This window comes from Desulfatitalea tepidiphila, from assembly GCF_001293685.1.
In the GTDB taxonomy this organism is placed as follows: domain Bacteria; phylum Desulfobacterota; class Desulfobacteria; order Desulfobacterales; family Desulfosarcinaceae; genus Desulfatitalea; species Desulfatitalea tepidiphila.
Map to the genome: position 1 here is coordinate 288,358 of NZ_BCAG01000005.1, position 57,671 is coordinate 346,028.

Annotated in this window: 53 protein-coding genes (2 of these 53 only partly in view); 24 read left to right on the plus strand and 29 right to left on the minus strand. The window is 59.8% G+C overall.

The window, feature by feature from the left end:
- A protein-coding gene (locus DFT_RS19040; protein WP_054032855.1) for an ATP-binding protein crosses the window boundary here: on the minus strand, positions 1–1,449 show its 5' portion. The gene continues 15 nt to the left of window position 1, outside the view; only the first 1,449 of its 1,464 coding nucleotides appear in the window; it begins with the start codon at positions 1,447–1,449; its stop codon lies off the left edge, out of view.
- A gap of 397 nt (positions 1,450–1,846) precedes the next feature.
- Here DFT_RS19040 and DFT_RS19045 point away from each other — a divergent pair, with 397 nt between their 5' ends.
- From DFT_RS19045 to DFT_RS19060, 4 genes are all read left to right on the plus strand, one after another.
- Positions 1,847–3,568, plus strand: coding sequence for a sensor histidine kinase (locus DFT_RS19045; RefSeq protein WP_235506277.1), 1,722 nt, complete (start codon positions 1,847–1,849; stop codon positions 3,566–3,568).
- Positions 3,569–3,570: 2 nt separating this feature from the next.
- Positions 3,571–4,020 carry a sigma-54-dependent transcriptional regulator gene (locus DFT_RS19050; RefSeq protein ID WP_054032856.1) on the plus strand — a complete coding sequence of 150 codons (450 nt, stop codon included), beginning with the start codon at positions 3,571–3,573 and terminating at the stop codon, positions 4,018–4,020.
- A 71-nt stretch (positions 4,021–4,091) separates the two neighbouring features.
- Positions 4,092–5,006, plus strand: coding sequence for a CBS domain-containing protein (locus DFT_RS19055; protein WP_054033004.1), 915 nt, complete (start codon positions 4,092–4,094; stop codon positions 5,004–5,006).
- A 53-nt stretch (positions 5,007–5,059) separates the two neighbouring features.
- Entirely contained in the window at positions 5,060–6,913 is a 1,854-nt protein-coding gene (locus DFT_RS19060) for an SLC13 family permease (protein ID WP_054032857.1), read from the plus strand.
- 65 nt (positions 6,914–6,978) lie between these two features.
- Here DFT_RS19060 and DFT_RS26325 read toward each other — a convergent pair whose 3' ends face one another.
- Entirely contained in the window at positions 6,979–7,257 is a 279-nt protein-coding gene (locus DFT_RS26325; RefSeq protein ID WP_161807205.1) for a hypothetical protein, read from the minus strand.
- A 92-nt stretch (positions 7,258–7,349) separates the two neighbouring features.
- On the opposite strand from DFT_RS26325, the gene DFT_RS19065 reads away from it, so the two are divergent.
- Together DFT_RS19065 and DFT_RS19070 are read left to right on the plus strand one after the other, a co-directional pair.
- On the plus strand, positions 7,350–8,648 hold the full coding sequence (locus tag DFT_RS19065; RefSeq protein WP_054032858.1) for an amidohydrolase: 1,299 nt from the start codon (positions 7,350–7,352) through the stop codon (positions 8,646–8,648).
- Positions 8,649–8,707: 59 nt separating this feature from the next.
- A complete protein-coding gene (locus DFT_RS19070) occupies positions 8,708–9,904 on the plus strand; it encodes an oxidoreductase (RefSeq protein WP_054032859.1) in 1,197 nt (398 codons plus the stop codon).
- Here the strand turns inward: DFT_RS19070 and DFT_RS19075 are convergent.
- Positions 9,901–12,495: a glycosyltransferase gene (locus DFT_RS19075; RefSeq protein ID WP_054032860.1), complete on the minus strand. Its 2,595-nt coding sequence runs from the start codon at positions 12,493–12,495 to the stop codon at positions 9,901–9,903. The genes DFT_RS19070 and DFT_RS19075 overlap by 4 nt on opposite strands.
- A 140-nt stretch (positions 12,496–12,635) precedes the next feature.
- Positions 12,636–12,851 carry a hypothetical protein gene (locus tag DFT_RS26005; RefSeq protein WP_152972082.1) on the minus strand — a complete coding sequence of 72 codons (216 nt, stop codon included), beginning with the start codon at positions 12,849–12,851 and terminating at the stop codon, positions 12,636–12,638.
- Between DFT_RS26005 and DFT_RS19080 the strand changes: the two genes are divergently transcribed.
- Positions 12,852–14,246 carry a glycoside hydrolase family 2 TIM barrel-domain containing protein gene (locus DFT_RS19080; protein ID WP_152972083.1) on the plus strand — a complete coding sequence of 465 codons (1,395 nt, stop codon included), beginning with the start codon at positions 12,852–12,854 and terminating at the stop codon, positions 14,244–14,246.
- 15 nt (positions 14,247–14,261) lie between these two features.
- Here DFT_RS19080 and DFT_RS19085 read toward each other — a convergent pair whose 3' ends face one another.
- The 3 genes from DFT_RS19085 to DFT_RS19095 all read right to left on the minus strand — a co-directional run bounded on the left by DFT_RS19085 (position 14,262) and on the right by DFT_RS19095 (position 18,507).
- A complete protein-coding gene (locus tag DFT_RS19085; protein WP_054032862.1) occupies positions 14,262–15,740 on the minus strand; it encodes an OmpA family protein in 1,479 nt (492 codons plus the stop codon).
- Positions 15,741–15,803: 63 nt separating this feature from the next.
- Positions 15,804–17,450 carry an L-aspartate oxidase gene (nadB, locus tag DFT_RS19090; RefSeq protein ID WP_054032863.1) on the minus strand — a complete coding sequence of 549 codons (1,647 nt, stop codon included), beginning with the start codon at positions 17,448–17,450 and terminating at the stop codon, positions 15,804–15,806.
- A gap of 394 nt (positions 17,451–17,844) precedes the next feature.
- The gene (locus DFT_RS19095) at positions 17,845–18,507 is read right to left on the minus strand and encodes a TIGR04211 family SH3 domain-containing protein (RefSeq protein WP_083453647.1); all 663 of its coding nucleotides are present in this window, start codon (positions 18,505–18,507) and stop codon (positions 17,845–17,847) included.
- A gap of 188 nt (positions 18,508–18,695) precedes the next feature.
- On the opposite strand from DFT_RS19095, the gene DFT_RS19100 reads away from it, so the two are divergent.
- Positions 18,696–19,148: a DUF1178 family protein gene (locus DFT_RS19100; protein WP_054032865.1), complete on the plus strand. Its 453-nt coding sequence runs from the start codon at positions 18,696–18,698 to the stop codon at positions 19,146–19,148.
- Here the strand turns inward: DFT_RS19100 and recD2 are convergent.
- The 5 genes from recD2 to DFT_RS19125 all read right to left on the minus strand — a co-directional run bounded on the left by recD2 (position 19,134) and on the right by DFT_RS19125 (position 25,706).
- Entirely contained in the window at positions 19,134–21,326 is a 2,193-nt protein-coding gene (recD2, locus tag DFT_RS19105) for an SF1B family DNA helicase RecD2 (protein WP_161807206.1), read from the minus strand. The two genes, DFT_RS19100 and recD2, sit on opposite strands and share 15 nt — an antisense overlap.
- A 2-nt stretch (positions 21,327–21,328) precedes the next feature.
- On the minus strand, positions 21,329–21,919 hold the full coding sequence (gmhB, locus tag DFT_RS19110; protein ID WP_152972084.1) for a D-glycero-beta-D-manno-heptose 1,7-bisphosphate 7-phosphatase: 591 nt from the start codon (positions 21,917–21,919) through the stop codon (positions 21,329–21,331).
- Between the two features lie 4 nt (positions 21,920–21,923).
- Positions 21,924–22,676: a septal ring lytic transglycosylase RlpA family protein gene (locus tag DFT_RS19115; RefSeq protein WP_054033006.1), complete on the minus strand. Its 753-nt coding sequence runs from the start codon at positions 22,674–22,676 to the stop codon at positions 21,924–21,926.
- A 115-nt stretch (positions 22,677–22,791) separates the two neighbouring features.
- Positions 22,792–25,140, minus strand: coding sequence for an endopeptidase La (gene lon / locus DFT_RS19120; protein ID WP_054032867.1), 2,349 nt, complete (start codon positions 25,138–25,140; stop codon positions 22,792–22,794).
- A 113-nt stretch (positions 25,141–25,253) separates the two neighbouring features.
- Entirely contained in the window at positions 25,254–25,706 is a 453-nt protein-coding gene (locus tag DFT_RS19125) for an Hsp20/alpha crystallin family protein (protein WP_054032868.1), read from the minus strand.
- A gap of 285 nt (positions 25,707–25,991) precedes the next feature.
- Here DFT_RS19125 and DFT_RS19130 point away from each other — a divergent pair, with 285 nt between their 5' ends.
- Both DFT_RS19130 and DFT_RS19135 read left to right on the plus strand, forming a co-directional pair.
- Positions 25,992–26,438, plus strand: coding sequence for an Hsp20/alpha crystallin family protein (locus tag DFT_RS19130; protein ID WP_054032869.1), 447 nt, complete (start codon positions 25,992–25,994; stop codon positions 26,436–26,438).
- A 201-nt stretch (positions 26,439–26,639) separates the two neighbouring features.
- Entirely contained in the window at positions 26,640–27,830 is a 1,191-nt protein-coding gene (locus DFT_RS19135; RefSeq protein ID WP_083453649.1) for an MFS transporter, read from the plus strand.
- A gap of 78 nt (positions 27,831–27,908) precedes the next feature.
- Here the strand turns inward: DFT_RS19135 and DFT_RS19140 are convergent, their stop codons facing one another.
- Together DFT_RS19140 and DFT_RS19145 are read right to left on the minus strand one after the other, a co-directional pair.
- Positions 27,909–28,631 (minus strand): acyltransferase, encoded by a 723-nt coding sequence (locus DFT_RS19140; RefSeq protein WP_054032870.1) that lies wholly within the window; start codon positions 28,629–28,631, stop codon positions 27,909–27,911.
- A 5-nt stretch (positions 28,632–28,636) separates the two neighbouring features.
- Positions 28,637–29,677 carry a prenyltransferase/squalene oxidase repeat-containing protein gene (locus DFT_RS19145; protein WP_200907100.1) on the minus strand — a complete coding sequence of 347 codons (1,041 nt, stop codon included), beginning with the start codon at positions 29,675–29,677 and terminating at the stop codon, positions 28,637–28,639.
- A 267-nt stretch (positions 29,678–29,944) separates the two neighbouring features.
- Here DFT_RS19145 and DFT_RS19150 point away from each other — a divergent pair, with 267 nt between their 5' ends.
- The 10 genes from DFT_RS19150 to DFT_RS19195 are packed head-to-tail and all read left to right on the plus strand — an operon-like array spanning position 29,945 to position 39,461.
- Positions 29,945–30,925 carry an AAA family ATPase gene (locus DFT_RS19150; RefSeq protein WP_235506278.1) on the plus strand — a complete coding sequence of 327 codons (981 nt, stop codon included), beginning with the start codon at positions 29,945–29,947 and terminating at the stop codon, positions 30,923–30,925.
- A gap of 59 nt (positions 30,926–30,984) precedes the next feature.
- Entirely contained in the window at positions 30,985–31,875 is an 891-nt protein-coding gene (locus DFT_RS19155; protein ID WP_054032871.1) for a DUF58 domain-containing protein, read from the plus strand.
- Complete coding sequence (locus DFT_RS19160; protein WP_054032872.1) at positions 31,872–32,399, plus strand: DUF4381 family protein; 528 nt, start codon at positions 31,872–31,874, stop codon at positions 32,397–32,399. The genes DFT_RS19155 and DFT_RS19160 overlap by 4 nt, the downstream gene beginning before the upstream one ends.
- Positions 32,400–32,406: 7 nt before the next feature.
- The gene (locus tag DFT_RS19165; RefSeq protein ID WP_054032873.1) at positions 32,407–33,402 is read left to right on the plus strand and encodes a vWA domain-containing protein; all 996 of its coding nucleotides are present in this window, start codon (positions 32,407–32,409) and stop codon (positions 33,400–33,402) included.
- A gap of 25 nt (positions 33,403–33,427) precedes the next feature.
- Entirely contained in the window at positions 33,428–35,206 is a 1,779-nt protein-coding gene (locus DFT_RS26330) for a VWA domain-containing protein (RefSeq protein WP_161807207.1), read from the plus strand.
- Entirely contained in the window at positions 35,206–36,636 is a 1,431-nt protein-coding gene (locus tag DFT_RS19175; RefSeq protein ID WP_054032874.1) for a BatD family protein, read from the plus strand. Before DFT_RS26330 ends, DFT_RS19175 begins: the two co-directional genes overlap by 1 nt.
- Positions 36,633–37,400, plus strand: a complete 768-nt coding sequence (locus DFT_RS19180; RefSeq protein WP_054032875.1) for a tetratricopeptide repeat protein — start codon at positions 36,633–36,635, stop codon at positions 37,398–37,400. The genes DFT_RS19175 and DFT_RS19180 overlap by 4 nt, the downstream gene beginning before the upstream one ends.
- 42 nt (positions 37,401–37,442) lie before the next feature.
- Positions 37,443–38,360 carry a YihY/virulence factor BrkB family protein gene (locus DFT_RS19185; protein WP_152972085.1) on the plus strand — a complete coding sequence of 306 codons (918 nt, stop codon included), beginning with the start codon at positions 37,443–37,445 and terminating at the stop codon, positions 38,358–38,360.
- A gap of 32 nt (positions 38,361–38,392) precedes the next feature.
- Entirely contained in the window at positions 38,393–39,127 is a 735-nt protein-coding gene (locus DFT_RS19190; protein WP_054032877.1) for an AzlC family ABC transporter permease, read from the plus strand.
- A 1-nt stretch (position 39,128) separates the two neighbouring features.
- A complete protein-coding gene (locus DFT_RS19195) occupies positions 39,129–39,461 on the plus strand; it encodes an AzlD domain-containing protein (protein ID WP_200907101.1) in 333 nt (110 codons plus the stop codon).
- On the opposite strand, the gene DFT_RS19200 is transcribed toward DFT_RS19195, so the two are convergent.
- From DFT_RS19200 to sugE, 4 genes are all read right to left on the minus strand, one after another.
- A complete protein-coding gene (locus DFT_RS19200) occupies positions 39,458–41,620 on the minus strand; it encodes an acetate--CoA ligase family protein (protein ID WP_054032879.1) in 2,163 nt (720 codons plus the stop codon). The two genes, DFT_RS19195 and DFT_RS19200, sit on opposite strands and share 4 nt — an antisense overlap.
- Before the next feature lie 237 nt (positions 41,621–41,857).
- Positions 41,858–42,115 carry a hypothetical protein gene (locus DFT_RS19205; protein ID WP_152972086.1) on the minus strand — a complete coding sequence of 86 codons (258 nt, stop codon included), beginning with the start codon at positions 42,113–42,115 and terminating at the stop codon, positions 41,858–41,860.
- Positions 42,116–42,296: 181 nt separating this feature from the next.
- Positions 42,297–42,629: a hypothetical protein gene (locus DFT_RS19210; protein ID WP_054032881.1), complete on the minus strand. Its 333-nt coding sequence runs from the start codon at positions 42,627–42,629 to the stop codon at positions 42,297–42,299.
- A gap of 58 nt (positions 42,630–42,687) precedes the next feature.
- Positions 42,688–43,008, minus strand: a complete 321-nt coding sequence (sugE, locus tag DFT_RS19215; protein ID WP_054032882.1) for a quaternary ammonium compound efflux SMR transporter SugE — start codon at positions 43,006–43,008, stop codon at positions 42,688–42,690.
- Between the two features lie 623 nt (positions 43,009–43,631).
- Between sugE and DFT_RS19220 the strand changes: the two genes are divergently transcribed.
- Positions 43,632–44,513 (plus strand): SPOR domain-containing protein, encoded by an 882-nt coding sequence (locus DFT_RS19220; RefSeq protein WP_152972087.1) that lies wholly within the window; start codon positions 43,632–43,634, stop codon positions 44,511–44,513.
- A 41-nt stretch (positions 44,514–44,554) separates the two neighbouring features.
- On the opposite strand, the gene DFT_RS19225 is transcribed toward DFT_RS19220, so the two are convergent.
- The 5 genes from DFT_RS19225 to DFT_RS26335 form a co-directional block, all read right to left on the minus strand.
- The gene (locus DFT_RS19225; RefSeq protein ID WP_054032884.1) at positions 44,555–45,517 is read right to left on the minus strand and encodes a class I SAM-dependent methyltransferase; all 963 of its coding nucleotides are present in this window, start codon (positions 45,515–45,517) and stop codon (positions 44,555–44,557) included.
- A 24-nt stretch (positions 45,518–45,541) separates the two neighbouring features.
- Positions 45,542–46,483: an aldo/keto reductase gene (locus DFT_RS19230; protein WP_054032885.1), complete on the minus strand. Its 942-nt coding sequence runs from the start codon at positions 46,481–46,483 to the stop codon at positions 45,542–45,544.
- A gap of 13 nt (positions 46,484–46,496) precedes the next feature.
- Entirely contained in the window at positions 46,497–48,053 is a 1,557-nt protein-coding gene (locus tag DFT_RS19235) for an NTP/NDP exchange transporter (RefSeq protein ID WP_200907102.1), read from the minus strand.
- A 27-nt stretch (positions 48,054–48,080) separates the two neighbouring features.
- On the minus strand, positions 48,081–48,275 hold the full coding sequence (locus DFT_RS19240; protein ID WP_054032887.1) for a hypothetical protein: 195 nt from the start codon (positions 48,273–48,275) through the stop codon (positions 48,081–48,083).
- Positions 48,276–48,374: 99 nt separating this feature from the next.
- Complete coding sequence (locus tag DFT_RS26335; protein WP_161807208.1) at positions 48,375–48,518, minus strand: hypothetical protein; 144 nt, start codon at positions 48,516–48,518, stop codon at positions 48,375–48,377.
- Between the two features lie 346 nt (positions 48,519–48,864).
- Here DFT_RS26335 and DFT_RS19245 point away from each other — a divergent pair, with 346 nt between their 5' ends.
- On the plus strand, positions 48,865–49,530 hold the full coding sequence (locus DFT_RS19245; protein WP_200907103.1) for an MBL fold metallo-hydrolase: 666 nt from the start codon (positions 48,865–48,867) through the stop codon (positions 49,528–49,530).
- On the opposite strand, the gene DFT_RS19250 is transcribed toward DFT_RS19245, so the two are convergent.
- On the minus strand, positions 49,525–50,049 hold the full coding sequence (locus DFT_RS19250; RefSeq protein WP_054032888.1) for a hypothetical protein: 525 nt from the start codon (positions 50,047–50,049) through the stop codon (positions 49,525–49,527). The genes DFT_RS19245 and DFT_RS19250 overlap by 6 nt on opposite strands.
- A 596-nt stretch (positions 50,050–50,645) precedes the next feature.
- Between DFT_RS19250 and surE the strand changes: the two genes are divergently transcribed.
- Positions 50,646–51,332 (plus strand): 5'/3'-nucleotidase SurE, encoded by a 687-nt coding sequence (surE, locus tag DFT_RS19255; protein WP_054032889.1) that lies wholly within the window; start codon positions 50,646–50,648, stop codon positions 51,330–51,332.
- A 3-nt stretch (positions 51,333–51,335) separates the two neighbouring features.
- Positions 51,336–51,920 (plus strand): NUDIX hydrolase, encoded by a 585-nt coding sequence (locus DFT_RS19260; protein ID WP_076750794.1) that lies wholly within the window; start codon positions 51,336–51,338, stop codon positions 51,918–51,920.
- A gap of 5 nt (positions 51,921–51,925) precedes the next feature.
- Here DFT_RS19260 and uxx1 read toward each other — a convergent pair whose 3' ends face one another.
- The 5 genes in view from uxx1 to asnB are tightly spaced (at most 56 nt apart) and all read right to left on the minus strand, a layout consistent with a single transcriptional unit that may run on beyond the window.
- Positions 51,926–52,132 carry a UXX-star selenoprotein family 1 gene (uxx1, locus tag DFT_RS27045; RefSeq protein WP_083453654.1) on the minus strand — a complete coding sequence of 69 codons (207 nt, stop codon included), beginning with the start codon at positions 52,130–52,132 and terminating at the stop codon, positions 51,926–51,928.
- 53 nt (positions 52,133–52,185) lie between these two features.
- On the minus strand, positions 52,186–52,725 hold the full coding sequence (locus tag DFT_RS19270; RefSeq protein ID WP_054032890.1) for a DUF309 domain-containing protein: 540 nt from the start codon (positions 52,723–52,725) through the stop codon (positions 52,186–52,188).
- A gap of 35 nt (positions 52,726–52,760) precedes the next feature.
- Complete coding sequence (locus tag DFT_RS19275) at positions 52,761–54,371, minus strand: class I adenylate-forming enzyme family protein (protein ID WP_054032891.1); 1,611 nt, start codon at positions 54,369–54,371, stop codon at positions 52,761–52,763.
- Positions 54,372–54,406: 35 nt separating this feature from the next.
- On the minus strand, positions 54,407–55,693 hold the full coding sequence (locus DFT_RS19280) for a lipopolysaccharide biosynthesis protein (RefSeq protein ID WP_054032892.1): 1,287 nt from the start codon (positions 55,691–55,693) through the stop codon (positions 54,407–54,409).
- 56 nt (positions 55,694–55,749) lie between these two features.
- Positions 55,750–57,671 carry the 3' portion of an asparagine synthase (glutamine-hydrolyzing) gene (asnB, locus tag DFT_RS19285; protein WP_054032893.1) on the minus strand. The gene runs 67 nt beyond the window's last position, so only the last 1,922 of its 1,989 coding nucleotides appear in the window; its start codon lies off the right edge, out of view; the stop codon is at positions 55,750–55,752.

A 57,671-nucleotide genomic window follows, 5' to 3' on the forward strand; every position in this document is an offset into this window, starting at 1 on the left:
CGGCAGATGAATTATAAAGGTCGCACCGGCCGTATCGGATGGATCCAGGGCGAGGGTACCTCCATGCTCGGCCACGATACGCTTGGCGATGCTCAGGCCGAGGCCGGTACCTTCATCCTTGGTGGTGAAAAATGGCTGAAAGATCTTCTCCACATTGGCTGGAGAGACGCCGGGACCGTTATCGGAAATGTAGAGAACGACCATTTTTTGGTCGTTGTCCAGCTCCACACACTCATCGATGACGATCGTGCCGCCGCTTTTCATCTCCTCGCAGGCATTGACGATCAGATTGACCAGCACCTCCTTGAGCTGTTCCGGATCGGCCATGACTTCGGGCAGCATTTCCGATCGCACCACATCGACCTTGACACCATAGGAATCCAGCCGATGAGACAGGAGTTGAAGCACATGATCCACGATGACCGAGGGGCTGATCGGCTGCATGACCAGTTTGGGCGGGCGTGAAAACTCAAGAAAATTCTGGACAATGGTGTCGATGTGGCGAATTTCCTGAGAGATCACCTCGAAATCCTCCTTTTGAGTGGCATCCAGCTCGAGGGAGCGGCCCAGCGAAAACAGACGCATCTTCACGGAAGTAAAAGGGTTGCGGATGCTGTGGGCCATGCCCGCGGCCAGACGGCCGACCATGGCCATCTTTTCCGCTTGCAACAGGTTTTCACGACTTTTCTCGAGTTCCTGATGGGCCTGATTCACATCGACCAGCAGGCTATCGATGCTGCGTCCCAAGGCTGCGACGACATTAACCGGACGCGAAGAGGGTGCCCCTTTGGTCGTGCTCTTCAGCATGGCATAGACGGGTGAAAAGATTTGATGGACCAACAGCATGCCCAACACGATCGCCAGCACCATTTGAATGGCAATGGTGATGATCGTGATAAACCGCAGCTTGTTGCCGCCTTTTGTCAAATCACTTCTGACCTGGCGAATATGGGTGAGGTGCTCAAGCTTATGGGCTTCACACTTGGCAATGATTTCCTCGAATAGCTGTCTTACGGTTTGATGGAGTTGGGTGCCTTGCTCCCGCTCGCCGCGTTTGTAATGTTCTATCACGCGCTCTTTAAGGCGCACGTAATCGATATATCGATCTGCGATTTCCTGAATCTTGGCCTGTTGTTCAGGGGTGTTGGCCTGTTGCTGGGCCTGTCCCAGCTGCTCCTGGAACACCCGATGCTGCTGCGTAAAACTTTGCAGCCACCCTGGATCGCCATCCAGAAAGTAGTAGGTCACGAATCCCTTCTGGTTGACCAACGCCAATTCAAGGGCCGCTGCGGATTCAAAGGCGGCCATGCTGCGGTCGACGATTCCATTGAAAAGCCCTTGAATGCGGTAAGTGTACCAAACCATGACCGAACCGCTGGACAAGGCGATCAACATCAGGCCCGATAACAATAAATAGATGCGTGTTTTCAAGTTGAGTGTCCGCCACATCTCCTGTCTCCACCTCGCATATTGTTGCGGCCGCACCGGTCATAAGGGTCCGTCTTGCAAACGCCGCGCCATTCTCATTTCCAGATAAAATTAATATTTACAGATAATTACACACAACCCGACCGCTTCATCGCTGAATGATTGTCAGCATTTTTTACATAATGTGCGAAAAATCGACATTAAAATCAATCCTGAATGCGCCTGGACTGCATGACATGCAGACAGTGCGTAAAATTGCCTGACATCCGGTGAGCGTCCCTTCCCAAAGACCTGCTCATGGGATTCTCATTCTTTAACCAATAATTCAAATAGATAGAAGGCGCATAGATGTGCCATGGGGTTTGGCATCATCGTTGCTCATGCCTTTTTTGCCGTAACCAAACCCGGGAGGACCACTTTGAAAGACTACTACACGCGCACGCTGCGCAACATGCTCATCATTCGCGTCTTCCTCGTTCCATTTGCAGTGATGCTGGTGGTTTATGGCACCATCATCTACTTCTTTGCATCCTATTCCGTCCGACAAGTGAGAAACGAATTGGTGGGCATCGCCGAAGGCCATCGCAATATCATCGACCAGTTCCTCTCCGAGAAAGCCGCTATTCTGCAATTCACAGCCGCCAGCTTCAGTCGTGAACAGCTGCGTCAGAGAAATCATCTGGACATGATCTTCAAAAACCTACAGACCCAGTCCAAGGCCTTCTTCGACCTGGGGGTATTCGATCAGAACGGCCGGCATGTGGCCTATGCCGGCCCCTTCGACCTGCTCGGCAAGAGCTACGCGGAGGCCGAGTGGTTCAAAAGGGTTCAAAACGTTTCAGTATACATCTCAGACGAATTCCTCGGCTACCGGCAAATCCCCCACTTCATTATCGCCGTCAAGAAGGAAGAGACGGAAATCGCCTGGTACCTGAGGGCTACCATCGACACCTATTACTTCAATGATCTGGTGGAGAACATCCGCATCGGTCGCACCGGAGAGGCCTATATTGTCAACCGGGAAGGCGTCCTGCAGACCAAGCGGCGTTCTGGCGGACGGATCATGGAACCAGACCCCGATTTCGTCAAATACGCCACTATCGACCATGGGAAGACAACCTTTTTCACCTCAGGCGGCTGGCGCAATGGGTACCTGTATGCGTCGGCCCCTATTCAGCAAACCAACTGGCAGCTGATCGTACGCCAATCCATCGGCGACGCCTATGCCCCCCTGGTCTCCTCCACGCTGGTTTCGTTTCTTCTGTTATTGGGCGGCAGTGTTATGGTGGTGCTCATGGGCTTTTTCATGGCTGCCAACGTGGCCGCGCAGCTGAAGTCGGCCGACCTGGAAAAGCGTGAGATGAAGACTCAGTTGATCCTGGCCGGAAAGCTGGCCGAAGTGGGTGAAATGAGCACGGGCATCGCCCATGAAATCAACAATCCACTGCAGGTCATGAAATCCGAAGTGGCCATGATTCAGTCCCTGACCGAGGATATCAGCCCCATCATCGAGAACCAGGCGCCTCAAATGCTGATCCAGTTGAAAGACTGCACACGGGAGATCGGAGACCAAATCAACCGCTGCAGCCATATTACCCAGGGATTGCTCAATTTCGCCCGTAAGCGTGAAAACACCAAGGAGCCGATCGTTCTCGAGCAATTTGTGCCCAAAATGGTCCAAATGGTGGATCAACGAGCACGTCTGGAAAATATCCGCATCGTCCAGGAGATCGAGTCGGATTTGCCGCAAATCGTCAGCGACCCCAACCAGCTGCAGCAAGTCTTTCTGAATCTCTTCAATAACGCCATCTATGCGCTCAAGGAGCGCATCTCACCTGAAATCCGCGTCCGCGTAACCAAAGAGAATACGACGATCCTCATCTCTGTTTCAGACAATGGCTGTGGGTTTTCGTCCGAATCCATGGAAAAGGCGTTCCTGCCCTTTTACACCACCAAACCGGTGGGTCAGGGAACCGGACTTGGTCTGAGTACGGTCTACGGCATCATCAAGGGGTTGGGCGGCGACATCACCCTGACCAGCGAGCAAGGCGCAGGTTCGGAATTTCAAATCCGCCTACCCATAGAAGAAATAGACAACACCAGCGTTCAATTTAATCATACTTTGTCTCAAAGGAGGTAACCATGCCCTTAACGAACGTGCTGATCGTCGACGACGAGGAACGATTTTTAAAGACCACCCAGACCCTGTTAGAAAAGGAGGGGTACAAAGTCTTCACGGCCGCCGACGGGTACAAGGGGCTCGATGCCCTGAAAGACAGACGCATCGATGTGGTCGTGCTGGATGTCAAAATGCCCGGCATGGACGGCGTCGAAGTCCTGAAGCGCATCAAGGCGGAACATCCTTTGGTGGAAGTGCTCATGCTCACCGGCCATGCCACCATGGAAACGGCCATCGACGGCCTCAAATTGGGCGCCTTCGATTATCTGACCAAACCCTGTGACATTGCCACCCTCAAGGAGAAGATCATGGCTGCCTATGACAAGCGGTCGGCCATGCTGGAAAAGATTCAAAAGGCCAAATTCGATCGTATCATCAGCCATCCCATGGAAGTCTTTTCCAAAGATGAATAGGACCGACCCGCACCGGTTTGTTACATGCAGGTATTAACCACTGAAGGAGAACGCAAAGGAGAATGGATCCCATGTCAACGAAGATACGCGTATTGATGGTGGACGACGAAGAACGCTTTCGTGAAACCACCGCCAAGCTCCTGACCAACCGGGGCTTTGAAACCACTATTGCCGGAAGTGGTGAGGAAGCGATTGAAATCATTCAAAACAAACCTCACGACGTTGTCGTGCTGGACATCAAGATGCCCGGTATGGATGGACACCAGGCCTTGTCGAAAATCAAGCACCTGCAGCCCGATGCCCAGGTGATCATGCTCACCGGGCATGGCACGCCCAATTCGGCCCGCGCCGCCTTGACCCAGGATGCCTTCGATTACTTGAGCAAACCTTGCGACATCGACATTCTTACGGCCAAGATCAACGCGGCCTACCTGGAGAAAAGGGGGGAAGGGAAAAAGGGGGGCCGACGAGAGAAAAAGGTTCGCGACATCATGATCCATGTCGAAGACTACTCCAAGGTATCGGTGGATGATACGGTCAAGGACGCCGTATCGACCCTCTTGACCTCCTTCAACAAATTCATCTCCAGCGGCCGCCTCATGGAGACCGGCCATCGCTCGCTGTTGGTTTACGATCGATCGGGCAAGCTTGCCGGCATCCTCAGCATCACCGATCTCATGCGGGCCTTGCGACCGGCCTACCTATCGGCAGCCAAGCCCTCCATGGCCGACAGTATGCAGTATTCGGCCATGTTCTGGGAAGGGCTCTTCACCACCCAGGCCAGGGCCCTGGCCAACAAAAAGGTAGGCGAAATCATGTCCGACACGCCAATATCTGTAGACCAGGAGAGCAATCTGATGGAGGTTGCCAATCTCATGTTCACCTCCAGAATCCGGCGCCTCATCGTCACCGACCTCAACAAGAAGGTCGTCGGTGTGGTGCGGGAACAGGAAATCTTCTTCGAAATCGCCAACATCATCATCTGATTCCGTGCAGAACGATGACGCACCGGATGATCCCGTTCAGGAGGTAAATCACTATGGCAGCGGTTCAAAAGGCAAAGCCCACCGGCTATGACAAATATGTGGATTGGAAGCTATTCGCTATTCCTGTGGTATTGTTCTTTCTAATCCTATTTCTGCCGACCGTATCCGGCATGAAAGATGTCGGCGCCGAATACAAGGTCGGTCCCAAGGCGGTGATCGCCCATATCACCCAAACCCTTTTCAATATTCAACCGGCGGACGCCGAGCAGTGGCAGCGGCTCACTGCTCAGATCATGGAGCAAAACATGCAGATGGGCGCCTTCGGCAAGGCGCGATTTCTAAAACGTGATCTTGCATGGTGCAGAAAGTACAAAATCAGCGCCGACGCATCGAATCTCGAAAAAGCGCGGCAGTACGTTGAGGCCAACCTGAGCGACGAGCAGTTCAGAAAATTGATGCAGGAGAGCAGCGATTTACGGAAGAGCGGCCTTGATTTTAATCAACTCACCGGAGATGATAAAAAAGCCGCCCAAAAGGGCGCGTGGCATATCAAGGTCACCATCGCCATGGTCGTCTTCGTGGTTTTCTGTTTCCTGACCGAGTGCATCCCTCTGCCAGGTGTCGCCTTTTGCATCGGACTGATCCTGGTCTTTTCCGGGGTGGTCAGCCGACAGGAGGTGGCCATGCTCTACTGGGACGACGCCGTATGGTTCATCATGGGCAGCCTCATGTTCGCGGCGGCCTTCGTCAAGACCGGCGTGGACAAGCGGGTCTGCCTGGCCATCTTCAAGCGCATGGCTGTTCCCAGCGTGCGCTGGATCACGCTGATCTTTTTCATCATCATCGCCCCCCTGGCGTCGTTCATCTCCGACCATGCCCTGGCCGCCATGTTCCTGCCCATCGGGATCCTTCTATACCAGAACAGCCTGACCGACGAAATCCCAGAGGACATGGAACTGGCCAAGATGTTGATGATCACCATCGCCATGGCCTGCAACATCGGCGGCTTCGGCGCACCATCAGGCGGCGCCCGCAACGTCATCATGATGACCTACCTCAACGACATGTTCGGTATGGACATCGGCTACTTCCAATGGGTCAGTTACGCCATGCCGTTCGTCATCTGCATGATCCCCATCACCTGGTTCGTCACCACCTGGCGCTTCAAGCCCCGCATCACCTCCCTGGCGCCGGCCATGGATCAGCTCAAACGAGAAATCGACAAAATGGGCGGTTGGAACCGCCAGCAAATCGTTTCGATCATTATCTTCCTGGTCATGGTTTTTGGCTGGTTCACCGAGAAAGTCTTCTACGACATGGGGATTCTCCCGGTCCGCCTGGGGATCGGAGTCATCGCCATCGCCGGGGCCGTGGCTTACCTGTTGAGCGGCGTGGTCAATTGGCGCGATTACCAGCAAAAGGTCGACTGGGGCGTGGTCTGGCTTTACGCAGGCGCCATCATCTTCGGCCGCACCCTGGACAGCACCGGCGCCGCCTACTGGCTGGCCCGCACCTGCATTGAAGGCCTGGCCCATTTTGGAATGGACGCCGGAGCGCCACTATTGGTGCTCAACAACGCCATGACGGCTGTCATCACCAATCTGATGGCTGACGGCCCGGCGGCAGCGGCGGTGGGCCCCATCTCCCTCAACATGGCCGGCCTCGTGCATCCGGGCACCACTTTCCTGCCGTTTATCGCCATGAGTACCGCCTGCGCCTCCTCGTTCGCCTACTGCATGATCATCGGCACGCCGCCCAATGCCATCGTCTACGCCAGCGGGTACCTGGGACCCAAGGACTTTCTGCGCGTCGGCGTCATCATGTGGATCGTGGCCAACGCGTTTCTCATGATCCTCACGCTGGGATATTGGGTTGTAAGAGGATTCGGCGGTTTGCCGGCATTTTAGAACTTCCGAAAGGTCCCTTCCTTGATCCTAAGGAGGGGACCTCTGCCCACTAAAAACCAACTATCTCATTCATGCGAAAGGTACAACGGAATGAAACAGCACATAACCTCTAAGCCCTCTTCCATCCGGAAACGAATCAAAACCTTCGGCCGTGTGAAGTTCAGCAAGAACGCGGAGCGGACCGCTTTTTTCGTCCTCACGTTGATCATGCTGGCCGCCGGCCTTTTGGCAAAAATGGAGATCTGGTAGCCGGTCTCTGCCTCTCTGATCCAACCAGCAAAGCCCAGCAAAGCGATGCAGCTTGACCCGCCACCAGCCATCCACCTCCACACCGCAATTGGCATGCCCAACTTACCTGTGTTATAAATTCAAGCTGAGAATACAACGGTAGCTTGGCCCTTCATGCAATCATAATAGAACTATACAAAAGAGAGATATGAACCCATCGCACGCCTTGACGGATGACGATCAAATGCTCGCCGAATTGAAAAACCTTCGGCGCATGTTTCACCAACGGCCGGAAATCGGATTTCATGAATTCTGGACGACCGCAAAGATTTGCGAATACCTCTCACGATTGAATTGCACGCTCTTTTACGGCGACAGTTTGTATAGGGATTTTCCTGAGCCGGAATTGCTCTCCCAGTGGACGGATAACCGCACCGATCGTGCCGGCGAAGACCAACAAACCCAAAGCTGGATCGACCAACTCAACGGCCGCACCGGCGTGGTGGCATGGATCGAGGGAGGTGAGCCGGGTCCGACCTTCGGATTTCGGTTCGACATCGACGGCCTGCCCATCGCCGAATCGACCGAAAAGACCCATCGGCCATTTTCGCAGGGGTTTCATGCCATCAACGGCAACATGCACGCCTGCGGCCACGACGGCCATATGGCCATGGGACTCGTTCTGGCCAGGCTGCTGGTTGAGCAAGCCCCCCAGCTACAAGGCAACTACTATCTTTTCTTCCAGCCGGCCGAAGAGGCCATTTTCGGCGGTAAAATTTTCTCTAAACTGCCTTTCGTGAAAAAGATCGATTACTTCTTTGCCATCCACATCGGCCTGATCCCTTCGCGGAATGTGATCTGCGGGCTATCGTTTCTGGCCGACAAGCGATACCAGGTGACGTTCCGCGGCCGAAGCGCCCATGCCGGCGCAGAGCCCGAGGCCGGCCGCAACGCCTTGCTGGCGGCTTGCGTCGCGGTCACCCAGCTCTATGCCCTTTCCCGCCACAGCCAAGGCGCATCGCGGATCAACGTCGGCGGGTTCAGCGCCGAGAATGCGGCCAACATCATCGCCGACAAAGCCCGATTCGAGCTGGATTTAAGGGGGGAGACCAACGCCATCTGCGACTACCTTGATCGCCGGGCCCGGGAGATGATCCGGGGCGCGGCGCAGATGCATGCCTTGAAGGCCGACATGACGTTTGTGGCCGACGCGGAAACCGCCGTCAACTCACCGGAGCTCATCCAGGAGGTAAAAAAAGCGTGCCTGGATATCGGCATCGAAGAAGAGGCGATCGTCGACCGCTTCCTCGTGTCGGGCAGTGAAGACGCCACCTTCATCATGAATGAAGTACTTCGCAACGGCGGATTGGCCACCTATATCGGTCTCTGTTCGCCGACATACGGTGGCCATCACAACGAGACGTTCGACTTCGACGAGGATCTCCTCACTCGGGGCGTGCGGCTCTTATATCAACTTGCCAACAATATGATGGACAAACCCGCATGATAAACTGAAGCGCGGCGCTATCCGATACTGCCCGGTGGCTCTGCGAGAAAAGGTGCTGCATGTCTCTGCTGTTCTCTCCCCTGAAAATCGGCCAGTTGACCCTCCCCAACCGGTTCGTCTGCTCGGCCACCTACGAGGGTATGGCCGACGCCTCCGGCCGGGTGAGCGACGCTTTCATCCAGCGCTATGTGCAGCTGGCCCGGGGTGGCGTGGGCCTGGCCATCACCGGCCACATGTTCGTTCAACGTTCCGGTCGCGCCATGCCGTTTCAGACCGGCATCCACCAGGACGATATGATCCCGGGCTTGAAACAACTGACATCCGCGGTTCATGCGGCCGGCGGCCGCATCGTCTTCCAGTTGTCCCACGCCGGTCGCCAGACCACGAAGAAAATGGCCGGGCAGCGGCCCCTGGCGCCGTCCGCCATCGGCAGGGACCCGGTCAACTTCGTCAAGCCAGAGGCCATGACCGATGAAGAAATCGACCTCACCATCGAGTCTTTCGCTTCTGCGGCCGGCAGAGCGGTGGCGGCCCATGCCGACGGCATCCAGCTTCACTGCGCCCACGGCTACCTGATCAACGAATTCCTGTCGCCCTATTTCAATGTTCGCAAAGACGCCTGGGGCGGCAGCGATGAAAACCGCTTCAGGTTCCTTCAGGAGATTGTCCGCGAGGTCAAATCGGTTCTGCCGGACAACTTTCCAGTGCTGGTGAAGATCAACACCAATGACCACACCCCCGGCCAAGGCATCACCCCCGACCTGACAGCCAAATATGCCGCCTGGTTGCGGGCCATGGACATCGACGCGGTGGAGATCAGCTGCGGCACGGCCAACTACTCCTTCATGAACATGTGCCGCGGAGATGTGCCCACACCCGAACTGCTCGGGAGCCTGCCCTGGTGGAAAAGGCCGTTGGGCCGCCGCATCCTCGCAAAGATGCAGGGCCGCTACGATCTTGAAGAGGGCTACAACCGCCAGGCCGCCAAAACCATTAAACCGGCCCTCGGGCATACGCCCCTGGTCCTGGTGGGCGGTCTGCGGACCGTCGCTCAGATGGAAACTTTGCTGGAAGAGGGCCATGCAGACCTGATCGCCATGGCACGCCCCTTCATCCGGGAGCCGGCGCTGGTGCACAAGATCAAGTCGGGCGAAATCGACAGGGTGGCCTGCGTCTCCTGCAACCGCTGCCTGGCCGCCGTGACGGCCGGACTGCCGATTCGCTGCTATCAGAGACGCTGGCCCAGCAAGCTTTAGGCGGATGCCGTGCTCTTTTTTAAACCGGCGTTGCTCGAACGTCTGGCCGGAAAGGCGCTGACCAAAGCAACGAAGAGGGTGGCGGCGTAGGGAATGGATTGAACGACCAGTACGGTGACCCACAGATTGATGTCCAGGGTGTCCATTTTCTGCAGATAGGCGATGGTGCCGGCGGCGCTGACCAGTGCCAGGAAGAGCAGGAACTCTTCCACGCAGACCGACAGCGCTTTAAGCAGGGGGGATCCGCCCACCATTTTGGGGGTGCGGAAGAACGGCTTGTCTTTGGTGAAAAATCCGGAAAGCACCGCCCGGGCCACGGTGTGAGAGAGGGCAAGTCCGGCGATGGCTGCGGCCAGGGTCTGCAGGATGGTGGCCTTGACCCGCGTACGGTAGAGATAAAACGATTTGGCCATTTTAAAAGCGAACAGGGCCAGCGGCAGGATCGAAAAGATGACCAGCGGGGGGTCGACTTTCAGGGGCGCCGCGATCATGGCCACGGCCCAGCACAAAGCAGCCAGGTTGAACAGCAGATTGGCGCCATCGGCCAGCCAGGGAAGCCACCCGGCGATAAAGTGGTATCGCTGGCCGCGGGTCAATCGTTTCATCTTGTCGGAGAGCAGATGCGACGCGTGCCGGCGCAAAATCTGGATGGCGCCGTAGGCCCACCGGTGGCGCTGCTTTTTGTAATCCATGAAGGTATCCGGAATGAGGCCTCTCCCATAAGAGGTGGGCGTATAGAAAGCCTCGTAACCCTCCTCGAAAATTCGCAATCCCAGTTCCGCATCTTCGGTGATGCACCAGGGCGCCCATCCACCCACCTCCTCCAGGGCCTGACGCCGAATCAGGGTCATGGTGCCGTGCTGGATGATGGCGTTGCGTTCGTTGCGCGTCACCATGCCGATGAAGAAAAAGCCCCGGTATTCGGCATAGCACATGGCCTTGAATCCGCTCCAGGCCGAATCCCGGTAATCCTGGGGTGCCTGGACGATACCGATATGCAGGGATTGGAACTGGGGCACCAGTTCCCTGAGCCAATGCGGATAGACCATATAGTCGCTGTCGATCACGGCGATGATGGAGGCGTCGGCGTGGGTGCGGGCCAGGGCGTAGTTCAGGGCGCCGGCCTTAAAGCCCGAGAGCGGATCGACATGGAAAAAACGGAACCGCTCCCCGAGCTGCTCGCAATGGGCCTGGACCGGTTCCCAGACGCCGGGATCCTTGGTGTTGTTATCCACCACGATCACCTCGAAGCGGGGATAGTCGAGTGTCGCCAGGCTGTCGAGAGTCTCGATCACCATGTCGGGCGGCTCGTTATAAATGGGCAGGTGAAGCGACACCATGGGCAACTGGTCATCGTCCATGGCCACGGGCTTCAACCTGCGCCGCCAGCGGATGATCCAACGCGCCTCGGCCCATTCGTGGGCCTCGGTGAGCAGCACGGCGATCACGCCGATCATGCCGCAAATCATCACCAAACCCACCAGGACGGTGACCACCGTCAAATATTGAGAGGTGTAATCGTAGACCACCCACACCGCTCCAGAAGCCACGGCGAACACCATCACGGCCAGAAAACCGCGTCCCCGGTTACCCAGCGTCTGACTGTCGATCAACAGGATGGCGAAGGTCACGGCGGCGATCAACACCGAGATACCGGCCAATATGTACCAGTTTGCGATGGGGACGATGGGTTCGGTGAAGGGAAACTTTTCCTGGCGGTTGACATCGTAAACCCCCCAGTAGGCCCCCACCGAGCCTTCGGTATCCTTTTTCCACGGCTGATCAAAGGCCTCCATCACATAGTAGACATATTTTTCCTTGCTGGCGCGCGCCAGGAAGCGGCGCAGGAAAGTGGCCTGGTTGGCCGGCGACGCCACGGCCGATTGCCGGGTGCGGCCGTTGCTCGGCCACCCCACCTCGGCGATCACGATCGGCTTTTTGGGAAACATTTCCTTTAGAAGGTCAATCTTTTCGACCACATAATCCACAGCCGCGTCGATATGCACCCCTTCCCAATACGGCAGCATGTGAACAGCCAGATAATCCACGTGATCAGCCAGCTCCGGATATTTGGTCCAGACATGCCACGGCTCGGCCGTGCTGACCGGGATGCCCAGTTTTCTACGGGCCGAGTCCAGGTATCCGATGAGCGTCTCGACGGGCAGATCCGCCCGCAGGATCGACTCGTTGCCGATGACGATGCGTACGATGTTGGGGTTGGTATTGGCGATGCGCAGCATGGTCTCGATATCGGCCTCGTTTTTTTCCAGGTCCGCGCCGATCCAGACGCCCAGGGCCACATTGATTCTGTATTTCAATGCGAGTTCAGGTATCTTGGCCTGAACATGTTCCACGCTGTAGGTTCGCACCGCGTGGGTCTTGCCCTGGAGCAGGGCCAGGTCGCTTTCGATCTGGGCCTCCGAGGGATATTGGGCTGCCAGGGGACTCTGGCCGGCCTGAAACGGTGAAAAGGAGAACCCCTGTATACGGGTGGGCCAGGGCGGCTCCTGCTCCGGACGGTTGGCCACGGCCCAGATGCTCACGGCCAATATGGCGACGGCGATGGCAATGATGACACTTGAAGTTTTCATTTATGGAGCGGCTCTATAAATATAGACGTGATACGCACCCTATATGGATGTGACATGACGGATCGGTATTTTCTTTCCAGCCGCTAATTATCTGCATTTTCAGAGATGCTCAAGTTTTTTTCGCAACGGCTCGATAATGATTATAATGATGCCAAAAGGAGTTTGCCGTATTGATCCTCTCTGCTGCCACTAGACGATGCTGGTTTGTTATCGCGCTGATCCTGTTGCCATTCGCCGGGTCTTGGCCTGCGCCGTGCCAGGCGCAACCGATACCACCAGATCAGACGATAGGCCAGACGATTGACCAGACGATCGGGCAGGCGCCCGATCCGGCCAGCGTTCAGGCGCCAGATCATGTGACCGCCCGGGCGCCGGATCAGAAGACGGAACACCCGGGGATCGAAAGACCAAGGTCGGTTGCCGCGGTTCAAGAATCGGTCCAGGATCTGATCGAAGGTTCGGTCCAGGGTTCAGTCCGGGGTTCGATCCGGGTCACAATCCAGCGTCGGGATGAGGGGTTCACTCTCTATCGCGGCGGCGAACCCTACTACATCAAAGGCATCGGCGGCAGCCGCTTCCTGGAAGGTGCCGCGGCCGCGGGGGCCAATTCGGTGCGCACCTGGGACGCCGGCGATGCGGACGAAGTGCTGGAACGCGCCCACACACTGGGTATGACCGTCATGCTCGGCATCTGGCTCTCCCACGACCCGGCGGACTACGAAGACCCCTCCTATCGCCAGATGAAAATCGACCAGGTGCAAGACCTGGCGCAACGCCATCGCAACCATCCGGCGCTGCTCATGTGGGCTTTGGGCAACGAGATCAACCTCGAGGGCGCCGACACCGAGTCGGCCTGGCGATTCGTCGATGACCTGGCCCGCCTCATCCGGCAGCACGACGATGCCCATCCGGTGGTTTCGGTCATCGCCTGCAATCCGGACACCCTGGAAAACATCGCCATTTTCGCACCGGCCCTGGATGCCGTGGGCATCAATGCCTACGGAACCCTGGCCGACATCCGGGCCATGGTGGACAGCTCCCCTTACACGGGGCCCTACATGATCACCGAATGGGGCGTCAAAGGCCACTGGGAGGCCCAGCACACCGCCTGGGGCCGACCCCTTGAGCCCACCAGCGCGTGGAAGGCCGATTTCCAGCTGGCCGGCTACGAACGCGACATCCTGGCCAACCGGGACCGGTGCATCGGCGCCTACGTCTTTCTCTGGGGCCAAAAACAGGAACGCACCCCCACCTGGTACAGCATGATCCTGGAAGAGCTGCCCGGCATCGCCCAGGCCGGCCTGTTCAGCCCCGCGGTCGACGCCATGCACTACAACTGGACCGGCTCCTGGCCGGCCAACCGCGCTCCCGAGGTGCTCGACATGCTGATCAACGGCATTCCGGCCGAACAGGGCGTCGTCGTTGCCCCCGGAGAAGCGTTGAGCTCATGGGTCAACGCCCGCGATCCCGAAGCCGATCGCCTGACCTATGTGTGGGAGCTGCTCGAAGAGCCCTCGGTGTTGGGCAGCGGCGGCTCGTTTGAACCCCGGCCGGCCAGCCTGGCCCGCATCACCCAGGACCAGTCGCCGGAGCTCAACCTCTCGGCGCCCCTGTCGGCCGGCGAATATCGCCTCTTCGTCTACGTCCTGGACAACAACGGCCACGCGGCCACGGCCAACATCCCTTTCCAGGTGCGCCCCTTCTCCGAACAGGAAGCCAGCGTGGCCTCGTCCCAGCCGAACCCCGGATAAAAGAGGAACGATCCCCTATTTCTGGGTCGCCATCCTCGGGCTGATGATCACGTCGATGCGTCGGTTCTGGGCCCGGCCTTCCGCGGTTTCATTGGGCGCGATCGGCTTTGAAAAACCGTAGCCGATGGCCATTATTTTTCTGGCCGGCAACGTGCCGTTGGCTACCAGATATTGGCGCACCGACTCGGCACGCTCTTCGGACAGAATCTGATTGCTCTGCTTGGATCCAGTACTGTCGGTGTGTCCCTCGACGATCACATCGGGCTGCCCGAAAGTGACGATCGCCTTCTGCACCTTGCTCAACAGATCGTAGTTGGCCGGTAGAATCACGGCCTGTCCCACCGGGAACTGCATGCCCTTGAGCCGAATCACCAGTTGGTTCAGCTGCTTGTAAACCTCGGCCTCATCGGGTGTGAAATAGCCCTGCACAGTGACGAATTGCTCGTTGAAGCGTTTCTCCTCGGCCAGTCGCTCCTTGTCGTATTTCACCCTCTGGGAGGTGCCTTCCAATTCCCCCAACCGGTCGCCGAGCCGCCGGATCAACTGGTTTTTCTCATCGACACTGTTGGAGGCCGACGCAAACTCGCTCTGGAGGGCACCGATCGCGGCGAGGATACCGGTCTGCTGATCTTCGAAGGCCGCGTTGCGGTGATCGGTCAGCTTCAGCTTGGTGTTGACGCCGGACAACAACGATTCGATCCACAAGGCGGCCGCTTCGGGGGGCATCTCATCCAGCCGACGGCTCGCATCAGCGATGACCATCGCTCTTTCGGCCATGAAGCGCGCGTCGGCCGCCTTCTGCTGGATCCCCTGCTGATCATACCGGTTCTGGGCAATATGGGTATCCGCCTGGGCGAATGCCTCTTGAGCGTCTCTAAAAGAGTGAGGCGCGATGTCGTCGACATCCATCTCCTTGGCCCTGGCCAGCATCTGCTGCACGTCGCCGAGCGCCGCCTGGCGAATGGCCTGCAACTCCAGCTCACGGAATTGGTCGCTGACCCCTTTCTGGCGATCGCGTGCATACTGAAAATCGTTGTCGTCCATGGCTCGCGTCAGTTTTAAAAAGTCGCTCTCCGCCTTGGCATATGCGTTTTCGAACTGTTGGGCATTGACCGCTTGGGCTGCCCGGCGGCTTTCTATGGCCTCGGCCAGTTGATCGCGCGACCGCAGGGCCACCACCCGTGCCTGTTGCAGCTCGGCCCGCCCCTGGGCGATATGATTCAGGATACCGCTTAATTCCGAACCCTTGTCGAGGCCCTGGCGGGCGGCGTTATGGGAGGCGGCGGCCCGTGTAAACCATGTGGGAGACAGCACATCCACCTGCTCACCCCTGGCGTCCTGCAGCTCTTGGCCCAATTGGGCGATCATTTCGCTGGGGTTGCCGGTGCGTTCGACCGGTTCGACTTTCAACGGCGCGCCGCCGCAAGCGGTGAAAAGCAGTGCGCAGAGAAAAAGGGAAACCCACCTGCCGGCGTTAACGGTTTGTTTTTTCATACGGCACCTCCCCATCTGGATGGTTTGTTGGCTTATTCGGGTTTTCGGCCATCTGAAATGGCACTAATTCACCACCTGCCGCCTCAATATGGTGTCCTTTTGCCACCGTCGGTCGTCACGGCGAGGATACTCAATATTGTAGTGCAGGCCGCGGCTCTCCTTGCGGTGAGTGGCGCATTTGATGATCAATTCGGCCACCGTGGCGATGTTGCGCAGTTCGATCAGATCGGGCACCACCTTGAAGTGCCAGTAGTAGTCCTGAATTTCGCTCTGAATGATGTCGATACGACGGCGGGCCCGCTCGAGCCGCTTGTCCGATCGCACGATCCCCACGTAGTTCCACATCAACCGCCGGATCTCGTCCCAATTGTGGGTGATCACGATCATCTCGTCGCTGTTGCTGGTTCCCACGTCGTCCCAGGCCGGTGGTTCGGGCAGCGGACTGAAATGGTTGGTCTGCAACTGGCGAATCACCTCCTTGGCGGCGGCATCGGCATATACCAGGGCTTCGAGCAGGGAGTTGCTGGCCAGGCGGTTGGCGCCGTGCAACCCAGTGCAGGCGGTCTCCCCGACGGCATAGAGGTTGAGGATATCGGTGCGGCCGAAAATGTCGGTCACCACCCCGCCGCACATGTAGTGAGCGGCCGGCACCACCGGGATGGGGTCGCGGGTCATGTCGATCCCCAGGCTCAGGCACTTGGCGTAGATATTGGGAAACCGCTCGCGGACCATGTCCGCCGGCTTGTGCGTGATATCCAGAAATACCGAATGGTCGCCGCTCTTTTTCAATTCGGTATCGATGGCCCGGGCCACCACGTCGCGGCAGGCCAGATCCTTCTGGGGATCGTAGTCGGCCATGAAGGCGCGCCCCGCCGAATCGATGAGAATACCGCCCTCCCCGCGCACCGCCTCGGAAATCAGGAAGTTCTTGGCATCCGGATGAAACAGGCAAGTGGGATGAAACTGAACGAATTCCAGATTGGCGACAGTGGCGCCGGCCCGGTAGGCCATGGCGATGCCGTCTCCGGTGGCGATGTCCGGGTTGCTGGTGTAGAGGTAGACCTTGCCGGTGCCGCCGGTGGCCAACAGGGTGATATGGGCCGCAAAGGTTTTCACCCGCTGGGTTTCCCGTTCGAGCACATAGGCACCGCAGCAGAAATCTTCATGGGTGGTCGTCACCAGGCCGCGTTTGATGCGGGCCGAGTGGGTGATCAGGTCGATGGCGACGTGATCCTCATAGAGTTGGATGTTGGGGTGGTTGCGAACCAGATCCACCAACACCTGCTCGACCTCTTTACCGGTCATGTCGTGGGCGTGCACGATGCGATTCTTGCTGTGCCCGCCTTCGCGGCCCAGATCGAAAGCCGTACCGGCATCCTCGGCTGGGCCGGCTTCGGGTCTCAAATTGAAATGCACGCCCAACCCGATCAATTCGTTGATCCTTTCGGGCCCGGCCTTGACGACCATTTCCACCACATCCGGATTGCATAGCCCATCTCCGGAATTCAGCGTGTCCTGGATATGCAGGTCGAAACTGTCCGTCGCACCGAAAACGGTGGCGATACCGCCCTGGGCCAGGTTGGTGTTGCTGTCCATGGCCGCCTTCTTGGTCACCAGGGCCACCGTGCCTTGCTCGGCCACCTTGAGGGCAAACATCAATCCGGCCACACCGCTGCCGATTACCAGGACATCGGTTTTAATATCGGTCATGTCGTTGTTCTCGATTCTCGGTTTAAAAATTTAGAAAGTAAGACAGTGGGGATTTTGTCATGGCGGTAGAGGAAAGAAAAAAGTTTAAAGTGTTAAGTTTAAAGTTTAAAGTGGTGGTATTCTGTCGATTATATTTTAAGATCCTGCAACAATTCATTGCTGGAGGGCGCCGTGAAAAATCAGTAATTACCATTTACCGTCATACCGGAGGAAACCGGGGTCCAACGATTTCGGTAGGTTCTATATGCTGTTTCAAGTCCTGCCCGAACCATAGACCAGAGTTCGGCACAACGCCCTTACGACTTCTTACGAATCCATTAATATGAAGGTTCCTTATAAATGGCCATCTTCCTTCACTTAAAACTTAAATCTTTCAACTTTAAACTATCTGTTCCTACAACAACCCCGTCCGGCGTTTGGGTTTTTTCAAAATGAATCCCACGATCATCCCCAAAAACACCAAACCACCGCCATAAAGCAGCCCCTCATAAATCTTGTTGTTGGCCAATTTGTTGAATTCGCTCTCAAATTTTTCGGCTTTGGCGCGCGCCTCCTGAAGCTCCTTCACGTTTTTTTCATAGGTGGCTTTGAATTTGAGAAATTCGGCCGATTCACGCTTCAATGCATCGTAGGCATTCTGCACCTTGTTCAGTTCGTCCCGGGTCTGTTTGAGCTCATCTCCGACCGAGCGGTTTCCGGAACTCAAATCGGCAATCTTCTGTTCGAGCGCTTTGTTCTGGGCGATCGCTTCGTCATGTTTGCGCTGCAGGCGTTCCAATCGGAGTGCGGCGGGAGGTGTCGCTGTCAGAAAGCGGTTCTGCACCCAACCCTCTTTGCCATTGGCCAACCGGATCTGGGACCATTCATCGCCCTCATCCAGCAGCTCCACGAGCGAACCGGTGGGCACCAGGGCAATGATCTTGCGATCCGTGGCCGGTCCTGTACGCAGGGTAATTTCAAACTCCTCGGACACATATCGGTTATCTGCAAAAACCAGAGAGACACTCAGCAAGGTGCAGAGCAGGACGCAAAGGCCTGCTGTCATCGATCGATTCATTGGATCATACTCCCCTGGGGTTTTTTAGCCGCGGCTGGCATCCTTGTTGCCCCTTTTCGGCTGGTGGTCGGCGAGGGCCGGAATGGTCCGTATTCTTTGATGAAAATTGAGCTTCTGTCAATAATTTCTTTGATTAGCGCCCATATTATGCTAATTTATTTTTAATTTCAGTACAAAAGGGAACCCGGATGATCGCCTACGATTTGCAATGTTCAAACGGCCATCGTTTCGAAGGCTGGTTTGAAGATGCCAAGACCTTTGAAAAACAGAACAAACAGGCCTTGATCGCTTGCCCGATGTGTAACGATACGGCCATCACCCGCCTGCCGTCGACCTTCGCCATCAAAGGCATCAAAAACCCGCAACCGACGACCTTCAAATCCAAAACGCCGGCCGAGGCCGAGATCATCATGCGCGCCATTTCCGATTATGTGGAACAAAACTTCGACAATGTGGGCACCGATTTCGCGAAGGAGGCGCTCAAGATCCACTATGGCGTCACCGAGCCACGCAACATCCGCGGCGTGAGCACCAGTCAGGAGGAGGAAACATTGCGCCAGGAAGGTGTCCAGTTCTTTAAGTTCCCGGCCGGCGAAGAAAAACCTGCACCCCCGTCCTCTTCCGAATCAGAATCCGATTGAATTCTCCACAGCGCCCAGCCGCCATGACAGAAGACTCTGCCGTCTGCGCGGCTGGTCGGCTTCGACGGCAACCCGCACGGCCTTGGGCGACCCGACCAGCACCACCATCTGCCGCGCCCGGGTCAGGGCGGTATAGAGCAGATTGCGCTGCAGCATGACATAATGCTGGGTCACCAGCGGCACCACGATGGCCGGATATTCCGAGCCTTGGGATTTGTGCACGGAGATGGCATAGGCCAGGGAGAGCTCATCCAGATCGGTCTCATCATAATCCACCTCGCGGCCGTCATATTCGACAGTCAAGCGCCGCGCCTCCGCATCGATCCGGCAAATGGTGCCGATCTCGCCGTTGAATACCTCCTTCTGATAGTTGTTGCGCAGATGCATCACCTTGTCGCGCAGGTAAAAACGGCCGCCCATGGGTTGCCCTTGGGCCGCACCCGGATTGAGCGCCGCCTGGAGCACCTGATTCAAATGCAAGGTGCCCGCCACGCCCTTGTGCATGGGGGTCAATACCTGCACCTGGCGCACGCCGTCCAATCCGGTTTGTGACGGAATATGGCGGGCGCACAAATCGACGATGGTGCGGGCGGTCTCCTCGGGCGTGCCTCTTTCGATAAAGGTAAAGGGTTGGAGGGTGGCTTCCGAGGCCGCCGGGTCCCATCGGGGAATGCAGCCCAGGCGCACCTGGTGGGCGCCGGCGACGATCGGACTTTCCGCGGACTGCCGGAACACGCTTTTCAACTCATAAGTGGCGGCCGCATGGGCCTGGATCAGGTCGGCCAGGACCGTTCCCGGCCCGACCGAAGGCAGCTGGAACACATCCCCCACGAGGATGATACGGGCCTGCAGGGGCAACGCTTTGAGCAGGTGCCCCATCAGAAGGGCGTCCACCATGGAGGCCTCATCGACGATCAGGGCCTGGGTGTCGAGGGGATCGTCCTGGTCGCGCTCGAATCCCCCCTCGCTCAAATTGAAACCAAGGAGCTTATGCAGGGTGGCGGCAGGCCGTCCCGTCACCTCGGCCATGCGGCGCGCCGCCCGACCGGTGGGCGCGGCCAGGAGATAGTCCCGGCCCACGGCTTCGAAAACCGCAGCGATGGCGCGTATCAACGTGGTTTTACCGGTTCCCGGACCACCGGTGATGATGACCGCGGGCTGGTTCATGACGCTTTGCAGCACGGACAACTGGGTGTCGGACAACTGGATGGCCATCCGTCTGACGACGGTCTCCATGATCTGGTCGGCATTCACAGGCGGCGGGGACACCGGTATGTCGCGCCTGGCCAGGATCCGGCGGGCGATCTGTACCTCGGCGTCATAAAGCGGGGCCAGGTACACCGGTTCATCCGGCGCGTCGGTGCAGACCACGAGGCGCTCGTCGGCCGCCATCTCGGTCAAGGCGGACGCCACGGTGTGAAAATCGAGGTCGAAAGCGGTACAGCACCGTTCGACCAACGCCTGGCGAGGGACGAACATGTGGCCCTCTTCGGCCGCCTCCTCGATGAGAAAATTGAGACAGGCCCTGGCCCGCTCGGCTTCGTCCACAGTCAGATCGGAACCGCGCACGATGGCATCGGCGATGTAAAACCCGATGCGCGGCAAATCGGCGGCCAACCGGTAAGGTTCGGATTGCAGGATGGAGAGCGCCTCCTGGCCGTAGGTCTTGTAGATGCGGGCGCCGTAGGCCGGCCTGACGCCGTGGGTTTGTAAAAATGCCATCAACGTCCGCACATGATGGTGGGCGCGCCAGGCCTCGCCGATGCGGCGGGCGGTCTCCGGTCCGATGCCGCGCACCTCTGCCAGTCGGTCGGGATCGTTTTCGATGACGGTCAACGTATCGGCCTGGAAGTGGTTCAGCAGACGCTCCGCGGTCTTGGGACCGATGCCCTGGATCAACCCGGACGAGAGGTAGCGCCGTATCTCCTCGATCCCCGAAGGCAACAGCACCTCGAATTGTGACACGTTGAATTGCTCACCGTAACGCGGGTGGTGACGCCAGGTACCGGTGAGTCGCAGGGTTTCGCCCGGCCTGGGCTCGGGCAGATGGCCCAGGATGGTCACCAGGTTGCCATGGTCCGAAGGACGAAACCGGGCGATCATGTAATGGTTGTCGGGATTGCGGAAGGTGACGCGCTCGATCTGGCCTTCCAGATGGGCGGCGGGTGGGGTTGGCATGGTCATCGCCGACCGTCCGGTGAAACGGCGCGGCCAAGAAGGTATCGGGCCGCATCCAGGAGATCGGCCGCCACCATGTCTGGACGGATATGCAGCTCGGCCAGCTCCTTTTCTGCCCGGAGGCCGTTGCCGGTGCGCACCAGAATGGTGGTGCCGCAGCCGGCATTGCAACCGCAAAGCATATCCTTGACGCTGTCGCCGATCATGACGCTGTCGACCGGGTCGATGCCGTATCGCCGGCAGGCCTGTTGAATCAAACCGGGCGCGGGTTTGCGGCAATCGCAGGCTTCATCGGGCCGGTGGGGACAATAGAAAATATCGAGAATGTCGCCGCCCGTGGCGGACACGGCGGCTTTCAGCTTCCGATGGGTCTCCTCGAGCACCCTTAGGGGAACCATGCCCCGACCGATGATCGACTGGTTGGTGATGACGATCAGACGGAAACCGGCTTGGCTCAACAGGCGCAAGGCCTCGAGGCTGCCCGGCAGGAATTGGAACTCGTCCCAGGTTTTGATGTAGTCGGGCGAATCACGGTTGATCACGCCGTCGCGGTCCAGGAAAATCACCTTTTTGAGCTGTGCGGCGATCGCCAACCTCCTATTCCGCGACGATAAAGGTTTCGGGGTATCCGTTTTGCCGCAACAGCTGTTCGTATTGCTCGGCCTCGGCCAGTTCGGTGCTCAGGCCCACCCGGACCCGGTAGAAGGTGCGCACGCCATCGTCATAGGGCACCATGTGGGCGTTTTTGTAAATCTGGTCCAGCCGCTGAACCAGCCGTTCGGCGTTGGTCCGCTCAGCAAATGCCCCCACCTGAAAGGTGAAATTGCCGGAATAGTAGTCCATGGGCCGATAGGCGGTGGCTTGCCCCGAAGCCGATGATTCGACCGGCGCGCCCAGAGCCACGATCTTGACCGGCGCGGTTCCCGGCCCCACCACCCCGAGCTCGCTCGCGGCCGCATAGGAGAGATCGATGATGCGCCCGCGCACGAACGGCCCCCGGTCGTTGATGCGCACATCCAGGGTGCGATTGTTGTTCAGGTTGTGCACGCGAACGAAGGTGCCCAGGGGAAGGGTCTTGTGCGCCGCCGTCATGGCGTGCATGTCGTAGATCTCGCCGTTGGATGTCTTGCGGCCATGAAACTCGTGGCCGTACCAGGAGGCCACCCCCTCCTGCTCGAATCCGCGGGCATGGGAAAGCGGCTGGTACCATTCCCCGTAGACCCGATAAGGCTTGGGCTGGCCGGGCACCTCCGTCGGACGTCTCTGGGACGGCGACGGCAAAGTGGAACACGCCTGCAGCCCCAGAGGCACTATCAACGCCAGGATTAAAACGGCACGTCGCAATTGCATGTGAAATGGCGAATACACCTTACCCCATTCGACGTCACGCCGCTCAAAGCAACTCAAATCGTCCAATCGCTATCATTCCTTCACTTAAAACTTTACACTTAAAACTGTCTTCGTGTCATTCTTCCAAAGCGATCTTCAGCACATCCATCATTTTCGACACAAAATGGAAGGTGATGTCGTTTTTCACCTTCTCCGGTATATCGATCAGGTCTTTCTCGTTCTCCTTGCACATGATGATCGTCTTGATGCCCGCGCGGTGCGCGGCCAGCACCTTTTCCTTGATGCCGCCCACCTGCAGCACCTGGCCGCGCAAGGTGATCTCCCCGGTCATGGCCAGGTCCTTGCGGATCTTCCTGTTGGTCAGCAGAGAGACCAGGGCCGTCAGCATGGTGACGCCGGCCGAGGGGCCGTCCTTGGGAATCGCACCGGCCGGCACATGGATGTGGATGTCATGGCTGTCGAAAAAATCATCGTCGATCTTCAGCTCCTTGGCACGGGAACGGATGAAGCTCAGTGCGGCCGTGGCCGACTCTTTCATGACATCCCCCAACTGGCCGGTCAGCGTGAGGCCCTTCTTGCCTTTCATGGCCGTAGCCTCGATAAAGAGCAGGTCGCCGCCGACCGGCGTCCAGGCCAGCCCCATGGCCACGCCGGGGGTACTCATGCGTGCCTTGACCTCGGAGGTGAATTTTACCGGCCCGAGGTATTCGGCCAGATCCGACGCCTTGATCGATGCTTTCTTGATGCTGTCCTCGGCCACCTTCGTGGCCACGCCCCGGCAGACCGTGCCGATTTCGCGCTCGAGGTTGCGCAGCCCCGCCTCCCGGGTGTATCCGGAGATGATGTTGCGGATCGCCCCCACGGCAAAGGTGATCTGGTTGGCTTTGAGCCCGTTCTCCTTGCGCTGGCGCGGGACCAGATAACGCTGGGCGATGTTGATCTTTTCATCCTCTGTGTAACCGACCAGCTGGATGACCTCCATGCGGTCGCGCAAGGCCGAAGGAATGGTATCGAGCACATTGGCCGTGCAGATGAACATCACCTTGGACAGATCGAAGGGCACGTCCAGGTAATGATCCGAAAAGGAGAAATTCTGTTCCGGATCGAGCACCTCGAGCAGTGCCGAAGAGGGATCGCCGCGAAAGTCGCTGCCCACCTTGTCGATTTCATCGAGCATGAAGATGGGGTTGTTGGAACCCACGCGCCGCAACCCTTGGATGATCCGCCCGGGCAGGGCGCCCACATAGGTGCGCCGATGCCCTCGGATTTCCGCCTCGTCGCGCACGCCGCCCAGGGAGATGCGATGAAACTTGCGCCCCAGGGCTCTGGCTATGGATGCTCCCAGAGAGGTCTTGCCTGTGCCCGGGGGGCCGGCGAAGCAGAGAATCGGGCCCTTTGAGTCCGGCTTGAGCTTGCGCACCGCCAGATATTCGATGATGCGCCGCTTGGGTTTTTCCAGGCCATAGTGATCGTCGTCCAGCACCTTGCGCGCCTTTTTGATATCCAGATTGTCTACGGTGCTCGTGTTCCAGGGCAACTCGGTGAGCCAATCCAGGTAAGTGGAAGAGACGGTATACTCGGCCGATGAGGGATGCATCTTGGCCAGACGGTCCAGTTCACGTTCCGCCTCTTTGACGGCGACCTCCGGCAGGCCGCGTTCGTGAATCTTGGTGCGGTATTCCTCGATCTCCACGCCAGTCTCTTCGGTTTCCCCCAGCTCTTCCTTGATGGCCTTGAGTTGCTGGCGCAGGTAATATTCGCGCTGGCGCTTGTCCATGTCGCCCTTGACCTGGGACTGGATCTTGTTTCCCAATTCCAGAATGTTCAGCTGGTGATTGACCAGCTTGGTCACCAGCTTGAGACGCCGGGTGGCGTCCTGCAGTTCTAAAACCCGCTGTTTTTCGTCGGCGGTGGCATTGATGGTCGAGGCGATCATGTCGGCCAATGTGCCCGGCTCTTTGATGGTGTTGGCCATCTGGGCGATTTCGGCCGGCAGACCCGGCGAGAGCTCCACGATGCGGGCGAACTGTTTCACCACGTTGGCCATGAGCGCCTGGGATTCATCGTCCTGGTGCTCGATGTCGTCGAAGTGCTCCACCTCGGCCTGCAGATAGACCTTTTCTTTGATATAGGATTTGATCCGGAAACGGCTCAGACCCTGCACCAGCATCTGGGCGCGGTTGTCTTCGGTCTTGGCCATTTTCAGAATCAAGGCACTGCATCCGATCCCGGCCAGGTCCTCCTCGCTATCGGGACGGGCATTTTCCTTCTTGGCGGAGACGACCAATCCGATGATCCGGTCGCGCGACATGGCCTCATCCACCAATTTGATCGATTCCCCCTGCATCACCACCAGCGGCAATACCATCTTTGGAAACAAGGCGGCATCGTAAAGTGGCAATATGGGCAAAGTTGTAGGTAGGTTATCTGCGCTATAATCAACGGGTGGCTTATTGTCGGCCATCAAAACCTCCTTATCGTCGGCGTGGGGTGCGCGTGCTTTCATAAGTTCACCTGCTTTCCGCTGGACATGGACCGAACCTGCCGGCCCGCCTTGCTATTGACGATTCGTTGCGATCATCCATCGCTGATCGGAATCTTATGCGTCTTGTTCGTTTGAAGCTTGAGCATGCGCACGTTCAAAAAACCGTTGGAGAAATGCGAAGAAACGACTTCGGTATCCACCGGGGAAGGCAGGTGCAGGATGCGTTCGAATTTTCCATAACGAATTTCGGCGAGGCGATAGGCCCCGTCGGCCGGTTTGGTCAACTCCTTGCGCCGACCCGAGATGCGCACCGCCTTGCTGTTCACTTCCACCTCGAGGTCCTCTTTTTCCACACCGGCCAATTCCGCCCAGATAAAGACCTCTTTACCGGTTTCGTAGATATCCACCTGGGGTACCCAACCACAGTCTTTGCAGGCGAACATGGGACCCACCGAGCGGGTCCTGAAGATATCCTGCAACGTCCTTTCAAGCTGTGACCCGATGCGGTTGAACTCATCACCAAATCGGATTTTGACATAGTCCATGGTTGACTCCTTCCGTGAACGGTGCGGGTGTCGGTCGCGCCCTGCAGCGCGTTCACACGCCCTGGCTGGAAACCGCGACCTGGTTGCTGAGGACTTAAAACGCTTGTACGTTTAGACAATCGACGAAAACGACCGTAAAATAACATCGCCGCGCTGCTTTGTAAAGGTAATCCCCCGAAATGACCGGTAGTTGCGCTGCCTCAGGGTCGTGTTGACAACCGGATCGAGGTGATTAAAATGGGCACATGTTCAAGCAATTGGCGATACACACAAGGAGGTGGGGTCATGACGGTGATACGGTGGGATCCTTTCAGAAACATGTCCGCATTACAAGATCGCATCAATCGGCTTTTCGAGGATGCCTTTCCCCAAAAGACCGATCAGGAAGACCTGTCGGTCTGCGCCTGGCGGCCATTGGTGGATATTTTTGAAACCGACGATGGCGTTGCGATCCAGGTGGACCTGCCGGGCGTCAAAAAAGACGATGTGACCGTGGAGGTCAAGAACAACCTGCTCACCATCCAAGGCCTGAGGCAGGTCGAACCCACCGTCAGCGAGGAAAAATATTATCGCCGTGAAAGGACGTGCGGCACCTTCCTTCGTTCTTTCAACTTGCGCTATCCGGTCGCGCCGGAGAACATCAAGGCGTCGTTCAAAAGCGGTGTGCTGACCATTCACATCCCCAAGCCCGAAGAAGAAAAATCAAAGAAAATCAACGTCAGTATCGATTAATCGCCCGGTCGTGCAATCACCTGATCGTCCGCGGCCGGGCACCTCTCCTCCAATGAAGGTGCCCGGCGGTCAAGGTGGCGCCCGTCCTGCACACCGCCCGGTATGATGACCTGCTTCGCATAAAATCCCCATCCATTAAGCGTCCCTGGTGCCGGTGATCCGCTGTTGCACTTTCAACTCGCTTTGCTTATCATGCGCCCCATGGAAAAACACGCAAACGGCCGCGGCATACTGGCCTCTCAATACTTTTTATACTTCGGCACCATGGGCATGCACCTGCCCTTTTTCAATCTCTATTGTTACCAGCTCGGTTTCAGCGGCTTTCAAATCGGAACCCTTTCGGGCATGCGATCGGTGACCTTGATCGTCTTCTCGCTCTTCTGGAGCGTTCTGGCCGACCGCCTCCACGCCCGGCGCCGGATCTACATCGGGTGCAACTTCATCAGCGCCGCCGCCTGGGGTCTCTTTCTCATGACCACCGATTTCTGGTGGATGCTGGCCATCACGGTCCTCTACGGGATCTTCTACGCCCCCCTCATCGCCTTCCTCGAAGCGTTCGCCATGGAGGTGCTGGGCCGCAACAAGCAGCGTTACGGCCGAATGCGAATGTGGGGATCGATCGCCTTCATCATCATCGTCCTGATCCTCGGCAGGATCATCGACGAATATGGCGTCAAAATCATTCTCGCCTTGATCCTGGCCGGCTCCTGGCTGCAAGCCCTGGTCGCCCTGGGATTTCCGAAAACCAGGGCGGAGCGCCCGCACCCCGGGGGAGGCAACTGGCGTCACCTGCTCAACCATCAGGTGGGCGTTTTTCTGGCATGCGCCTTTTTGATGCTGCTCAGCCACGGGGCATACTACAATTTTTTCTCCATCCACCTGGCCGAATTGAATTACGACAGCTTCTTCATCGGCGTGGCCTGGGCGGTCGCGGTGGCCGCCGAGATTCTGGCCATGCTATTCTCCGAACGCCTTTTCAGACGGTTTCGCTACGAAACGGTGCTGCTCGTCTCTTTCGCCGCGGCGGTCATCCGCTGGTTCGGGTTGTGGGAAGCCGAATCCATGGTCGCCATTCTGGCCCTGCAACTGCTCCATGCCGTCACCTACGGCGCCTTTCACATGGCCAGCGTGCTGCATATCGACTCGCTCGCGCCCGATGATGCGAAGACGTTGGGCCAGGCGGTCAACAATGCCGTCACTTACGGCCTCGGCCTGATGGCGGGATTCTTTCTCAGTGGGGCCTTGTACAAGACCCTCGGCGCCCAGGGCCTCTTTGCGCTCAGCGGGGTGGCCGCTCTGGTGGGTGGTTTGATTTTCGCAGCGTACGAAAGGTTCCGAAGCCGTCATCCCGATGGAGGAGAGCTTAAGATTCCGGACAGCCGCCGGTCATGATTTTCAACCAGGCTTCTCTTCGCGCCCATGGCGCAGGATGCGAAATGATCCGGGAAGAGTAGTCCTTCGCCGGCGGCGTCATCCATCCCGCCGGGGGAACACCAGGTGTCGCAGCCAGCCGAAAAAGGTGTTGCCTTTGAGAACGGCCTGCTCCCATTTGACAAACTCGCGTGCCAGCCGGGCCGGATCGGCGTACCAGTCCTGGCGTGTTTTGAACGTTTCGTTTGGGTCGAGTGTTTTGACCACCCGGGCCGGATTGCCCGCCGCCACGCTGTTGGGGGGGATGGAGGAAACCACGATGGCGCCGGCCCCGACGATGCTGTTTTCGCCGATCGTCACGCCCTTGCAGACGATGGCGCTGTCGCCGATCCAGACGTTCCTGCACAACCGCACCGGCTGGGCTGGACCCACCGTGACGCGGTCATAGATGCCGTGCCAGTCGCTGTCCGTCAGATAGGCGCCGCTGGCCAGCATGCAGTTGTCCTCGATGATGATCTCCTGGGCGGCACTGATCCGCACGCCCGGGCAGATCAGCACATAATCGCCGATGCGGATGTGCCCCTGTTTGTCGTAGCTTTCCGGCCAGACCGACAGCCGCACCTTTCGATCGGCCGTAGCGATGAAGGTCGAATAGGCCCCCACGTCAATCGGCCCGCCGAACAGCTGCACATGCCACGGTCCGAGAAAAGCGAATCCCTTGCCCAGCGAATTGAATTGAGGTTCCAGAAAATGGTGGGTGTAGAATTTCTGAAACTTCAACCACCCCTTTTTCAGGGCATATGGTCGATAATCTTTACGCACGGCAACTAAACATCCATATCGCGCCAGTGGTCATGAGAGAAGATGTCTGCACCGGGGGTCAAACGATACAGTGCGTCCGCGGCCATGATGACCACCGCATTGGTCCAGGAGATCTTCTCTTCGGGCCATATCACCATGTCGGGGAAGGTGAACCCGCACCAGAAGGTGCCGTCGTCGAAGGTGTGGTCGCAAATCCAGCGGAACAGGATGTCGGCCTGTTGATGATTGCCCATGGCCTCGAGGGCCAACACCAGTTCACAGGTTTCGGCGATGGTCACCCAGGGACGGTCGGAGACGCAACGCACCCCTAAATCCTGGACCACGAACTTCTTCCAGTATTTGTCGACGCGCTGCTGGGCAGCCGGACCGGTCACCACACCGCTGAGAATTGGATAGAACCAGTCCATGGAAAACCGGGCCTTGGTGGTGTTGAATCGATGGGGCTTTTCCTTCAGGCACTGGAGAAGTAAAGCGAGGGCCTTACGCCACCGGGGTTGATCGACATCCACCAGGCGGGCCAGGGCCAGCGCTGATTTGAGGCTGAAGCAAATAGAACTGCATCCGGTGACCAGCGCCATGCGATCGACCCGTCCCTCGGGGCTGATCGCCCAATAGATCTCGCCGGAAGGCATCTGGTAGTGCAGCACGAAGTCGATGGCCCGTCGGACCGTGGGCCACATCCGGCGCACGAAGTCGAGGTCCGCGGTGCACAGATAGTAATGGTAGACACCCACCGCGACATACGCGGCATGGTTCGTCTCGCGGGTGCGATCCGAGGGCCGGCCGTTGGTGTAGGCGGCGTACCAGCTCCCATCGGGCATCTGAGTGTTGCGCAGCCAATCGAAGGCCCGGCGCGAGGCGTCCAGGGCGCCGCAGATGGTCAGCCCCATGGCCGATTCCACGTGATCCCAGGGATCGACTTTGTCTCCGATCGACCATGGAATGGCGCCATCGGGTTGCTGCAGCTGCAGGATGAGATCCAGGGGGGCGGAGAGATCGACGGCCAGGTCCCGCTGTTCGGCAACGTTGTGAAAGCGTGGTGTCACTAAAGGAGCTCTCCTTGATAATGGAATCGGTCCAGTGATGGGATACCTTCCATCAAACGATGGGCAACATACTGGAAAGACGGCACCCAACACAAGGCAAAAGTGCGCTATATGTTTCATAATTTATGAGACAAAGGAAGGAGATGTCTCAATTCAGTGACAAAGATGGATCACTTGACAAGGTCGGGCGATCTTTCTAACTTAGCCAAGCCATCATCCACCAGGCTGCGGAACCGCAGCGTCACGGCACTTGACACAAGGAGCATCATGATCGTGGAAGAGTTGACCCGCCGCATCGAAGCGCAACATGCCTTGATCCATCAGATCCGCAATGAAATCGGCAAGGTCCTCATCGGCCAGCAGGCCTTGATCGAAGGTCTGCTGATCGGTCTGTTCACCAAGGGGCACATCCTCATCGAAGGGGTGCCCGGGTTGGCCAAGACCAGCGCGGTCAAGGCCCTGGCCGATACGGTGCAGGCAGATTTCAAGCGCATCCAGTTCACCCCGGACCTGCTGCCGGCCGACCTGATCGGCACCGAGGTCTATCGCCCCAAAACCGGCGATTTCGTGATAAAAAAGGGCCCGTTGTTCAATAACATCATCCTGGCCGACGAAATCAACCGCGCGCCGTCCAAGGTGCAATCGGCGCTGCTCGAAGCCATGCAGGAGCGCCAGGTGACCATCGGGGAGACCACCTTCAAGCTGGCCGATCCGTTCCTCGTGCTGGCCACTCAAAATCCCATCGAACAGGAGGGCACCTATCCCCTGCCCGAGGCCCAGGTGGACCGGTTCATGCTCAAGCTGCTCATCGACTACCCGAACCCGGCCGAGGAGAAACAGATCATGCAGCGGGTGGGCTTCGAATCGCCGGCTCAGGTATCGGCCGTGCTCACGCCCGACCAGATCGAGGGCATCCGCCAATTGATTCTTGCCGTTTACATGGATGACAAACTGCGCGACTACATCGTGGCCCTGGTATTTGCCACCCGCCGACCCGAACGGCTCGGCATCGATATCCAGTCCTATATCCAGTACGGCGCCTCTCCGCGGGCCACCATTTTCCTCAGCATGGCCGCCCGCGCCTACGCCTTTCTGCACGGCCGCGCCTATGTCACCCCCCAGGATGTCAAAACCATCGCCCCGTCGGTGCTCCGGCACCGCATCATACCGACCTACGAGGCCGAAGCCGAGGACATCACCACCGACCAGATCATCGCCCGCATCTTCGAGGCCGTGCCGGTACCGTAAGGCCGAGCGGCGAGAACCCCGGACGCACGACACCGGACCCACAACAACGGATCGACGACATGGTGCCAGCCGACATCATCCAAAAGATCAAGAAGGTTCACATCCGCACCGGGCGGACGGTCAATACCCTCATGGCCGGCCAGTACAAATCGGCCTTTCGCGGCGCGGGCATCGAATTCGAGGAGGTGCGCGAATACGCGCCCGGAGACGACGTCAAGAGCATCGACTGGAAAGTGTCGGCCCGGCTCGGGCGGCCGTTCGTCAAGCGTTACCGCGAAGAACGGGAGATGATCGTCATGCTGCTGGTGGATCTGAGCGCCTCGGGCCGCTTTGGCACCCAGGCGGCCCCCAAGCAGGCGGTCGCAGCCGAAACGGCGGCCATCCTCGCGTTCAACGCCATCCGCAACAACGACAAAGTGGGGGCAATTCTCTTCACCGACCAGGTGGAGCGCTACATACCGCCACAAAAGGGCAGCGGCCATGTTTGGCGGGTGATCAAGGAGATCTTCACCCACACGCCGCAACACGTCGGCACCGACATCTCTGGTGCCGTCGGCTTTCTGGGCCGCGTCTGCCGCAAGCGTTCGGTGGCCTTCGTCATCTCCGACTTTCTGCTCACCGGCGGCAACGCCGTAGTGGATCGGCAGATGCGCTCGGTCAACCGCCGGCATGAGTTGATCCATATCCTGATCAGCGATCCGGGCGAATTCACCCTGCCGGAAGGCGGTATCGTGACGGTGAGAGAACTGGAGAGCGGCCGCCTGGTGCGCCTGGACGCTTCCCACGGCCCCACCCGCCGCAGATACGAGGAGCGGCGCACAGAGGCTCATCGACACGTCAAAAACGAATTCAAGGCCGCCAACATGGATTGCATCGACATCAGCACTGCGGCATCGACCGCCGATGTGCTGGCCCGCTATTTCCGTGTACGGGAAAGACGCCGGCGATGAAGGATATTTACGACATCAAACCCGCCCTGGAGATGGGGCCGGATTGGCGCTGGTGGGTCTGGGGCCTGGTGGCGCTCGGCGCGGCGGCGGCCGTTCTGCTGGCATGGTGGTGGTGGCGACTCCGCCGGAAAGCCGATGGAGCGCCGGACTCGGCACCGGCCATCCCTCCGGAAGAGGAGGCCCTGGCCGAATTGGAACGGCTCGCGGCCGAAATCGGCCTCGGCGGCAAGCTGTTCTATTTCAGACTCTCGGCCATCTTGCGCCGCTACGTGGCACGGCGGTTCACCCTGCCGGCCGAGGAGATGACCCTCGAAGAGCTGCTGCCCGGCGTGGACCGGCTACCGGTGGACCGGGAACTGCGCGAGGAGTTCAAGGCGCTGTGCCGACGCTGCGAGCCGATAAAGTTTGCCGACGCGCCGGCGCGGGAAGATGACATGGCACGGGACCTGGTGTTTGCCGGGGAGTTCGTGAAGCGCACCACGCCGGCAGCCGTGGAAGCGGCATCGAACGGGAAAGATGGGTAGAACGACCATGTTCCGTTTCGCAACCCCTTATGCATTGCTCCTGATCATCCTGATCCCCCTGGTGGCCGCATATCGCCGCAGGCACCCGGCACCGGCCCTGGGGCATTCGGGTGTGGATCCGGTGGGCGACCTGCCGCCCAGCGCCGGCCTGTGGGTGCATCGCCTGCTGCCCCTGCTCTTTTATCTGGTCCTGCTCCTGCTGATCACCGCCCTGGCCCGCCCCCAGTACGGCATCGAGCGCGCCACGGTCAGTGAAACGGGCATCAATATCATCCTGGCTGTTGACCTGTCCGAGAGTATGGCCGCCCTCGACTTCAAACAGGAGGGCCGCATCGTCAACCGCCTGGAAGCCGTCAAGCGCGTGGTCAACGATTTCATCGCCCGCCGACACGGCGATCGCATCGGCCTGGTGGTGTTCGGCAGCCAGGCCTATACCCAGCTGCCGCTGACCCGCGACTACCAGACGATCGCCGCTATGCTCGATCGGCTGGAGATCGGGGCGGCCGGCCGCGCCACGGCCGTGGGCGATGCCATCGGTATCTCCATCAAGCGGCTGGCCGATATCGAAAGCCGCACCCACATCATCATCCTGCTCACCGACGGCCGAAGCAACAGCGGCGAGCTGATGCCGCAGACCGCGGCCGATATCGCGCGCCAGAAGGAGATCAAAATCTACACCATCGGTGTCGGCGGCGAGGGGCGGGCGCCCTTTCTGGTCGACGATCCCATCTTCGGGCAGCGCTACGTCTATCAGAACGTGGATCTGGACGAGGAGACGCTCGTACAGATCGCCGACGCCACCGGCGGCGCCTACTTTCGGGCCCAGGATACGGCGGCACTGGAAAAAATCTACGCCACCATCGACGCCCTGGAAAAGAGCGAGGCCAAGGTGGCGCGCTTCGCCGAACACAACGAGCTGTACCGCTATCTGCTCGTCCCGGCATTGGCTTTGCTGGCACTGTGGATTGTGCTAAAAAATACGCGGTATCTGGATATTCCGTAATCGGGCAAGTGACACGATGACATTCATGCACATCGACATGCTGTTCCTGTTGTGGGCCATCCCTTTGCTGCTGCTGGTCTATGCCTATGGCTGGCGGCGACGCAAACGGATCATGGCGCGTTTCGGCGTCCCCGCCACGCTGCAGACGATCGCACCCCGGGGCATGGACCGGCGGCGTCGGCTGCAGGCCGGATTGATTGTAACGGCCGCGCTGCTGCTGATCATTGCCATGGCCGGCCCCCAGTATGGTTTTCGCTGGCAAAAGGTCGAACGCCGGGGTGTAGACCTGATCGTGGCCCTGGACTGTTCACGCAGCATGCTGGCCCAGGATATTCAACCCACGCGGCTGGACCGGGCCAAGCGGGAAATCATCGATCTGCTGGCCATGCTGCGCGGCGACCGCGTGGGCCTGGTGGCCTTCGGCGGGACCGCCTTTCTGCAGTGCCCGCTCACCCTGGACTATGCCGCCTTCGACCTCTTCCTCGATGTCCTGACCCCCGACTACCTGCCCGTAGGCGGCACCGATCTGGGAGCGGCCATCCAGGCCGCGCTCGACGCCTTCGATCCCCAAGACCCGGCCGACAAGGCCGTTATCCTCATCACCGACGGCGAACACACGGGCCGGACCGATCCCCAGGCCGCGGCCCTGGCGGCCCAAAAGGCGGGCGTCAAGCTGTTCTGTATCGGCGTGGGCGCAGATTCGGGCGTCCCGGTACCGGCCGCCAAGGGCGGTTTCCAGAAAGATGCGGCCGGCAGCATCGTCATTTCCCGCCTGGACGAGGCGCTGCTCAGCCGCCTGGCCCTGGCCACCGGCGGCGCCTACGTCCGTTCGGTGGCGGGGGATATGGACCTGGATCGCATCTACCGCGAACAGATTCGCGGCACCATGGCCGACGCCGCGCTGGAAAGCGGACGCAAACAGGTGTGGGCCGACCGGTTCCAGTGGCCCCTCTCCCTGGCGTTGATCCTGCTGCTGGCCGCCTGGGCCATCCCCGAAGCCAGAACCGGGGCGGCCGCGCTGTGCGCCGCCTTGATCCTCCTCGGCCCAGCCCCCGGTCCGGCGGCAGCCGGTCCCCTGCAAAAGGGGTATGAGGCCTATCGGCAGGAACAATTCGATCAGGCCCTCGAACAGTTTCTGCAGGGGCAGGTCCATCGACCGGACGATCCCCGGGTGCTGTACAACATCGGTAATGCCTATTACAAAAGCGGCGATTACGATGCCGCCGAAGCCTATTACAACCGGGCCCTCTCCCAGGCCCCGCCGGAACTGCAGGCCAAGTTGCGCTACAACCTGGGCAACACGGCCTACCGCCGCCAGGCCCTGGAGGAGGCCGTCGCCCATTACCAGGCCGCGCTGGCCGTCGATCCCAGCGACGAACAGGCCCGGGCCAACCTGGATTTCGTCCGCGAACAGATGAAACGGCAACCACCGCCAAAAGCGGACGGCGGTGAGGGCGCCGAAGAGAAACAGGAGAACCCGGCGGCCTCTTCCGGGCAGGACGGCGCACCGCCCCCCGAAAAACAGACTGGATCGGACGAAACGACAACCCAGGGCAGCCCATCGTCCCGCGACCCGGACCAACAGCAGGATAAAGCACAACGAGGGCCCGAGGCGCCGGAATCTGGCGAGGCATCGCCCCAGGCAGATGCGCCAACCTCCCCCGGAAACGACCCGGCGGCCGAAGGCCGGGACCGACAATCCGGCGCCCCGGCCGCCGTCCAGATGCTCAACCGGCTCAAGGACGAACCCGGCCGGGCCATGATGCCCCGGTATCAACGGCGCCAGGTGGAAAAGGATTGGTGATGAACCGACGGCGATGGATCATAGGCCTGCTGTGGCTGTTGATATCGGTGGCCCCGGCCGTTGCCGCCGAACCGGCCGCCCGCGAGGTGTGGGTGACGGCGACCGTTTCCGACCCAGATCCATATGCAGGCCAGCAGATCACCTACCGCTTCGCGCTCTATCAATCGGTCCGGGTGACCGACGCCACCCTCCAACCGCCGGCGTTCGACGGTTTTATAGCCAAGGAGATCGCAGACCGCGCGTCGCGGCGGGAAACCATCGACGGCCGGGAGTACGTGGTCACCGAGATCTATTATGTACTGGTGCCCCTTGCGCCCGGCGCGCACACCATCGGTGCGGCCACCCTCCAGTTGGGTATCGTGAGGCCGGACCGGCAGCGACGCCGTACCCCCTTCGACGACTTCTTCGACGATCCCTTTATTCTTCGCGGCCGCGTGGAGCCCCGGGTGCTGAAAAGCCAGCCCCTGGCCGTGACCGTCCGCCCCCTGCCCCCCTGGGACGGCCCGTTCCCGTTTTCGGGGCTGATCGGCGAGTTCGACATGACGGCCGCCATCGACAACACCCGGCTCAAAGTGGGCGACTCCACGACACTGACCCTCTCCATCCAGGGCCGGGGCAACATCGCCGATGCGGCGCCCCCGCCGATCGCCATGCCGGAAACGATCAAGACCTACGCCGACGCACCCGACGAACAGATCGAACTGACCGCCGACGGTTACCAGGGGAAAAAGAGCTTCCGCACGGCGCTGGTGCCGGTGCAGGCCGGCGACGTCCCATTGCCCGGGGCGCAAATGGTCTATTTCGACGTGGTTCAGGAGACCTATCGCACCCTGACCGTGCCCCTGCCCGCCCTGTCCGTGGCGCCGGGCGAAGCCGCACCGGCCTTTCCCCCGGCCGCCGGCCCGGCGGCTGCGCAACCCGAAAAATCGGCGGTGACCTTTACCGGCCGGGACATTCTGCCGCCCAAGGAGGGCCTGACCGCCCTGACGCCGCATCGTCCCCTCACCTGGCCCATGCTCCTGCTCGGTCTGCTGCTGCCGGCCGCGGGCTTCGGGGCCACGGTCCTGATCCAGCGTGCCCGGCGCATGGACCGCCACCCGGTCGCGCGCATGCGCAACCGGACACGCCAGGCCATGAAAACCGCCCGTGTCCAGATCGCCGCCGACGCCTCGGCCTTTTTGACCGCACTGTACCAGGCCCTCACCTCGGCCATCTTCGCACGCATCGGCCGGAGCGGCGAAGCCCTGGCATGGAAAGAGGCCGAAACGCTGCTGTGCGGCCACGGCGTGGATCCGGAATTGTCCCGGCAGGCGGCCGAACTGCTCACCCAAATCGAATCGAGCAAATTCAGCGGCGCGCGGATATCCAGGGAGGAACGCGAGCGGCTGCTCGTCGGCACGCGCCAGATGATCCGGAGGCTGATCCCATGATCCGATCGATTCGCATCCTCGCCTGGGCGGCCGCCGCCCTGGCGCTGTGGTGGGCGACATCGGCCGCATCGCCCTTGGCCCGGCAGTTTCTGGCGGGCCTGGAAGCCTACCAGGCCGGACGGTACGAGCAGGCCATCGACCAGTGGGAAAAGATCGTCCGCAGCGGCGTCGCCAACCCGGAGCTCTTCTACAACCTGGGCAACGCCTGCCTGAAGGCCGACCGGCTGGGCCCGGCCATTCTCTGGTATGAGCGGGCCGCCCGGCTGCGGCCCAACGATCCGGACCTTCGGTTCAACCTCGATTATGCCCGATCCCTGACCCGGGACCGCACGGAAGATACGGCGATTTCCCTGGCCCGCATCCTCTTTTTCTGGAACTACCAGCTGAGCCGACGCGCCATCGCCGTCACGGGACTGGCCGGCAACCTGATCTTCTGGCTGCTCATGATCGCCTGGCGGCTGACCCGGCGAAGAGGGTTTTTCCGGACCGCCCTTCTCGTGGCCGTCCCCGCCCTCGTCCTCATCCTGACCGCTGCGGCCAACCTCTACGACGACGGCCGGCGACGACAGGCCGTCATCCTGCCCGAAGCCGTATCGGTGCGTTCCGGCCACCAGCCGACCGATACCGAACTGTTCGTGCTGCATGCCGGTGCAAAGGTACGCGTGGTCAAGCAACAAAAAAATCATTATCAAATCCGTTATTCGGCCGATAAGATCGGATGGATTGAACAACAGGCGGTGGGCCTGATCGATACGATACAATAGAGACGATTGCGTGATGACCTGAGCGGGACAGCGGCCGTGTACATGTTGAAACGAAAATGTCGGTTCTATCGCGATGCCTTCGGCATCGCCGCCCGCAACTTCGTGTGGGATGACTGTTTGACCGTCTCCGCCTCGATCTCGTTTGTCTTCCTGCTCTCGATCATTCCCTTTTCGGCGCTGTTCCTCTTTCTGCTCAACTTTTTCAAGGATCTCTTTCTGCCGGGCATGATGCCGGACAACATGGTGGACATCCTCGTGGAGGATATCACCCAGGTCATCCCCTTCGTCTCACGGAGCTGGATTCAAACCCACCTCATCGAATCGGTCGGCCTGGGCTCGTTCACCACGATCAACCTGCTGATGCTGCCCATTGTCAGCGGCCTGTTGTTCAAATCCCTGGAAGAGGCGTTCCGCCGGATCTTTCACCTGGAGCGGCGCCATCTGCTCAAGGGACATATCGCCTATGCCGCCATGAGCATCTTTGCCATCCTGCTCTTTTTCATGGCCAACCTGATCTGGACCCTGGCCGCCGACACGGTCCGGCCGCTGCAGCAAGTCCTGGCGCAAGACCCCTACATCCACGATATTTACGCCACGGCCATCGACTACGTCACCTTCAACCAGTACAACATCGTTTCCGCCCTGATCCTGATCCTCTTTTTCCTCGCCACCGCCCGGCTGTTCCTGTCGACGCCCATCAAAATGCATCACCGCGTGGCCGCGGCCGCCCTCTTCGCCGGGTCATGGATTCTGGCGCGCGTGGTCTTCGGCTTCTATATCCAGCACGTCACCCGAATCAACGTCCTGTTCGGGTCGCTCAGTTCGGTGTGCATCATTTTGCTCTGGGTGTTCTACTCGTCCCTTGCCTTGCTCTATTCCGTGGAATACATGTATGTACTGCATGGCGGCCCCTACAAGGTGTGGGACGACCGACCGCGTACCCGGCCATCGAGCCGCTAGCGCATCAGAAATCCGAGAATCTCCAGAGGCCCATGGCAACCATCAGCCCTAGCCGGCGCCGATCCTTTTACGAAGGCATGCGCGACACGCTGCCGCTGATCATCGGCGCCATTCCGTTCGGCATCATCTTCGGCACCCTGTCGGGCAGCGCCGGTCTTTGCGCAGCCGGCGCCCTGGGCATGTCCTTGTTCGTGTTCGCCGGGTCGGCCCAGTTCGTGGCCCTGGGCATGCTGGCCAACGGCGCGGCCTGGCCGTTGATCGCCCTCACCACCCTGGTGGTCAATTTCCGCCACCTGCTCTACACCGCCACCCTGCTGCCCTACCTGCAGCGCCTGCCCCGCAGGTGGCAGGCCGCGCTGGCCTTCGGCCTGACCGACGAGACCTTTGCCGTGGCGGTGCGGCGCTGGCAGGCGCCAGGGACCCGACCGGACGACCACTGGTACCAGCTGGGCTCCATGCTCTTCATGTACGTCAATTGGAACCTGTGCACGATCGTGGGATTGGTGGCCGGGCGGCTCCTGGCCGGTATCGCCGACTGGGGGCTCGATTTCGCCATGCTGGCGGCCTTCATCGGCATGCTGATCCCCTACCTGAAGGACCGCCCCAATTACGCGGCCATGCTGGCGGCCGGGGCGAGCGCCATCGTCTTTCAAGGCCTGCCGCATAAATTGGGATTGCTGGCCGCTTCGCTGATCGGGGTGGGGGCCGGCCTGCTGGCCGAACGGTGGGCTTCGACCACGGATGACACCCCGAGCCCGGAGGCGTGACGTGGAGACGTTCTATCTGGTTGGCGCCATGGCGCTGGTCACTTTTCTCATCCGCTACCTGCTGCTGCCGCTTTCGGGACGCGTCGAGTTGTCCGACGGTCTTCGGCGGGCGCTGCGTTACGTGCCGCCGGCCGTTCTCACGGCCATCGTGGTACCCTTCGCCCTGTTCCCCGACGGCCAGAACCTGCAATTTTCCCTTGCCAATCCCTATCTGGTCGGCGCCGGCGCGACCCTCGCCATCGGCTGGCTGAGCCGGCACCTGCTGCTCACCATCGTGGGCGGCATGGCCTGTTTCTGGGCATGGCGGGCCGTGCTGGCCATGGGCTGGATTTAGGCGCCCGCCTGAAACCGGTGATAAGCCGCCACCTTGGACAGGGCCGTCACGGCCCTGTCCAGCCCGTGGTAAAACGGCACGCCGGCGTCGCGAAAGATCTTTTCCAGTCGCATCCGCGTCTGTTGAATCGCCGCCTGGGGCTGATACTGGCGCCACACCACCACCACGGGCTTGCCGCTGGTGTGCCGGCGCGCCTCCCCGGCGATGTAATGGCCGATGCGTTCGACATGCGCGCCCTGCTCCAAACCGAAGAGCCAGTCCAGGTGCAGGGAGATGACGAACAGGTGCAGGTTCGGCTCGGCTGACAGGTGCCCGAGGGTGGGCCCGAGCAAATCGAGATTGGTCAGCAGGAGGTGGGCGTCGATGGGATTGCGGATCATGTTGCCGGCCGGCGGGATGATCTCCCTGAGCCGGGCCATAAGGGCCGGCGTCAGGGCCGGCATCTCCAGCCCCGCCTTGGCGCAGCTGTCGGCCGCCGCCACGCCGATACCGCCGCCGGTGCCCAGGATCGCCAGGCCACGGCCCTGCCAGGGCGGCAGGTGGCGCAAGGCCAGGACCACATCGGCCATCTCCTCCAGGGAGTCGGCCTGGATGGCGCCGGTCTGCTTGAAAAAGGCCTGCCAGATCTTGACCCCGCCGGCCAGGGAGCCGGTGTGCGATGCCACGGTGCGGGCTCCGGATTCGGTCACGCCGCCTTTTACCATCACCACCGGCTTGTCCCGGTTGATCTCACGCACCTGCCCGAGCAGCCGGCGGCCGTTTTTAACCCCTTCCAGATACATGGCGATGATGCGGGTGTCCGCGTCCCCGGCGAGGTAGGCCATAAAATCGGTGCTGTCCAGCACCACGGCATTGCCGTAACTGAACACCTTGCTGAAATGAAGGCCGTAGGTATCCGCCGCGTAATTGGTGAAATCCTGGGCATTGCCGCCGCTCTGGCTCACCATGGCCACCGGCCCGCTGGGCGCAGGGGCCGATACCCAGGTGACCAGGCGCGAGGCCGGCACATAGAGTCCCATGCAGTTGGGGCCGATGAGATTCAGACCGCCGTCTACGGCGATCTGCTGCACCTCGGCCTGCAGGCGGATGCCCTCGGGTTCATCGGTCTCCTTGAATCCCGAAGAGAAGATGTGGACGTTCCGGCAGTCCGCGGCGATGCAATCCTTCAGGGCCGCCGGCACGGCCGGGGCCGGCACGGAGATCACCACCAGGTCCACGGGTTCGGGCAAAGCGGTCAGTGTGGGATAGGCCTTGATGCCTTCGATTTCGTCGGCCCGGGGATTGATGGGATAGAGCCGCCCCTCGAAGCCGAAATTGCGGATACAGCGGTAAATGCCGGGAAATCCTCCGATCTGGGTGCGCGCCACACCCACCACGGCAATGGATCGGGGATGGGCCATCACCTCCAGGGCGGCATTGAGACGGGCGACCCGCTCCTCGACTTCCGGTGCATCGAGGGCCGGAGCGGCGGTGTCCGGGTCGGCCAGGACCACCAGGGCATCCACCGCCGTGACCGTGCCGTCGGCGGAGACGATCAGCGGATTGATGTCCGCCTCCGCGATTTGCGGATACTCCAGCCCGAGCCTGGAAAGTCCCGTCAGGGCGGCGGCCAGCGCCGTCCGGTCGGCAGCCGCCTCGCCCCGGAAATCCCCCAGGAGCGCGCGCGCGGCCAGCTCGTCCATCATGGCCAGGGCCTGCCGTTCATCGATGGGCGCGATGCGAAACACCACATCGCCGAGCGCCTCGGCAAACACGCCGCCCAGGCCGAACATCACCACGGGCCCGAATTGGGGATCGCGGGTCAACCCGGCGACGAACTCGCGCCGGCCGGCGATCATGGGCTGTACGAGGCACCCCTCCCAGGCGTCCCCGGCGGCAGCTTTGATGTCGTCAAAGGCGGCCCTGAGCTGATCCGGCGTCTGCAGATTGATCTTGACGAGACCCAATTCGGTCTTGTGGGTCAGTTTGCTGCCCAGCCCTTTCAGCACCACAGGGTACCCCACGGATTGGGCGGCGGAAACGAGCTGGGTGTCACTGGTGACGATCACCTCCGGCACCACGGGAATTCCGTAATGGCCGAGGATCTGTTTGGATTCCGCCTCATCGAGAGAGCGTCGGTTTTCGTTACGGCAACGGGCAATCCATTCTGAAGGTTCCAAAGCATCTGCCTTTCGAGGATTCGGTCGCCCCTGACGTCCCCTGCCGATGAAACGGCGCGCACAACCAGCAGGAGAGATGACCGGCAATTGATCCAACGGGTGGTTTGAACCGGTTGCAGGGTTATCTTTTGAACGGTGTTCAGTGGATAGAATTTACCAGTTCGGCAGGAGGGCGTCAACGCATAAAAACGAACGTTCGTTCTATTGCAGCGCCGCCGTCACGCATCGGCGCCCCGTTCAACGGGAGCCCTGGCGTTTCAGAACGAGTTTTTTCAAAAAGGCGCTGATGCGCCTTCCGATGGGTCGGGTAATCACATAGACATTGCCGGCCACCATCACATGCACGATGGCCGATCCCGCCGCGCCCACATCCGGCGTCAGGATCCGGGGGGTGACGATCACCGCGGTGATGAAGGCAATGAGGATCTGCCACGTGTCCGGCAGAAAAATCAGGTAAAAAAACAGGTATCCGGGTGTCAACGGTCTCTTTTGCAAGGCGTTCGCTCTCATTCAAGGCGGATCTGCGATCCACCTGCACGGTTCGTGTCGATCTGTGTCCGCAGCGATCATATCCGGCCTCACACTTGCCGGGCGGTTCGGGCACTATAGAAGGCAACCCAAACGGAGATCAACCCCTATTTTTGACCCGACCGCCATCTCCGGCCGGCCTGTTTCGTCAGGCGATAAATTTCCCCAGATCACTGTGCTGCAGCTTGATTTCATGGATCAGACGATCATAGCGCAGCATCCTGATCATCGAGCGGATGATCAGGTAGGCGCTGAAAGCGACCAGGGCTGCGCACAGCGCGCCCAGAGGGATGAGCAAATGCAGGACGTGAAGCACATCGTAATATTTCGACGTGGCAATCAACACACTCATCACCGACAGCGGAAGGGCCAGAACGGCTATACCTGTGCGCATGACCGCCAGAGAGGTGCGCTTTTCAGCCAGAACGAGCTGCACTTCGTTGATGATGATCGCATTCTGTTCGTCTGTTTCGCTGTTCATATCTGCTATAATCGCAAAAAAGTCAGAAATCCCCCTTTTACCGTCATCCCGCTTACCATCACCCCGGTGTAGCCATCTTCAGCCCGACGATCCCCGCAATGATCAACCCAACGCTGATCAGCCGGGCGGCATTTGCAGCTTCACCCAGCAGAACGATCCCCAGCAAGACGGTTCCGACAGCGCCCACGCCGACCCAAACAGCATAGGCGGTGCCCACCGGCAGCGACTTCATGGCCAGGCCCAGCAACCAGAGACTGATCATCATCGCCACGACGGTCCAGACCGTGGGCCACAGCCGGGTAAATCCGTCGGTGTACTTCAACCCGATCGCCCAGCCGGTCTCAAACAGTCCCGCAACAACCAGAATGACCCAAGCCATATGTTTCCTTTAGATGAATTCACTTTGATTGCATTTTGATCGTCAGCAGCCTGCAAATTATCGCCACAGTTTTGTTATGTCAATGTAATAACTGATTTTTTTAATACCCAAACCCCATTTACAGGATCGTGTCTGCTACGTTTTTCGCTGCAGACGCTACAGCCTTCGCGTTGATTAGGCCTAAGTTGAGCGAAACAATAGCTTCGACTATTTCCATGGCCGCATGCATCTGAGCGAATTTGCCGAAAATCAGATCTTGTTTTGGTTCGTTAGGGAAAGGCGACTAGGCCCGGGTGGGGCAGGTTGCCAGGGCCACTTGAGCCATGCGGTTTAGTGTCGCTTTAATGCAAACGGCGGACAAGCGGCCCAGACTGTTTGAGCGCAGCGAGTTTCTGGGCCGCCCGCCGTGCATTTTAGCGACACTTGACCGCTTGGCGTGTGGCATCGGCCACCTGTCCCACCCGGGCCGGGTTTAATGCAAAGGCATAACATTCAGTCAGAATTGCCGCCACCCGCAATATGGGTTTTACATCGCTTTGAAAAGGGGTATATTCTGCGGTTGCGATACCGCAAGTCCAAAAATAGTCGTTTCTTTTATTTGCCAAGCGTGGAGGTTAGCTGCGTTGAAGAGAAAAACGATACCCCAAGAGATAAGAGGCACCATCCCATGGGGATGGTTGATTGGCCTGGCCCTCTTGATCGTGGCGGCCGGGGTCACGTTGCTGCTGCTGCCCAAGCCGACGCCCCACACGGCGCCCCCACCCATCGTGACGGCCAAGATACCGCAAGTGCCGGAGACCCGGCCGCAGCCCGCGACCGATGAGGAGGCAGGAGATTCGGCCCAGGGCACAGCGGCCGGCGACATAACCAAGGAGAGCACCGCACCCGAGGCCGTTCAGGACGACGCCTTCCCGGACGCCGACGGTTCGGCAGCATCGGCCAGAGAGAGCGATGCCGGCGCCGATTCGGCCGAGTCGAATGTAAAAGACGAGGCAAAGCCGCCACTGGCCGCCGTCGCCCCATCGACACCCTCGACCCCTTCAAAACCTGAAACATCGCCGGCTACACCGGCCTCATCCGAGAGCGCCGCACAGACCGAAGGCGCAACGGCGGCCGAAGAGCCCACCCCGTCCCGGGAGCGCCCGCCGGCATCGGCCGACGATTCCACCTCGGCCGGCGAGGAGAACGAAGCTGAACCAGCAGCGGCCGCCCCTGCCGAAACAGACGAAAAGGCGCCGGTTCCGACCCAAGTATCCACTTTCCAAGGATATACCATCCAAGTGGGGGCTTATCGGAACAAGGAGAATGCCGACGCCAAAATGGCCGACCTGCAACAGCGGGGCTATCCGGCCTATCTGTTTGAAGTGACCGATGCACGCCGGCGTTCGTTTTATATGGTGCGGTTCGGGCAGTTCGACGGCCACCAGGAGGCCTCCGAAACGCTGGCCGATTTCAAGGAAAAGGAAAATATGCAGGCCGTCATCGTCCGCGCCGGCTCGATGTAGCCTCGAGGGATCCTATTGGCCGGGCAGGGTTTGGCGCGGCCTCAGAGCACGATGCGCCAGCAGCGGTGAATGTGCTTGCGTTTGTGAAGGTAGTCTTCGGGTATGGTGCGGCCGGTGATCTCCTCGACCTCGGCCGCATTCAACAACGCCAGTTGATCGGTAAAACTCTGGTGGTTGGTAGAAAAAAGAATCGTGCCACCCGGCCGCACGAGGGCCGCGACATCGGTCAGCAACCGCAGGTGATCCGCGACGATGTCGAAGGATTCGCCTTCCTTCTCGATCGTGTAAAAAGAGGGGGGATCGACCACCGCCAGGTTAAAGCGCTGGGATTTGCCCCTTGCCGCCGATAGAAACTCGAAGGCGTGGGCCTGGATCAGCCGGTTCTCCTTTTCCGGCACCTCGTTGAGCGCAAAATTCCGGCGGGCCCATTGAATGGCGCTCTTGGATCGATCCACGGACACGGTCGAACGGGCGCCGCCACGGGCCGCATAGCAGGAGAAGGTGCCGGTGTAACAAAACAGGTTCAGAAATTCCTTGCCGGCGGCCATCTCGCGAACCATCTGACGCGTGTTGCGATGGTCGCCGAACAGCCCGGTATCCACGTAATCCCAGGGATTGACGATAAATTTGAAGTCTCGTTCCGAAACGGTGATCGTGCGGTCGGTGTGGTCTATACGCTCGTATCGCCGTCCTTCGGCTTTGCCGTAGTAGCGCGCCTTCAGGTGGATGTTTTCGGGCGGCACGCCCAGGGCCTCGCCGACGGCCGCCCCCATCAGCGGCAACCATTCCGGTGTGGACTGCTTGCGGGTGTACTCGCCGATCACCAGATGCCCGGCATACCAGTCCACCACCGCCCGGATCTCGGGAATGTCCCAGTCGTAAAGCCTGAAAACCTCGATGTGCTCCCGTTCGAAACGCTTGCGCAGGTGGCGATAGCGTTTTTTGACCTTGTTGGCCAGCATTTCGGCCTGCTGTCCATAGTGTTCCTGCTGCGCTTCTGCCATGGGTCCGCCGTGGTTCGGTGTGGATTAAATCGACTCGACGTACTGTATCATCTTTTTGCGCTCGGTTGAATCGGGTATTCGGCCGAAATTGGCGCCCATGTTGTCCTTCATGTGACGGGTTTTGGATGTGGCCGGTATGATGCAGGTGACCGCCGGATGGGCCAGGATGAATTTCAGGAAAAACTGGCCCCAGCTGCGGGCATCGAATTCACCGGCCCATTCGGGCACCGCCTGTCCCTTGACCCTGACGAAGAGCCCGCCGCGCTGATACGGACGGTTGATCAGGGTGGCGATCCCCCGGTCGGCCGCCAGCGGCAACAGCCGTTCCTCGGGGACGCGGTCTTCGATGTTGTAGGAAAACTGAACGAAATCGATCCGTTCGGTTCGCATGATCTCTTCCAGCTCCCGGTGATCGCGGCCGTGCGAGGTGGTAACGCCGATGTAACGGATTTTCCCCTCGGAGCGCCATTGACGCAAGGTCTCCAGGTGGGTCCGCCAATCGCGCAGATTGTGAATCTGCATCAGGTCCATCACTTCGACGCCCATCAACCGCATGGATTGCCGCATCTGGTCTTCGCCGGCCTGGCGGCCGTCGGTCCACACCTTGGTGGCGGCAAAAAGGCCATCCGCGTTCAAGTGACTCAACAAGCGGCCCACCACCCTCTCCGCCGAACCATACATTGGCGATGAATCGATGACCGTGCCGCCCTGTTGGAAAAAGATCGAGAGTACGTCGGCCAGCCGCTCTATCTCGTCCGGATGGCTGCCCGCATTGAAGGTGCGCGAGGTGCCCATGCCGATGACCGGAATCCGTTCGCCACTGGACGGTATGGCGCGTTCAAGGGGTTCGGGAACCATCGCCAGGATATCCCTCGGGGTAAACGCCACGCCGAGGGTCATCAATCCCAATGAGCCCATAAAGGCGCGGCGACTCAGTCTGATCGGCTTTGTAATCGTTGTCGTCATAACATCCTCCCTTCTAAATCGGGTTTCGCGCCCGACCACCAAGTTCGTCCGCCGCAAGTTCGGCCTGTCGACGGCCCAGGCGATAGGAGACCCAGGCCCAAAGGCAGGCCATGGGAACGGCGAGAAAGGCAATGGCCGACAGCGTCAATCCGATGCTTTGCATGGCGGCATAGAGCCAGGCACTCAAGGCGTCTCCGCCGCGATACACCACGGTGTCGATGAAATTCTTGGCCTTGTACTTCTCTTCCTTGGTCAGTACGACATAAAGCATTTCACGGCCCGGCCGCGTGATGGCGTAGTTGCCGGCCCGGCGCAGCACCTGGACGAGCACCAGCACGCCGAGCAGCGGCGCAAACCCCATGACCAGGAAACCGGCACCGAGCAGTACCGGGATCAGGGCCAGGGCCCGCCCGAGTCCCAGGCGATCGATGATGCGGCCGGTCAAAAAGAGTTGAAGGGTCAGGGTCAGCGCATTGACCGCGAAATCGATGCCGGCGAACAGAGCGGTGCGGACGGCCGGATCATCGAACCGATCCCGGATGATGTGCGCCTGTTGAAAATAGAGAAAGGTCGCCAGCGAAGAGAAGAGAAAGATCATCAAGCAGATGCCGGACAGATAGGTGGAAGTGAAGACCAGCCGTATGCCGGCCAGCACCCCGCCGCCGATGGCCGCATCTTTGGCTGAATCGTTTCCAGAATCAATGAATCGGTCCGCTTCCCCGGGGTCATGGGCATTGCCGCGGCCGGCCCCGAAGGAACCATCGCCCTTCTTGTCCTTCGCATGGCGCCAGGCCACCAGGCGCTGGACGCACAGGGCCGCCACCGTCAAAAAGAGGGCCGAGACCAGAAGCAGGTTCGTCGGGCCAGTGCGGATCACCAGCATCGCTGTAAGGGCCGGGCCGGTCAGCGCACCGGCCGTGCCGCCGGCGGCGATGACGCCGAAAAGGCGTTTTGCCTGCTCGGTATTGAAGATATCGGTCATGAAACTCCAGAACACCGAGACGATGAACAGGTTGAAGACGCTGGTCCATATGAAGAAGATGCGGGCCACATGGACATCGGTCAGCGCCGACTTGAAGAGAACGAAGAAAACGAGAAGATTGGAAATAAAAAAACCGTAGACAAAGATCAGGAACCGGTGGGGTGCGTATCGGCGGGTGATCCAGCCGAACAGGGGGACCGCCGCAAGCATGGCGGCAAACGTCCCGCTGAAGAGCCACTGCAGTTTATCCACCCCGCCGGCGATGCCCATCTCGTCTCTCATGGGTCGGATGATGTAATAGCCGCATAACAGAGAAAAAAAGTAAAGGAATGACCAGATCAGCGCCGCCGCCTCGCCCTGTTTCAGGGCCATCATCCGTTTCAGCCACGGGATGCCTCCGGACGTGCGCCACCCACTCGATTCAGCGGCAAGGATCGATTTTGGTGTCGGATTGTGGCTCAGACCGCTGGTTATCCAGTCGGCAATCGCCCTGTTTTCTGTCTGTTTTGAAGCTGCGGCTTTTCTCCCGGTGGGCGTAGGGAAGAAAAAAGTGGCGGAGAGCGAATCTCCGCCACGATGGATGATCACTTTAGAATGTCATGGACGACCGACGCATCAGATACGGCCGCCGAGGCCCCCCGGTGGGTCATTTCGTCTGAATGTCCAGGAAGGACTCTTTTCGGCCGGTGAACTGTAGGCCATGTTCGATTTATTGATGGTGCGCTGCCGTTCCTGCTCGCCTTCGAAAACACGGTCCCGGCATTCACCCCTGCACTTTCCACTGGTATCTCTCGATGGCATCTTTTTCATGTTGGATCTCCTTTTATACCTGTCGCCGCCGCCTCGATTCGATGGGCGCCTGTTCGGCGCGGGCGATACCCGCCGCCGCAGGACCGATCAGATCGGCGGTCAGCTGCATTCGTTGAAACAATTGCGCTCGCGGGTTTTGCATATGGCTGCGCCGCCTTCCTCCTCGACGCAGCGCACCCACTCCAATGCGCACACCTCTTCACAGCGCATATCTTCGGGGATGTCATAGGTTGATGAACTCATGGTGCCTCCTCTCTGAATCTGATCGTCGGACCATCATGCGCCTGTCACGCCTTGCAACGCACGGCAGCGACGCGACGCCGCATCGTTTCGCCTGAAAAAGAATCACGCGGGACCGGCCTGGGGGACCTGGATGGAAAAAGCGGAAGTCAGAACGGGGAACGTGGTGCCGGTGTTCAGGGCGGCCCCTTTTCAGGCGCCGTGTCGTCTTTAGAAAAACTCTAGTGGTTCGGCGGTATTTGTCAAGCCGGGCAACCCCACTCCCCTTGCCAGCCCGGACGCAGATGCGCTATAGGCATTGAAAAACCACCGGGAAAATCCAACTCCCGGCGCGGACAAGGAGGCACCCTTGCAACTGGACAAGCAACTGCACGCATTCATATGGCGCTCCATGTCGGTCAACAACTGCAACACCTATCTGATCGACCGATCCAGGCGCATCCTCATCGATCCGGGCCACAGCGCCTATTTCGACCATGTGGAGAGCGGACTGCGGGAACTGGGCCTGACCGTTGCCGATATCGACGTGGTCCTGTGCACCCATGCCCATCCGGATCACATCGAGGCCGTGCAGCTGTTCAAAGAGGCCGGCGCCCTGTTCGGGCTGCACGCGGCGGACTGGGAACTGGTCCGCCAGATGGCACCGCATCTCCAGGCAGCCGGCGGCTTCTCGCTCGACGCCCTGACGCCCGACCTGCTGCTCCAGGAGGGCGAGTTGAACATCGGCGATACCCAGTTGATGGTCTATCACACCCCCGGTCATTCGCCCGGCTCGGTCTGTTTTTATTGGCCTCTCGGGAAAGTCCTGGTGACCGGGGATCTGGTGTTCAAGGCAGGGGTCGGACGGACGGATCTGCCGGGCGGCGACGGCCGGCAGTTGAAACACAGCATCCAGAGGATGGCGGGTCTTGAGGTGGACCATTTCCTGCCCGGACACGGCGACACGATCTCCGGCGCGCAGGAGGTCCAACGCAATTTTCAGCGCCTTGACAGCGCCTACCTGAGCTATCTATAGCCGCTGTTTCTCCTGTTCCAGCTTCATGGTGAACAATTCCTGCATGGTGGCGGCTTCGTCCCGCCACTTGGGGTCGCTCTCCAGGTTGGGGGTGACCGCAGATCCCCAAACCTCCCGCTGCGTCTTCAAAAATCCAGCGAGATCCCGGCGGCGGTCATCCGCCCGCTGGGTCATTTCGGCCTGATAATCCCTGGCCAGGACCCTCAATGGCTCGATATTGCAGCCGAATACCCGTTCGAGCACGTCGAGCAGCGGCGCATGGAGCGTTTCCAGGTGCAGACGATCGAGAACCACGTGGCGAAGCACACCCGCATCGCCGAGATCATGTTTGCGGGCGACATCGGCCAGCCCCTCCTGCAACGCTTCGAGCGTCAACTCCTGATCCAGATGCTTCTGCAACAGGCCGTTGAAGATCTTCTGAGCCTCCTCGAGCCTTGCAGCGCGCTTCTCTTCGGCGCTGAAGGTCAGGTTACGGGTCTTTTCCATTACCAGATCCAACGTGCTTTTGATCTCGGCCACAGCGTCACCCTCGATGCCATTTTTGTCGTTTAAAAATTTTTTTTACAGTATTGTATTTAATTCACCAGCGACTGTCGGTCGCAAATCGAGCTTTTGAACTGTTATCACAAACGCTTAAAGAACACCACCCGATCCGGCACGCGTTTTGAACATCTGTCAGAATCCCTGAATCGTCTGGAGGAATTCTAACTGAATGAGATTGACCTTGAAAGGCGCGCCTTACAAAATTTTTTTAATAAAAAAATCGCATGGCAACGGAGATGGCAGGCGTGTGTGGGGCAGGTGGCCAGGGCCACGTGAGCCTGCGGTCTTAGAGCCAGTTAAATGCAAACGGCGGACAAGCGGCCCAGACTGTTTGAGCGCAGCGAGTTTCTGGGCCGCCCGCCGTGCATTTTACTGGCTCTTGACCGCTTGGCGTGTGGCATCGGCCAGCTGTTCCACACACGCTGGGTTCAAAGAACAGCATTCAGATAGAATCCCTGAATCGTCTGCACCCTGGTTGCATTCATGGGACGTCATGTTTTATAAAGAATTTTAGTAGATGCGGCGTTCCATCGCCGTTTCCTTTTTTTGATCAACCCGGGAACGGAGTGACATTGCGAATCGTTCTAACCAATGACGACGGCTACGGCGAACCGGGGCTGGAAACCCTGAGCGACGTGATCCGGCCCATGGGCCGGCCGATGGTCGTGGCGCCTTCCGCCCCCCAATCCGGGCTGGGCCACCAGGTCAACATGAAAACGCCGATCCGGGTGACGCGGGGCCGGCGGGAGGGGCATTACGTGGTTCACGGGGCGCCGGCCGATTGCACCCGGCTGGCCCTGAAGGCGCTGGTACCGGATGCAGACTGGGTCCTGGCCGGCATCAATCCCGGGGCCAACCTGGGCTCGGACGTCTACCAGTCCGGCACCATCGCCGCAGTCCGCGAAGCCGCCATTCTGGGCGTCAGAGCCATCGCCATCTCCCAGTACATCGCGCCCGGCTGGACCGTGGACTGGCCGGCGGCAGCCCGACAACTGGCCGAGATCCTGCCCATGGTCATGGGTGAGGCCCTCAGGCAGGGCCAATTCTGGAACATAAACCTGCCCAGCCCCATCACCATGGATTCCACGGTCGCACACGGATTCGGCCCGCTGGATAAAAACCCGCACAAGTACCGTTACCGCCAGGAGGGCGACGCCTACCACTACGAAGGCATCATCCACGACCGGCCGCGAACACCGGGCAGCGACGTGGATATCTGTTTCGGCGGCCGGATTTCGATCACACGCATGGAGATATGACCGATGAATTTCTGCCCCTACTGCGGCGCCCCACTGGTGCTCCAAATCCCCGAAGGGGACGACCGGCCAAGATACCGCTGCAGTGCCTGCGGCCGCGTTCATTATGAAAATCCCAAGGTCGTGGTGGGCTGCATCCCCCTATGGGAGGACAAGATCCTGCTTTGCCGGCGGAACATCGAACCGCAGAAGGGATTGTGGACATTGCCGGCCGGCTACCTGGAAAACGGCGAAACGGTAAAAGAGGGCGCCATTCGTGAAACGCTGGAGGAGTCCGGGGCCGTGGTCAATTCACTGCACACCTATCTGCTCCTCGATATCGTTCACATCTGTCAGATCTACTTGATGTTTCTGGGGCAATTGGAATCCCCCAATTTCCATCCTACCCACGAAAGCTCGGAGGTGGCCCTGTTCGCCGAAAAGGACGTGCCCTGGGATGCCGTCGCTTTCCGCGCCATCGAAAAGACGCTGCGTTGCTACTTCCAGGACCGTGCCGAAGGCCGTTTCCCTTTCCGCAACCGGCAAATCCATCGCAGTTCCCACGACGCTTCCTACGCCAAATACGATACCGACCCACCGGGTCGGCGCTAAACCCCTCAGGAACGGCCGCCGAAACCGACGGTCACATCCCCGTCCTGCACGATGACCGGCACCTTGCGTTGCCCCTTGGAGAGCTTGAGCATCTCTTCCATCTTGCCGGTATCCAGCTTCACATCGACATAGTCGTGATCCTTGAACGCCTCACGGGCTTGAGACGTGTAGGGTCACCCGGCCTTTCCGTAAATGACGACCTTTCCCGCCATGATGCACCTCCTGATGTTGGATTTGGTTTTCGCATTGCTTAAGCTGAGTCGCTTCATCTCGACACGTCAAGCTTTAACCGGGTCGGCACGTCGGGCAGATCTTGCAGGTCCTGAATCAATTCATCCAGGTTGATGAGGTAGCCCAATGCCTCGGCGCCGGCCTGAAGGTTCTGCCGGGCTTTTTCCGCCAGGCCGCGGGCCGCATCGGGTTTGCCGCGAAAGTAATGGACAAAGGCCCCGGCGGCCTGGATCCATCCCTTCAGGGCGGTGTGTTCGGGCTCCCTGGCCTTTGGCCAGATGGTCTCCAGCAGTTCGTGCAGTTCGAACAGCAGGCCGGCGTTCCACAGGAGGACCGCCTGGTGTCTGGGGTCGGTGTACCCGCTCTTGTCGATGTCGTCGAGCATCTTGAGGTAAGCCGCCTGACGCTCTTTTAGATAGTTGTCATAGACCGGCGCCAGATCCTGGGCCTGCCATCGGCCGACCTCCAAGGAGAGGGCGTCCGGGGTTTCCCCGGTCAACTGGGCGACGAAAGCCGTGGAGAGGTAGTTGCGCAGATCCCTCGCGAGACGGTCGCCGAACGGATCAAAATCCATCTGAGTACTCCTTCATGTGACCTTGCAAGGGAGGATCACAGCCCCATGCTCTTGAGCTGATGCTTTAAAATCTTGCCGGTGGGATTTCTCGGAAAGGCGTCCATGAAATCCACCCTTTCTGGAATTTTGTATTTGGCCAGCTTGTCCTTGAGATAGGCGCGTACATCGTCGGCGCTCATGCTGCCGGGCTCCTTGAGGATGATGCAGGCCCGCACCCGTTCGCCCAGGGCCGGGTCGGGCATGCCGACCACGGCCACTTCGGCCACCTTAGGATGATGTTCCAAGGGGATCTCGATCTCCCTCGGATAGATGTTTTCACCGCCGCGGTTGATCATCTCCTTGATGCGGCCCGAGATGAAGAGATAGCCTTCCTCGTCCATGTATCCCATGTCGCCGGTATGCAGCCAGCCCTCTTTCAGGCTTTCGGCCGTGGCTTCGGGTTTGTTCAGGTAGCCGAGCATGATCGCATCGCCGCGCACGCAGATCTCGCCCTTTTCGCCGTAAGGCAGGATACGGTTTTCGGCGTCCATGATCTCGATCTCCAGGCCTGGGAAGGGGGTGCCGATGGTGCCGGGTTTGGGCGGCAGGCTGGTGCTGGTGGACGAGACGCCGCACGCCTCGGTCAGGCCGTAACCGTCGATGACCTCCACACTGAACTTCTCCTTGAAGGCCTGGACCAGGTTGACGGGCATGGGGGCGGCCCCGGAGTAGGCCAGACGAAGCTTCAGCCGGTCGTAATCGATGGTGGCCGGGTCCGCCGCCCGGTAGATATAGTCGTACATGGCCGGCACCCCCTGCACCGTGGTGATGCCGTAGCGCAGGATCGACGGCCAGAAGTCGCTGGGCGAAAAGCTCTTGCGGATACACAACGACGATCCTATGTAGATCGTGGGATAGCTCCACACGCACAGGGGATTGGTGTGAAACATAGGCAGGATGATCATCATCACGTCCCCGGGCCGGCTCACGCCCAGGACGGCCTTGCCTTTGCAAATGGACAGCTCGTTGCGGTTGGAGAGCAGGATACCCTTGGGCATGCCGGTGGTGCCCGACGAGTAGAGCAGCATGACCGGATGGTCCGGCCCGGTGGGGACCAGGCATTCGTCGGCCGGGTGTTTTGCCAGGACCTGGGCCAGGGTGCATGCGGCGATATCGGCCTGGTGGACAATCTCGGTCACCACCTCGACGACGACCGGCCGATGCGCGGCCATCTCGACGCCCCTTGCGAATTCGTCCATGAAGTCGCTGCCCACGAAAGCGACCTTGGGCCTGGAGTCGTCGAGCACATAGGCGATCTCCGGACCCTTGAGCATGTAGTTGATGGCGCCGGCCACGGCCCCCAATTTCTGGGTGCCGAACATGGTGTAGTAGATCTCCGGCGAGTTGAGCACCATGGTGGAGACGATGTCGCCCTGGCCGACCCCTTTGTCCTTGAGGAAGTTAGCCACCCGGTTGGCCCGCCGGTTGACCTGGGCGTAAGTCACCATCTCGTCATAGAAGTACACCATCGGAATATCGGGCGATTCGGCGGCGCGCACCGCCACCATTTCGGCGATACCGTCGAATTCGATGCGCCGGCCCGCCAGGACGTCCAGCTTTTCCAGCGGCACCAACGTGCGTTGATAGCGTTTGCTTCGATCAATCATGAAGATCTCCCTTCCCATGCGAACAGCAAAACCGTTCAGCGATAGAAACGTTCCGAACACACCAGGTAGAGCAGCGATCCAAGGGCGGCGGCCAGCAGCGCGACCCCGCCGGACAAGATGCCCAGGCGGCTCACCAGAAAAAGCAATATCATAGCGTTGAGCGACAGGAAGGTCAATTGGGAGCCGAGGGCCACCAGGGACGCGCCGGCGCCCTTGCTCGACAGATACCAGGCCTTTACCTGCACATGAAACTGAACGGCACTGAACAGAACCAGGCAAACGAACAACGGTCCCGACAGCGGATAACCATACAACCACATGGCGAATCGACCAACGATGACGGAGATGACCATGGTGACCGGATATTGCAGCAGGCTGAGCCGCCCCACGCTGCGCCGCCATCCGCCGCTGTCATCCCGACAAAAGAGGGGAAAAAGATAGGTGAGCACAATAGCCAGCAGGGCGCTGACGATACCGAAGGTGGCCATGAAGTGGGCCTGGTACAATCCCACGCTCTCCGGACCGAGGCGCATGTGGAGGATGATGCGGTCCAGGCTGTAGGTCGACAGGGTCACCAGGCCGGTGAGCAGCATGAACCCGCCGTGACGCAAGATCGGTTGGATGTGGGTCAGCACCGCGCCCAGGCGGACGGCCCTGGCCATGAAGCCGGCCGCACCCAGGCCGGCCAGCGCATAGGCGGCCCAGAACGCGATGAGCACGGGGAAAAGGCCGGCGCGATCTCCCCAGACCAGGGCAAGCACAACGACCAGGAGACTCACGGATAGGATCATCTCGATGGCCAGGTAGGTTCGCCACGCCTGGAAAGCCTGGGCGATCTGTCGGGCCAGAACCCACCAGGCGTAAAGCAACGTGGTGGCGATGGTCCAGTGCACGAGACGCAGGTCGAGGCTCAACCAGATAACCAGGCAGCGGCGCAGGGCGATCAACACACCGCACACCAGAACACACACGACGAGCGAAACGATCAGCAGGGAATTGAGCGCGGCCAGACGGGCCTTGAATTCGGTTTCCTGGGCGGCGATGCGCGTGAAGGCCAATCCCCAGCCGCCGACGATGGGAACGGCGAAATAGCCGGCAAGCAGCAGCACCACGGTCAGCTGGCCGTAACCGGCCGGGCCCAGGACCCTCCCCACGAAAACCTGGGCGCCCGCCGAGACGAGTTTGACAGCCACCATGCCGATGCCGAAGAGCAGGAATCGCTCTATATGCCCCAAAACCGCCTCCGGAGCAGGTTCACGAAAAACCAGATGCCCCAGGTGGGAGAGGGCCTGGCGCACCGCGCGGGTGATCGAGTGGGGCATCGGTGTCGGAAGCCGCCTTTCTTACGGCCTGATGGTCCGCAAAGCGCCGCCGCGCATCATATCCCGGCCTGTCGTTCGATCACGGTATGGGCCAGGGCTTCGTCCGGGTAGTTCGGAAAATAGCGGATGAAGTGATGATCGAGCAGTTGGGTCGACAAGATGGCCACCAGTGCCATATTCTCCCGCTCGCTGGCCAGACGCCCATCCTGCTGCCGGCACTTGGCCGTCAGGCGCTGGACTTTTTGCGCATCGAAATACCCGGCCGTCTTGATGCCGTTTTCCGACAGCAGGTCGGTGACGTACTCGGGCGGATCGTCGCCCATGAAACACCGGCTGATGGGCGCGCGATAGGGTTGCTTGGCCCGGTCGATGAGTTCGGCCGGTACCTGCTGCCGGGCGATCTGCTTGAGCAGGTACTTCTCGGTCAAGCCGTTGAGACGCAGCTTGGCCGGCATCCGGGCGGCCAGTTCGACCACGCGGTGGTCGAGAAACGGAAAGCGGCCCTCCACCGAATGGGCCATGGCCATGCGGTCGCCCTGGGAAGAAAGCAGGTAGTTGGACAGAAACAACGTGCTTTCCAAGTATTGGGCCTTGGATAGCGGCGACCAGCGGTCGAAACCTTCGGGCAGGCGGTCGGTGATGCGCCCCACGAAGGCGGAGAGCTCTTTTGACTGTTCGGGCAGCCGGCCGGGCATGAAAAAGCTTTTCAACTGGCTGGTGTTGAGCCAGCGCACCATGTGGGAATAGACCGGGGATGCCACGTCGGTCAGATTCTTTTTGAAAAATCCGAAGAGAAAGGCGTTGGGCTGGCCGGTGTCGGCATTGAAAATGTAGGGATAGAGCTTGCGGAGCAAATGGGGCCGGCAGGCCGAATCCGGGTGGCGCGCCCAGAAGCGGCGGATCTTGGCCTCCTTGAAGATGTTGTAGCCGCCGAAAATCTCGTCGGCCCCTTCACCGGTGAGCACCACCTTGAAGTCACTCTGCCGCACCAGCCCGGCGAGCATCATGAGCGGCGCCGGCGCGGTGCGGATCATGGGCACCTCGGCGTGCCATACCACCTGGGGAAACAGCTGGCCGATATCCCGATCCGAACACTGGATGGCACGATGCCGGGTCTGAATGGCCGACAGGGCCGTCTGTTGAAAGCGCGATTCATCGAAGCGGGCGTCGGCGAACTGCACGGAAAAGGTGTTGAGGGTGTTGTTGAAGTTGTTGCGCACCAGGGTGCTGATGTAGGTGGAATCGATTCCGCCGCTCAGGTAGGCGCCCACGGGCACATCGGCCCGCAGCCGGATGCGGGCCGCGTCGAGCAGCAGCGCCCTCATCTCTTCGGCCCACTCCGCCTCGGGTCGCGCATCGGGATGGGCATCGTCAAAGCGCAACTGCCAGTAGCGCCGGATGTTCAGGCCGTCGGCATCGAACAGGGCCAGATGGCCCGGCGGCAACTGATACACCTCGTCGAAAGCGGTGAGGGGATCCACCGGGGTCCAACAGGTGAAGACGTCCGACAGGGTCTGGGGGTCGAGACGGCGCGGGGTGCGGGGATCGGCCAACAACGCCTTGATTTCCGAGGCGAATATCAGGCGGTCGCCCTGCTGGTGGTAAAACAGCGGCCGGATGCCCATGCGATCGCGGCCGAGCAGCAAGGTTCGTCGGCGCTGGTCCCACAGGGCGATGGCAAACTGGCCGTTGAGATGGGTAAAAAGATCCGCGCCGTATGCTTCGTAGAGATGGACGATGGTTTCCGTATCGCTCTGGGTGTAGAATTGGTGCCCCTTTTTGACCAGCTCGGCGCGCAGCTCGGGATAATTGAAGATCTCACCGTTGAAGATCACCCAGACGGTTCGATCCTCGTTATGAATCGGCTGGTACCCGCCGCTCAGGTCGATGATGCTCAGGCGCGCATGCCCCAGGCCGATATCGTCGGCCAGGTAGAGCCCGGTGGCGTCGGGCCCCCGATGGGACATGGCGCGCAGCA

Coding starts and splice junctions, on each gene's coding strand:
- DFT_RS19050 (WP_054032856.1), top strand. CDS start 3,571: ATGCCCTTAACGAACGTGCTGATCGTCGACGACGAGGAACGATTTTTA.
- DFT_RS19055 (WP_054033004.1), top strand. CDS start 4,092: ATGTCAACGAAGATACGCGTATTGATGGTGGACGACGAAGAACGCTTT.
- DFT_RS19060 (WP_054032857.1), top strand. CDS start 5,060: ATGGCAGCGGTTCAAAAGGCAAAGCCCACCGGCTATGACAAATATGTG.
- DFT_RS26325 (WP_161807205.1), bottom strand. CDS start 7,257: ATGCCAATTGCGGTGTGGAGGTGGATGGCTGGTGGCGGGTCAAGCTGC.
- DFT_RS19065 (WP_054032858.1), top strand. CDS start 7,350: ATGAACCCATCGCACGCCTTGACGGATGACGATCAAATGCTCGCCGAA.
- DFT_RS19070 (WP_054032859.1), top strand. CDS start 8,708: ATGTCTCTGCTGTTCTCTCCCCTGAAAATCGGCCAGTTGACCCTCCCC.
- DFT_RS19075 (WP_054032860.1), bottom strand. CDS start 12,495: ATGAAAACTTCAAGTGTCATCATTGCCATCGCCGTCGCCATATTGGCC.
- DFT_RS26005 (WP_152972082.1), bottom strand. CDS start 12,851: ATGATCTGGCGCCTGAACGCTGGCCGGATCGGGCGCCTGCCCGATCGT.
- DFT_RS19085 (WP_054032862.1), bottom strand. CDS start 15,740: ATGAAAAAACAAACCGTTAACGCCGGCAGGTGGGTTTCCCTTTTTCTC.
- nadB (WP_054032863.1), bottom strand. CDS start 17,450: ATGACCGATATTAAAACCGATGTCCTGGTAATCGGCAGCGGTGTGGCC.
- DFT_RS19095 (WP_083453647.1), bottom strand. CDS start 18,507: ATGAATCGATCGATGACAGCAGGCCTTTGCGTCCTGCTCTGCACCTTG.
- DFT_RS19100 (WP_054032865.1), top strand. CDS start 18,696: ATGATCGCCTACGATTTGCAATGTTCAAACGGCCATCGTTTCGAAGGC.
- recD2 (WP_161807206.1), bottom strand. CDS start 21,326: ATGCCAACCCCACCCGCCGCCCATCTGGAAGGCCAGATCGAGCGCGTC.
- DFT_RS19115 (WP_054033006.1), bottom strand. CDS start 22,676: ATGCAATTGCGACGTGCCGTTTTAATCCTGGCGTTGATAGTGCCTCTG.
- lon (WP_054032867.1), bottom strand. CDS start 25,140: ATGGCCGACAATAAGCCACCCGTTGATTATAGCGCAGATAACCTACCT.
- DFT_RS19125 (WP_054032868.1), bottom strand. CDS start 25,706: ATGGACTATGTCAAAATCCGATTTGGTGATGAGTTCAACCGCATCGGG.
- DFT_RS19130 (WP_054032869.1), top strand. CDS start 25,992: ATGACGGTGATACGGTGGGATCCTTTCAGAAACATGTCCGCATTACAA.
- DFT_RS19135 (WP_083453649.1), top strand. CDS start 26,640: ATGGAAAAACACGCAAACGGCCGCGGCATACTGGCCTCTCAATACTTT.
- DFT_RS19150 (WP_235506278.1), top strand. CDS start 29,945: ATGATCGTGGAAGAGTTGACCCGCCGCATCGAAGCGCAACATGCCTTG.
- DFT_RS19155 (WP_054032871.1), top strand. CDS start 30,985: ATGGTGCCAGCCGACATCATCCAAAAGATCAAGAAGGTTCACATCCGC.
- DFT_RS19160 (WP_054032872.1), top strand. CDS start 31,872: ATGAAGGATATTTACGACATCAAACCCGCCCTGGAGATGGGGCCGGAT.
- DFT_RS19165 (WP_054032873.1), top strand. CDS start 32,407: ATGTTCCGTTTCGCAACCCCTTATGCATTGCTCCTGATCATCCTGATC.
- DFT_RS26330 (WP_161807207.1), top strand. CDS start 33,428: ATGCACATCGACATGCTGTTCCTGTTGTGGGCCATCCCTTTGCTGCTG.
- DFT_RS19175 (WP_054032874.1), top strand. CDS start 35,206: ATGAACCGACGGCGATGGATCATAGGCCTGCTGTGGCTGTTGATATCG.
- DFT_RS19180 (WP_054032875.1), top strand. CDS start 36,633: ATGATCCGATCGATTCGCATCCTCGCCTGGGCGGCCGCCGCCCTGGCG.
- DFT_RS19185 (WP_152972085.1), top strand. CDS start 37,443: ATGTTGAAACGAAAATGTCGGTTCTATCGCGATGCCTTCGGCATCGCC.
- DFT_RS19190 (WP_054032877.1), top strand. CDS start 38,393: ATGGCAACCATCAGCCCTAGCCGGCGCCGATCCTTTTACGAAGGCATG.
- DFT_RS19210 (WP_054032881.1), bottom strand. CDS start 42,629: ATGAACAGCGAAACAGACGAACAGAATGCGATCATCATCAACGAAGTG.
- sugE (WP_054032882.1), bottom strand. CDS start 43,008: ATGGCTTGGGTCATTCTGGTTGTTGCGGGACTGTTTGAGACCGGCTGG.
- DFT_RS19225 (WP_054032884.1), bottom strand. CDS start 45,517: ATGGCAGAAGCGCAGCAGGAACACTATGGACAGCAGGCCGAAATGCTG.
- DFT_RS19230 (WP_054032885.1), bottom strand. CDS start 46,483: ATGACGACAACGATTACAAAGCCGATCAGACTGAGTCGCCGCGCCTTT.
- DFT_RS19240 (WP_054032887.1), bottom strand. CDS start 48,275: ATGAAAAAGATGCCATCGAGAGATACCAGTGGAAAGTGCAGGGGTGAA.
- DFT_RS26335 (WP_161807208.1), bottom strand. CDS start 48,518: ATGAGTTCATCAACCTATGACATCCCCGAAGATATGCGCTGTGAAGAG.
- DFT_RS19260 (WP_076750794.1), top strand. CDS start 51,336: ATGAATTTCTGCCCCTACTGCGGCGCCCCACTGGTGCTCCAAATCCCC.
- DFT_RS19270 (WP_054032890.1), bottom strand. CDS start 52,725: ATGGATTTTGATCCGTTCGGCGACCGTCTCGCGAGGGATCTGCGCAAC.
- DFT_RS19275 (WP_054032891.1), bottom strand. CDS start 54,371: ATGATTGATCGAAGCAAACGCTATCAACGCACGTTGGTGCCGCTGGAA.
- DFT_RS19280 (WP_054032892.1), bottom strand. CDS start 55,693: ATGCCCCACTCGATCACCCGCGCGGTGCGCCAGGCCCTCTCCCACCTG.